This is a genomic window from Pseudomonas sp. ANT_H4 (genome assembly GCF_008369295.1).
GTDB lineage: Bacteria > Pseudomonadota > Gammaproteobacteria > Pseudomonadales > Pseudomonadaceae > Aquipseudomonas.
Map to the genome: position 1 here is coordinate 1 of NZ_VOBG01000035.1, position 49,894 is coordinate 49,894.

Genomic DNA, 49,894 nt, shown 5'->3' on the forward strand with positions numbered 1-49,894 from the left:
GCCTGTCGCAGATTGGCTTGAAGGAAGAGTATCCAGGGACCACGAATCCATTCCCATGGATGAGCGAGATCATGGACTTGAAGAAAGAGAAGAATTTCTTTGAGACTCGGGTTATTGAGTATCAGACGGGTGGCGCGCTTAGCTGGGATTGATCGAGACCTAGTGTGGGAGCTTGCTGATACACCGAGTCGCCTGCATCGCAGGCACTCCAGCTCCCACATTGATCCTGTTTTCGAACCCGATTCCGATGCCCTCAAAAATCCCGCAAAACAGCTATTTATGCCCAATCAAACCATCAAGACACCCTGCGTCGGCCTGTGCTCCACCGTTTACGGGGACCTGGTCTGCCGGGGCTGTAAGCGTTATCACCATGAAGTCATTCAATGGAATGGCTACAGCGGTGAAGAGAAGCAAGCCGTGTGGCTGCGCCTCGAACAATTGCTGGTGCAGGTCATGACCAGCAAGCTTGAGGTATTCGATGCACCCCGCCTGCGTCAGCAACTGGAAGACCGCAAGATTCGTTTTATGCCGCAGCAGTCACCGTATTGCTGGGCGTATCAGTTGATTGCCCGGGGCGCACGGGTGATTTCGAAGTTGGATGCTTATGGGCTGGCGTTGCTGCCGGAGTTTCGTGAGCGCAACCTGACTGATCTGCGGGATGCCATTGATCGAGAGTTTTTCCTGCTTTCCGAAGCACACTATCAGCGCTACATCGCGCCTGGGTTTCTCAGGGAGGCGTTTGGTGCGCCGTTGATAGCCAGTATCTAAGACGCCGCAAAACAAGTGTGGCTTGCCTGCGATAGCGCAGTGTCAGTCAGCCGTTTTTCGACGGGTACACCGTCATCACAGGCAAGCCAGCTCCCACCTTTAATCTTCATTGTCTAGAAGATTTCAGCAGGTCCAGGACGCGCCTCGCTCCGCCTGCAACCCATAACGCTCAATCGCCTGCTGGCATACCTCGCGATCCAGGCTCCCCTGCTCCGCCAATGCCGTGAGCGCTGCCAACACGATGTGATAGCGGTCCACCTCAAAGAAATCCCGCAACGCCGCACGGGTATCGCTGCGACCAAAGCCATCGGTGCCAAGCACCGTGAAAGCCGAATCCAGGTACGAAGCAATCATGTGCGGCACCGCCCGCACGTAGTCAGACACTGCAATCACCGGTGCGCCTTTGGGCAAACAGTCGGCCAAATGGCTGTGGCGTGGTGCTTGCCCAGGATGCAGACGGTTCCAGCGTTCCACCTCCCGTGCTTCCCGCGCCAGTTCGCTGAAACTGGTGACGCTGTACACCTCGCTTTGCACCTGCCAATCGTCCGCCAGCAATTGCGCAGCGGCCTGGGCTTCGCGCACCAGCGTACCGGAGCCGAGCAGGCGTACCTTGCCGCTGGCCTGTTCGCTGAGACGGTACATGCCCTTGATGATTGCCGCCTCGACACCTTCCGGCAGCGTGGGCTGCGGGTAGTTTTCGTTCATCAGGGTCACGTAGTAAAACTCATCGATGTCGTGCTCCAGCATCTGGCGCATGCCATGGTCGAGGATCACCGCAAATTCGCCGGCAAACGCCGGGTCATAGGCCCGGCAGTTGGGCACGGTAGCGGCGGTCAGGTGGCTGCTGCCGTCCTGGTGCTGCAAGCCCTCGCCGCCCAGGGTGGTACGGCCCGCCGTGGCGCCCAGCAGGAAGCCACGGGCGCGCTGGTCGGCAGCGGCCCAGATCAAATCGCCGACCCGCTGGAAGCCGAACATCGAGTAATAAATATAAAACGGCAGCATGCGCAAACCGTGCACCGAATAGCTGGTGGCCGCCGCGACCCAAGAGCTGATGGCGCTGGCTTCACTGATGCCTTCTTCGAGGATTTGCCCGTCGGTGGCTTCGCGGTAGCTGAGGATCGAGCCGATGTCTTCCGGCTCGTAACGCTGGCCGACGCTGGAGTAAATGCCGATCTGCTTGAACAGGTTGGCCATGCCGAAGGTCCGCGCTTCGTCCGCCACAATCGGCACGATGCGTGGCCCGAGGGCCTTGTCCTTGAGCAGGTTGCTGAGCATCCGCACAAAGGCCATGGTGGTGGACATTTCCTTGCCGCCCGCCTGGGTTGCGAAGCCTGCATAGCCTGCCATCGGTGGCACGCCTACAGGCTCCGCTTGCTGGACGCGGCCAGGTACATAACCGCCCAAGGCAGCACGGCGCTGGTGCAGATAGCGCATTTCGGCGCTGTCATCAGCCGGTTTATAGAAGCTCAGGGACTCAGCCTGCTCGTCCGACAGCGGCAACTGGAAGCGATTGCGAAAGGCGATCAAGGCATCACGGTCGAGTTTTTTCTGCTGGTGAGTGGTCATCTTGCCCTGACCCGCCTCGCCCATGCCGAAGCCCTTTTTGGTCTGCGCCAGGATCACCGTCGGGCGGCCTTTTACCAAGCGCGCAGCGTGGTAAGCGGCATGGATTTTCACCCTATCGTGGCCCCCGCGCTTGAGGTGGTCGATCTGCTCGTCACTCAAGCCTTCTACCAATTTGGCCAGGGCTTCGCTTTGGCCGAAGAAATGCTCGCGGTTGTAGGCGCCGTCCTTGGCGGCAAAGGTCTGAAATTGTCCGTCCACGGTCTGGGACAGGGTGCGCACCAGCGAGCCATCCGCATCGCGCGCCAGCAAGCCTTCCCAGTCCGAGCCCCACACCAGCTTGATCACGTTCCAGCCGGCGCCGGCAAACAACGCTTCCAGCTCGTCGATGATTCGGCCATTGCCGCGCACCGGGCCGTCGAGGCGTTGCAAGTTGCAATTGACCACCCAGGTCAGGTTATCCAGGCCTTCCCGGGCGGCCAGGGTCAGCGCTGACATGCTTTCCGGCTCGTCCATTTCGCCGTCGCCGAAGACGCCCCAGACGTGGCGGTCAGTGGTGTCCTGCAAGCCGCGATGCTGCAGATAACGCATAAACCGCGCCTGGAAGATCGAGCTGATGGGCCCAATGCCCATGGAGCCAGTGGGAAATTGCCAGAAGTCCGGCATCAGCCACGGATGGGGGTAGCTGGACAACCCTCGGGCACCGACCTTGAGTGCGCCGATTTCCTGGCGATAGTGCTCAAGATCGGCTTCGTTCAAGCGGCCTTCAAGGAAGGCCCTGGCGTAAATGCCGGGAGCAGAATGGGGCTGGTAGAACACCAGGTCGCCGCCAAAGTTGTCATTACGGGCGCGGAAGAAATGATTGAAACCCACCTCGAACAAATCCGCGGCACTGGCGTAGCTGGCGATATGACCGCCCAACTCGCCATAGGCCTGGTTGGCCCGTACCACCATGGCCAGGGCATTCCAGCGCACCACCGAGGCGAGCCGTTCTTCGGTGGCCAGGTCGCCTGGGAAACGCGCTTGCTGGTCCACGGCGATGCTGTTGATGTAGGGCGTGCCGTGACGCGGCTTCCAGGCGATGGTGGGAGTGCCGCCGGCATGTCGAGGATCTCCCTGGCTCGCGCGGGCCCGGCGTTGGCTACCAGCGACGCCAGGGCGTCACGCCATTCGGCCAGCTCTTGCTGGTCTGTCGCTGTCTGACTCACTGCACTCGCGAAACCGTTCATGGGCTACCTCCAGGCTTTTTTCCAGTTTATGTCGGCGCCAGAGGATTTTTTGACTGTTATAGGCCGATCAAGCACATTTTTTGAGCATGAATAACTGCCAAACCCAGCATTACGAGCACGTTGTGCTGCAACCCCCTTAAACCCCGCAATTGTGTTTAAAATGCCGCCCGCTCAATGACCGACGCTGCCCGATGAACCCAGACGCACTCGCCACCCTCAACGCCCATTTGCTCACCGCCCTGCAAACCGCCCCCACGGAGACTCGGCGCCTGTTCCACGGCCGTGGTCGTTGCTGGCCGGGCTTGGAACAGTTGACCGTGGACTGGCTGCAAGGCGTGGTGCTGGTGTCGCTGTTCAAGGAGCCCGAGGCGACAGAGCTGGCAGCCTTGAAACAGCTGTTGACGCACATCACCGCGTCCAGCCAATGGCAGCAGTCCGGTGCCCATACCCTGGCTCTGCAACACCGCTACCTGCCGCAAAGCACCACCGAGTGGCTGCTGGGGGAGATCGTCGACGAGTTGACCCTCACCGAGGGCGGCCTGCGCTATCTCATCGACCTGGGCAAAAAGCAGAACAGCGGTCTGTTTCTCGACATGCGCTATGGCCGTAACTGGGTCCGCGAGCATGCCCAGGGCCTGCGGGTGTTGAACCTGTTTGCCTACACCTGCGGTTTTTCCGTGGCGGCCATCGAAGGTGGGGCCACCCATGTGGTCAACCTGGACATGGCCCGTGGCGCCCTGAGCCGAGGTCGCGACAATCATCGGCTCAATGGCCATGACTTGGATAAAGTCAGCTTTCTGGGACATGACCTGTTCAAGTCCTGGGCCAAGGTCACCAGCAGCGGCCCTTATGAGCTGGTGATCATCGATCCGCCGTCCTTTCAAAAGGGCAGTTTTTTGCTGACCAAGGACTACCAGCGCGTCTTGCGCCGCCTGCCAGACTTGCTCACGCCAAAGGGCACGGTGCTGGCGTGCATGAATGATCCGGCGTTTGGCGAAGATTTCCTGATCGACGGCGTAACCCGCGAAGCACCCAGCCTGCGTTTTGAGCAACGGCTGGAAAACCCGCCGGAATTCCCTGATATCGATCCACAAAGCGGCCTGAAGGCGCTGGTCTTTCGTCAAGGCTGATGTCATATCGCCCAGCGCTTGCTACGCTAACCCTTACGCCGGGTGGTGAACCTTATTCCCTCCTTCCCGGTCGATACTTGCACCCTTTGGCCAGATTCGACGGCGTCACACTCGTCGGCTGCCCCGTTTCACCTTCTGGAGAACGCCCCTGTGATATCGACCCTACATGTAGCCAGACTCAAAGCCTGGGGCGCCCACGGTTTTACCGCCACCGGTGTGGTGCTGGCGTTTCTGGCGACCCTGGCGTTGCTGGAGAATCAGCCCAAGGCCTGCCTGCTGTGGCTGGGCCTGGCGCTGGTAGTAGATGGCGTCGACGGCTCGTTGGCGCGCCGGGTCAATGTACAGACGGTGCTGCCCAGTTTTGATGGCTCGGTGCTGGACCTGGTGATCGACTACCTGACCTACGTGTTTATCCCGGCACTGTTTATCTACCGCTACATCGACCTGCCGGACTTCACCCACCTGTTCACGGTGTCGGTGATCTTGGTCTCTTCGCTGTTCTGCTTTTGCAACGTCAACATGAAGAGCAAGGACAATTATTTCCAGGGCTTCCCCGCTGCCTGGAACGTGGTTGCGCTGTGTGTCTATATCATCGACCCGTCTGCCTGGGTGACGCTTTTTACCGTGATCGGCCTGGCGCTGTTGACCCTAACCCCGATGAAATTCCTGCACCCGTTCCGGGTCAAGCGTTTTATGCCGCTCAACATTGCGGTGACCACGGTGTGGTTGCTGTGCAGCCTATTGCTGGTGATCGACCAGCCGTACACTAATAGCCTGACCATGGGCTTGTGGCTGTTGATGTCGGCGTACTTCCTGGGGATTTGTATCTGGCGTACGGCGGTGGAGTGGCTGGATAAGTCGCGCTCGTGATCGGCAAAATGCTGAAGAGAGTCTTGTTGTGGCGACTGTTTCAAAACGCCAACTTGTACCCAATCAACCCCAGCATCACCGCCAGGCAAGGGCGCAGGAGCTCGTCCGGCACCCTTCCAGACATATGGCTGCCCACGTAGATCCCCGGCAGCGAGCCCATCAGCAGAAACCCCAGCAGATGCCAATCCATGTTGCCCATGCTCGCGTGCCCAAGGCCTGCGACCAGGGTCAGCGGCACCGCATGGGCGATTTCGGTGCCCACCAGGCGTTTGGTGGCCAGGAACGGGTACAGGATAAACAGCGCCACGGTGCCCAGGGCGCCGGCGCCGATGGAGGTTAGCGCAACCATGGTGCCGAGGATCACGCCAGTGACCACTGTCAGCCCGTTCAGGTTGCGCGAGCTCATGTGGTAGTGATCGCCGGCATGACGTTGCGCGAAGGCCAACAGCTTTTTCTTGAACAGAATCGCCATGGCCGTCAACAGCAGTACCACGCCCAACGCCTGCTTGATCACCTCGTTCATGGCGGTGGGGTCGGTGTGCAGGCTCTTGAGGAACCACAGCGTCAGCAACACTGCCGGCACGCTGCCCAGGGTCAGCCAGCCGGTGATGGTCCAGTCAATGTTCTTGTTTTTGCCGTGAACCAGCACCCCACCAGCCTTGGTGATGGCGGCGTACAGCAGGTCGGTGCCCACGGCGGTGGCTGGGTTGATACCAAACCACAACAGGATCGGCGTCATCAACGAGCCCCCGCCCACACCGGTCATACCGACGATAAATCCAACAAGCAGGCCTGCGACAACGAAACCAAAATTACCCACATCCATTACAACTACCTACGGCCTTATAAAATACTGGCCGCAGCATAGCGATTTTTCTTATAACTACTTATATCAATACGATCTGACTTTATGCCTTTTTGTCAGCTCGATTGATTCAGTCCACACGCAGACATCTATAGGCCTGGGTCTGATACGGGAAGGCCACCGTGTCGCGGCCGCGCAAGGCTGGGTGAGTCTGGATCAAGGTGTGCAGTTGCTCGGTCACCGTCGCTTTCTTGTCGGCCGGCAGCGCGGCGATAAAGCTCACTGACAGGAAGCGGTCCATGATCACCTCTTGCGGGCTGCCAACATGGGTGTAGGGGAAACAGGTCATTTGCGCTGCCGAGAAATACTCTCCGGTGAACGCCGCGCGCCACTGCCCGGTATGAAAGCGCGGAGTATCGCCCTCATAGGGCGTGATGATCGCAGTAATGGCCGCGACCCAATCCACCGACTCATCCCGCATATTCCAGATCAGCCCCAGGCGGCCACCGGGCTTGAGCACTCGGTGGATTTCGCGCAGTGCCGCTTGCGTGGAAAACCAGTGGAAGGACTGGGCGCAGACCAGGGCGTCGGTACTGGCGTCCTCAAGTGGGATCGCTTCGGCGGTACCTGTCAAGAGATGCACATCCGGCATTCCCTTCGTCAACTGCGCGCCCATGGCTGCTACAGGCTCGACGGCAATCACTGTCGGCGCAACAGTGCTCAGCAGGCGGGTGAACTTGCCGGTCCCGGCTCCCAGGTCGACCACCGTGGACTGCGCATTGATCTGCAGTACCTCGGTCAGCCAACCGGTCAGTTGCCGTGGATAGTCCGGTCGGCCCTGGGCGTAAGTGGCAGCCTGGGTAGAGAACCCCTGTTGAGCAGACGTGTGAACACCGGTCATTGCCAATCACTCCTCGGGTATTACGGGGTCACAGTGTGCGGCTGCTGTTCGTCGAAGCCAAGGGCTTCACGTCGGCATGGGACTAATGTCTGCCACCGATTTATTTTTCAATCAGTGCATCCGTTTGATCTCGCGGTGAGTAGTACAGGAAGCAGCCACACCGCTGCCCAGTTGTTCACCCTTACGGAGAGAGACCGATGAACGCACAATCACTGCTCTGCCTGACCTGCCTGCTCGCTGCCGCTCCGGCAGCCTTTGCCCAGACCGGGTTGCCCGACAGCATCAAGGTGCCGGACGGACACAAGGTGGCCATGGAAACCACCGGTGTTGGCGAAATCACCTACGAATGCCGCGACAAGGCCAATGCCGTCGGGCAGACCGAATGGTTCTTCGTCGGCCCCAAGGCTGTGCTCAATGACCGCAGCGGCAAGCAGGTCGGCACCTACTTCGGCCCACCAGCCACCTGGCAAGCCAAGGACGGCTCGAAAGTCACCGGCACCCAATTGGCCGTCGCGCCGTCCAGCGCCGGCAACCTGCCCTACCAATTGGTCAAGGCCAATCCGGCTGAGGGCAAGGGCGCCATGAGTGGTGTCAGCTATATCCAGCGCGTCGCGCTCAAGGGTGGCGTGGCGCCGAGCACCGAATGCACGGCGACCAATAAAGGCAAGCAGGAAGTGGTGAAGTATCAGGCGGACTACATTTTCTGGGCAGCCAATTAATTTGCCTCGAGAGCAAAGTCATCTACGCTGCTCCGATAACACCCCGGCCTTATTTGGCCGGGGCTTGACCTTGTCCTGGTGGCCCAAACCTTGCCCGAGCACTTTTTTGACTATGAAGCCTGCCTGTTGGCATGTGCCCGAGGCGAGCAGCAGGCCTTGCATCAACTGTATGAACAGGAAAGCGCCCGCCTTCTGGGCGTGGCCCAGCGTATCGTGCGGGATAAGGCCCTGGCGGAAGACATCGTGCATGACGCCTTTATCAACATTTGGAACGGCGCCGCCGGTTTCGATCCCGTCAGAGGCTCGGCCCGTGGCTGGATCTTCAGCGTGACCCGGCACATGGCGCTCAACTTCGTACGCAACAATCACCGTGAAGTGCCGCTCAGTGCAGAGCACGAACAGACACTGACCGCCGAAGCGCCCGTCGACACCTTCGAATACCGTGCCCGCACAGGGCAGATTTACCAATGCCTGGAACATTTGGAGCCGGTCCGACGCAGCTGCGTGTTGCATGCCTATGTCGATGGTTATTCCCACAGCGAAATCGCACAGAAACTGGGCACCCCTCTGGGGACCGTCAAAGCCTGGATCAAACGTAGCCTCGCGGCACTGCGTGAGTGCATGGCATGACGATAAAGAGCACACCTCGCGAGCTGGATGAGCTGGCGAACGAATATGTACTGGGCACCTTGTCGGCCGAGCAACGCTTGCACGTGCAACAGCGCCTGGAACAGGACGCCGACCTGCGAACGGCAGTCGATGCCTGGGAGCAACGGTTGTTGCCGCTGACGGAGTTGGCCGAACCGGTCACGCCCTCGGTGTACCTGTGGCGACGAATCGAACGCAGCCTGGGTCATTCGGTACGGCCCGCCGACGGGGGCTCGTCGGTGTCGTGGTGGAACCTGCTGGCCCTGTGGCGTGGTTTGGCGGGTACCGCCATGGTAGCGAGCCTGGTGCTGGCAACATTACTGCTGACCCGCACGGCAGCGGTCAACCCGACGGCCTACGTGGTGGTGCTGATGGGGCCGCAAAGCCAGGCACCGGGTTGGGTCATCCAGGCGAGCAACGATCAGCAGATTCAGCTGATACCGCTGGGCGTCATGGAAATACCGGCGGACAAGGCGCTGGAGTTCTGGACCAAAGGCGATGGCTGGCAAGGGCCGGTATCCCTGGGGCTGGTCAAGCCGGGGCAGACGCTGTCGGTGCCGCTGGATAAACTGCCGCCTCTGGCGCCGAACCAATTGTTCGAGATGACCCTGGAGAACCCAGGCGGTTCGCCGACGGGTAAGCCGACGGGGCCGATTCAGGCGATTGGACGGGCGGTGAAAGTGATTTGAGTGGTCGCGCAACATTAAGGCGCTGGATTAAAACGCCCACAAGCGCCATCCTCCGCGCTTTAAGCCGCCCCATCAGCGGCGTTCGACGAACAAAGGATATTTCCATGCACGACCAACCCCTCGCCCCTGCCGATTTCGAGTTCATCGAAGACATTCTGTTGAAGTACGGCGACGACCACTCGGTGCTGAACCTGGCCGAACTCGACGGTTACTTCACCGCCCTGGTATCCAGCCCGGCGCAAGTGGACGTCGCGGAGTGGTTCCCGGCCATCTGGGGTGGCCAAAACCCGGACTGGGAAAGCGCTGACGAAGCCAAGCAATTTATCGACCTGTGCGTGCGCCATATGAACGCCATTGCCACCCAGTTGGCAGTGAACGCCCAAGGCTTCAAGGCCCGCTTTGAAGAAACTGAGCACCAGGATCAGCCGCTGACCCTGGCCGAGGAATGGTGCTTCGGTTATATCCGTGGCGCAGCCGTGAGCAACTGGCCGCAACTGCCCGGCGAACAAGCCGAGCAGTTGGAAACGATTTCCTGGTGCGCGGAGCAGGACAACTTCGAATTGCCAGCCGATCTTGACGTAGGTTTGCATCAGCAGCGGGTCAGCGCCATCGAGCCGGCCGCGCGGGCGTTGCACGATTACTGGTTGGCCAAGCGCTAACCCCTCAGTTATTGAGGATCATCTCAAAGCCGCCATAGATCATCCGTTGCCCGTCAAAGGGCATCGGATTGACGTCGGCCTTCATGCGCGGGTCTTCCATCACCTTGCTCATCCCCGCGTCGCGCACCTGCCGCGACGGCCAGACGATCCAGGAAAACACCACCGTTTCATCGTTCTTGAGCTTGACCGCCATGGGCAGCGAGGTCACCTGGCCCTGGGGCACGTCGTCCCCCCAGCACTCGACGATATTCAGCGCGCCGTGCTCCTTGAACACCACCGCCGCGGCCTTGGCATGCTGGATAAACCGCTCACGATTGGCAGTGGGCACTGCGATAACACAACCATCGATGTAAGACATGATCACTCTCCTGATTGGAAGGGATGAACGACCAGGATTGAAACGAGCCGTTCTTTCTTGTAATCGATCCATCAGGCGCTCAATCGACAGGCTTCTCGACAACGCCGACCAGTGGCATCCCTGCTTGCGGGCACTCACAACGATCCCTGCTCGACAAGGGCATCGTCTTTGGCCGATTATTCGTCTCCGCCAGCCGGCCACTCCGCGCCACCACCGCCTTGAATCAGGAGCCTTGTACCTTGAGTTCGCAGAAAACCGTGACCGTTACACCGCCCAACTTTCCACTGAACGGCAAGGTAGCGCCCCCCGGCTCGAAATCCATTACCAACCGCGCTCTGTTGCTGGCGGCCCTGGCCAAGGGCACCAGCCGCCTGAGCGGCGCGTTGAAAAGCGACGACACCCGCCATATGTCGGTGGCCTTGCGGCAGATGGGCGTGGTCATTGATGAGCCGGATGACGTGACCTTCGTCGTCACAGGCCAGGGCAAGCTGCAATTGCCCCCACAGCCGCTGTTTCTCGGCAATGCCGGGACTGCGATGCGCTTCCTGACGGCAGCGGTGGCCACCGTGCAAGGCACGGTGATACTGGACGGCGACGAGTACATGCAAAAACGCCCCATCGGCCCCTTGCTGGCGACCCTGAACCAGAACGGTATCAAGGCCGACAGCCCAACAGGTTGCCCTCCGGTGACCGTCCACGGTAGTGGTCAGATCAAGGCCAAGCGCTTCGAGATCGACGGCGGCCTGTCGAGCCAGTACGTCTCGGCGCTGTTGATGCTGGCGGCCTGCGGCGAGGCACCCATTGAAGTGGCCCTGACCGGCAAGGACATTGGCGCTCGTGGCTACGTTGACCTGACGCTCGATTGCATGCGCGCCTTCGGTGCCCAGATCGAAGTCGTCGACGAAAGTACCTGGCGCGTGGCGCCCACCGGCTATACCGCCAATAACTACCTGATCGAACCCGACGCTTCCGCCGCCACCTACTTGTGGGCCGCCGAAGTCCTCACCGGCGGCGCCATCGACCTGGGCGTTGCCCCACAAGACTTCACTCAGCCCGACGCCATGGCCCAGGCCGTGATCGCGCAGTTCCCGCACATGCCGGCTACGGTCATCGGTTCGCAAATGCAGGACGCCATCCCGACCCTCGCCGTGCTGGCCGCGTTCAACAACACGCCGGTGCGCTTCACCGAGTTGGCCAACCTGCGGGTCAAGGAATGCGACCGGGTCCAGGCGCTGCACGACGGTCTCAACGAAATTCGTCCCGGCTTGGCGACCATCGAAGGTGATGACTTGCTGGTGGCCAGCGATCCGGCGTTAGCCGGCACCTCGTGCAACGCGTTGATCGACACCCACGCCGACCACCGCATCGCCATGTGCTTTGCCTTGGCGGGACTGAAAGTCGCGGGGATCAAAATTCAGGACCCCGACTGCGTGGGCAAGACCTATCCTGAGTACTGGAAGGCCCTGGGCAGCCTTGGCGTCCAGTTGAGCTACTAAGCTATCAACACGGGTGTGGGGAGGGAGTTTTCATGACAGTTCGCCAACCCTGCCCACCCGGCGCCTGCGATTGCGAACGTGAGCAATTGCTCGACGCCCCCGACGCAGACCAGCGCATCCTGCACCTAACCCGCCAGGAAGAAAAACGCCTGCTCGAACGCCTTGAGAATCTGCAAAGCCTGCCGGACCTGGAACGCATGCAACAGCTGATGTACCAGCAACTGGGCATCCGCTTGCACGTTGCTCCCGGCCACACTGAAGTGAAAACCATGCGCGGGATTGAGATTGTCATCGACGAGTTGCCGGGCCTGTGTCGCAAGACCCGTAAGTTGATCCCGACGGCGATTCGCAAGGGGCTGGAGAAACAGCCGGAGATTGCGTATCGGTTGCTGGATGCCCATGACTTGTTTCGGGAGGATTAAAACAGCCCACCCAAAAGCCGCCAGCGCAGCCTCGCTAACGCTCGACAGCGCCCACATTATTTGATCCAGACCGACGAACACCCGCCCCTCCGGCCGGCTATAAGACCGCAAAAAAAGGGGCAATCACTGATCGCCCCAAACTGGTTACAACGAGAGGTCCATCAAAACCCTACAAACTAATCTGCCCCCGCTCCTCATCCGTCAACCGCGCCCGCGCCTGTTCACTCAAAGGCCCCGCGCCCAACACCTGCACCGGACTGTCCGGGTTATACACCGGCGCCCTGCGCGCATCCTCCTGCCCTCGCGGTACTGGCTCTGTACCAAACCCGAGCACCTCAACCGTCACAATCGAAGCCCTGTCCCCGCGCGCCGCCGCCTGCTGATTACGCGCCGCATCTTCCGCCGCCTGGGACGCCGCCGCACCCGCCGCGCTGGCCGAGCTCATCGCCCCGGTATTCACCGCCGCCGACACCGGCACCCCGGATGACTTGCCCTGGGTCTGGATATTCGCCGCGTTCACCACCCGCAACGCCGCAATGTTGATATTGCCCGACACCCGAATCCCCGCCTCCCCCGCATCAACCGTGCCCAACGGCGCAATCAAGTCGATGTCCCCCGCGGGCACTTCCGGGATCGGGTTAAGCGTGGCAATCCCTGCCCCCGTGCTCGGTACCGACGGCGACAAGGTCACATTGCCCCAACCGTCATAGACCCGCTTGGGCGGCGTATACACCACGGTGGTCTTGGACCCCCGGCCGGCGTTGATATCCCCCGCTGCCGACCAGCCCATGATCGAGCCGCCAAAGGTGGTCATGATCCGGCTCTGGCCCAGCAGAATGCTGCCCATGGAATACAGCTGGATATCCCCCGCGCCCTGGGTAATAACCCCCGCCGAAGCCGGTGGTGCAGCGCCTTCGATGCCGAAGGTCTGGCCGCCGCCAGGGGTGAGCATCTGGATCGAGCCACCAAAATTGGTGTGCACGCCGGAGCCGCCAAACAAGGTGATATCGCCCTTGTAGGTGATCGTATTGCCGGCCACGTCCTTGTCCGGGAACAGTGCAGCAATCGCCGCCCGCCCCCGTACATAACTGCCCTGGCGCGCACCGCCGTCCTGGTTGTATTCACGGCCGGCAGCCTTGAGCTCGGTGAAATACACCTCACGGGCAAACACCCGCTGTTGCTCCGCCGACAGCGCCGTGTAATAGGCTCGGGCCTGCTCGCTGTCACCTTCAAAACCGAAGCGCTCGGCCAGCCAGGTGACTAGTTCGTTTTCGTAGGTCTTGGCGACCTTGCGGCCCTGGATTGACAGCGCCTCACCCGGCTGCGCCAGGTTGGCCGGGTTGAGGTAGGCCTCCACAAAGCGCCGATAATCCGGGCCGTTGGGGCCGGCGCCGGCTTGCATGACAATGCTCGCGCCGGGGCGGTTATCGCCTGGGGCGACAGGGCCGAGGCTGGTGACACTTACCTCGCCGCCCTTCAGGACGTCGCCGCCAGACATGAGGATGTTGCGGCCAGCAGTCAGCTCCAGGGTGCCGGGGCCGGCGACCTGGAAGTTGCTGTAGAGGATGTCGCGCCCGGCAGAGACGATGGATATATCGTTGGGGCTGTTATGGATGAACAGGTTGCCCGTCGACAGGGCGTTTTCGGGGCTGGGAATGGTATTAAACCGACTGCCACTGCTGACAATATCCCGTCCGGCCATCATCCACACCGGCGCACCGCCCTCGTACCAGGTCTGCCCCGTATGAAGATACGTTGGGCCAGAGTCAAAGGAGATGATCCGTCCACTGGTGACCCCCACCAGATCCCCGGTAACCGCATAGAAACGTGCAGGGTCGGTTGAGCGGTTCGAGGTTGTCGACGCGCTGGCGGAACCAAAGACGAACAATGGCAATGGATTGCCATTCGCAGGACTACCGTTCGCCGACAGGTTGCTGCCGTCAACGGCGACCTCACTGTTAACCCTGCCGACAAACGCCGGACGCGAAGGGGTCGCCATGACGCTCGGATCGGCCGACGATGGCGTCACGAACATACCGCCGGCATAAATCGAGTCGTTAGCCAGGAACTGCAACTGGCCGTGGGCGCCTGGGGCGAGTAACAGAGCAGAACTGTAATCCAGGTCGAACTGCGGTGAGGCAGCGGCTTTGCCGTAGTAAAAACTGCCGCTGGCCGCCGTTGCCCGAACAATCGAGGGATAGACAATCGCCAGGTCTGACGCTATGCCTCCAGTGTTTGGGGTCAAATTGCCTCCCGCTGAAAACAGGTCAATGGCAGTACGTTCAGTCCACAGCGAGAACCAACTGGTGCCAATACCGTGCTCCAAGTTCCCTTGTTCCTTGGAGCCACGTGTGAATGGCGAACTGTTGAGCAGTTCCACTCGCCCTGGATCCACCACATCCTGCAAAACAACATCGCCCAGTGTCGCCAGGCTAAATGTGGCATCGCCCGGCACCAGTGTCATGCCGCCCACTGCCCGGCCACGGGTGGCCTGCAATGCATCGAATGCCCGGGTTTCGCCAGCACCGTGATCTTCCTTGACGCTACCATAGTGCAGGTCAATCTGGCCCAGGGCACCGCCAAGCAACTGCGCATTACCACGTAAATTCACCAGCATGCCGTTCTGCCCGCCGACCAAAAGGTCACTGGCCGGGTTCACGGCACCACCGATACGCACGCGCAAATCGCCACCGCCCGTCAACTGCAGACTGCCATCGCTCGCCACTCGGCCAGTACTGCCAACGGCCAGCACCAGGCCTTGACTGCGCGGGTTGGCGGAGGAACGCATGGCATTACCGGCCATGCGCTGAAGTAACCCTGCGTCACCCGCGACCTGTATGTCCAGATCACCACCGCCCAACGTGCCGAAACCGGTAAAGCCGACCAACTGATCCGCACTGGCAGCCTTACTCGCCAGGTCATTGTCGGCCGTGTAGCTACCGAAGTTGATCCACCAGGCCGTCGGTTGGGGTTGGCCGCCGACATTCACATCCGCACTGCCCTGGCGCCACAGCCAATTACCCACACTCGCCGAATCTGTGCCGGCATCCAAAGGGTTAGGCCGAAAAAAGCCGCTATTGAGTGGAGCAACGATGTTCCCCGTCAGGTTGCCACCTACGTTCATCGTCAGGTTGCCGCCTGCCTCCGGGTACCAGGCACGGTACAGGCTGCCAGTGTCACCGTTGACGAACTGTTCGAAGTAGCTGCCAGGGTCATTGAGTACGGTCTTGCCACGCCCCAGAGCCTTGGGCTGGTTATAAGGGTCGCCCTTGTAAGTGGACGTGGAGGACGTGCCCGCCGTATAGACCCCGTACAGCGAATCCATGCTCAGGTTACTGGCACTGAGCAGCTCAAGGTCACCGGTGCCGGTGCGGATCACACTGAAACGCGTGCTTGATGGCACTGCTGCATACTTCGTGACGCTCAGGGAAAGACAGTAACTGGGCAACTGGGCGCACAAATCCTCGACCGAATGCATCGTTGGATTGTTGAACTCCTTGACAATCGCGTCAGTGATCACCGTCCCCTCTTCGACGCCCAAGTCGTCCACCGCGACTTGGGTCCATACATATTGAGCCTTGATAGCGCAGTACTCCGCAGAACTGAGACAGAAGTCGGCAACCGTGCCTAGGCTTAAGTCGTCAAACAGCTTCTGGTCAATCGGCTCACCCTCTTTGATATCGAGCCCCTCCCCATCCGGCCCGAGGTCCAGGATCGCCTGCGCAGTCCACGTTTGAACACCTTCTGGAGGCAGTTGCTTGGCAAACATGCCGTAGTGACTGTCCGCCAGATGCAAGTCACCGCTGCGCGGATGCGCTTGCAGGATGCGGCTGTCCGCCGCCTCGGTGTCAGCCCCTGCCACAAGGCGCAGCGACCATGATTGCGAACCTTCAGCCAGCATCGGCGAAATGGCCCAGAGCCGATTCGGCTTCCCAGCCACTTGCGCACGCAACTGCACCGAGTCCGCACCGGCCAGCAACTTGATATTGGTCCCCGAAGGAATGAGTGCGCCCCGTGGCAGCGGTATATTGCCGTTGAGGGTGACGATATTGTCAGTGGCCCTCGTGGCGGCATCTACGGAGGGCAGCGGCACACCTTTGGGCCAGGTCATGGCCCCAAATTTAGTACCTTGAGCCAGCAGGCTGCCAGCTTCCAACTGCGAACCGGCCACCAGTGTGTGCGCCTGGCTCAACAACGTACCTGCCGCCAACAGCACATTGCCGGAAGCATCCAGCACCGACGCAGCCAATACAGTGCCAGACGGCAGCACCAGGTCTTGGGTCAGGGTCGCGCGCACCGGCAAGCGGGTACCGGCAGCCATGGTCATGCCCTTGATCGGCAGGTCGTAATTGAGCACCGTGCCCGCCGGGAACGCAGTGCCGTCCGCCAGGGTTACGCCATGACCCGGCACCACAATATCGCCTCCGGTAAAGTCGATACCCGGCAACAGCACCCAGCCTTTGTCATCAACGGTCTCGGGCGGTGGCGCGAAGCCATCGTTGATACTGCCGTAGATATTCAGGTCGCCACTGGCGCGCAAGGTCAAGCTGCCCGACTCACCGGAACCGTAAACATCGTCTGTCTTCTTGATGTGTGGGTTGAGGCTGGCATACCGGAAGCCAGAGAGATCGAGATCGCCCTGCACCACCAGATCACCGTCCGGCGTTTTGCTAACGATTTCCACCCCTGGCCGCAAGTGGAAGGCATCGGCGTAGGTCGCGTTATTCAGACCGGCGAGTTTGTTTTGCCGCAGATTATTGTTGAGCAGTGCAGCGTCGATAAACTTGACGCTCAAATCATGCTTTTTCTCCAGGTAGTTCTGATCGATCACCTGATATGGCCGACCGCTGGCGGTAGAGTCGGTTTTCACCTCGGCATCGTCATAGCTGATCATGCCGTTGAGGGTGATCGAGCGGGCGCCCTGGATATTTAGTTGGCCATGTGCGTCGATGGCGATGTCATTGCTGGTGCCATCGAGGTTGATCAGCCGTGGCGCATTCAGCTCCAGGGTGCCGCGATTGCGACCGTCGTTACCCTTCACAACGTCGGTGCCGTGGCGCAGGTCGATGCGTACACCGTCGGCCAAGGTCAACAGGCCGGTGCCGGAGCCGAGGATTACCATCGCCCGGTTGGGTGAGTCGATGATTTTGCCGTAGCTGTCCACCCGCAACTTGCTGCCATGGGCGTCCAGTACCGCACTGCCATCCAGGGTAAGGCCATGTTTGCCCGCCAGGTTGATGCTGCCAACGCGCTCACCACTCGCGTCCACCCTGCCTGTAACCAACAGGCTGCCGTTGTCCACGGACACGTTGATGGTGCCGGCCTTGAGGCCGTTGCCAATGGTCAAGTCGCCCTGTTTGAGCTGGAAGCTGCGCGAGCCAAACACCTGGCCCCCGTTCAGGCGCTGGTTAAGGTCGGCGAACTGTTGGTCCAGGTTGGCGCTGCTGCCCAGGCGTTGGGCCTGGATTTCCACGGTACCGGCCTGATAAGGCATCAAGGTGCCGCCGGCATCGTAATAGCCGCTGCTGCCGCCAAGGATCTTGCCTTGCAGGTCGACAATCCCCCCCGCCGCATCTACCGCCATAGCCCGCAGCTTGCCGGCCCGATTGTGTGTGGCCGACAGGTCGATGGTTGACCCCACCGCCTGGAGGATATTGTTGGTGCGACTGTCCAGCAGCACATCGCCGCCCCAGCTGTATTGGGTGACGTCGTTGAACGCGATGGCGCGACCGGCGACGTCGATCAAGGCGTCGCCAGTAAGGATCACGTCGCCACGGGCGCCCAGGCTGACCTTGCCGCTAGGCAGCACCACCGCAGTGGCCAGGCGAATGCTGTCACCTTGCAAGGACAGTTCGGCGCCCAGGCCGTTAACCGTGCCACGCACACCAGCCGAGGCTGCCACGTCAATCGCACCGCCCGCCGTGATGCGGTTCGCCGAGCCGGCTTCACCGGTCATCAGCGGGGTGAGGATATTGAGGTTGCCACCGATGTACTGGAAGCCCTTGACCGGGTCATACCCAGACTGGCGCTGGTACACCGATAGGCTGCCCTTGTGGTTCGCAGTGATGCGTTCACTGGCGTTGAGGTTGATGTTGGCAAAGCCCAGGGCCAGGCGGTCGAAGGTCTTGGTGGTGCTCTTCTGAGAGAAGGCACCATAGCCAAACTCAATACGCTCGGCGTTGATATCCAGACGCCCTCTACCGATACCGGCACCGCCGGCGATGACCGCTCCGGGTGCTCCCTCGGAGCCCTGCCAGATCAAATGGGCGGTGTGGATAGTGGCCACATCGTTGGCATCACCGGAACCGTAAATCGCCGGGGTGGACAACAGGAAATTGTCCAGGCGCGACTTGCCAGTCTGAGGGTCGTAAGTGTCGAGAGTCGTGGTGCCGTAGAAGTTGAAGGCCTTGCTGGCCGACAGTTGCAGGGTTTCCAGGGTCGGCGCACCGAACTGGGTATCGCCACGCAACAAGCGATCGAGCACCTGCTGGTTGAGGGTCAGGCCGGCCGGCAACACGTTGCGTGCTGCGGCATCGGCCAGGCCCGCGGTGCTGCCGACGTTGATATTGCTCAAGGCCAGCGCCAGGTGACGAGTGCCGTAGCGCACCTGGTCGCCCAGCTCCAAGGCTGTGTCGGTTGCCGCGACGATGCTGCCCTGCGAATAGAGCGAGGTTTGCCCCGAGCAACTGCCAGTGGCACAGACACCAATCTGAATACCGCCGGTCTTGATATCCCCCGCATTAACGTAGGGCAGCACATTGAGCAGGCCGTTGGACACCGCCAGCATGTTGGGCACGCCTTTGTAGACAAAACCATCACGGGCATCATAGGACGCCGCCCCCTGCCCGATGGTATTGATTGACGCGCCCTGCTCGATCACGATATCGCCGCTACCGGCTACCAAAATCACCTCCGGCGCCGCCAGGGTCACACCGGCTCGCAACAGGATCGAACCACCCGGGGCGTTTTCCCCCCGTGCAAATTCGATGGTGTTGCCACCCTGGCCATAAAGCACCATCGATAGGCCACCCACCAGCAGGCGCTTGGCCCCCAGGGCGTTGAGGCTTTGGGCATCCACGGTCAAGCCGGTGAACCCTGGATCAAACGGTTTGCTGGCATCGACGATCTGCATATCGCCAAGTGACCGGTTGATCAGCGCCACCGTACCGCCGAAGCCTCCTGGCGCTGCATCAAAGCGGCCAATGCCCTTGAACGAAAACGTATCGCTGCCGCCCCCGACATTCATCGCCAGCTTGAGGGTCTTGGCATCCATCGGCAGCAAAGGTCGTGGCACACCGAGCTTGGCGGCATCGGCGATGGCGAATTGGGTGTAACCGGTTTCGTTGTACTGGGAATAACGTCGCAAGGTGTCGGCCGACGTCAGGATCACTTGGCTGACCAGGTCGTTCTGGATACCGGTGTTAATAATCGACAAACGCCCTACCGTGGACCATGAGCCGTTGCGCATTGGCGTGGCACCAGCGTCACTGCCCAGCCCGGCCAAGCCATTGATCTCAACCCGGAACGCCCCCGGCATCAGCGCATAAGTGGATGGCATCAAGGTGTAAGTACCGGCCGGCAGCCCCGAAACCCCGGCACCGATGGTGATCTGCTGACCGACCAGTGGCGCCACCGCACCGCCCTCGGCGGCCACCGGCGCATACCCCGGCTGAGCGCCAGGCACGATGGCGTACACCGGGTTGGTGTTCAGCCCCGGCAGCGCAAACCCGCCATTGGCCCCGAACTGCACCAGCGGGTTGTAGCGCGCATCGGTGGAACCGCCGCGCCCGGAAATAAACCCGGCCCCTAACAGTTCACCACCGCCGGAAAGGTCCAGGACAGCCTCGGGCAATACCACCACGGACTTGCCGCCCAGGATCACCCCGACCGTCAGGTCGCCGCTGCCAATCACCACCCCACCCTGCCCCACGAAATTCACAGTCTTGCCGTTGTAGCGATAGGTCTGGCCATCCACCGTACCGCCATACGGCAATACCAGGCCCCGGCCACTGACCGAGGTCAGACTGCCGGGTAACAGCTCGACCCTGGTACTGCCCAGGTTGCCGAGTTCGATCACCCCCAAGGGCGCACGCAGCACGCCGCCTTGTTTGATAGTAGCGGCGCCCAGTTGCAGGCGCCCGAACACCGAGTACGGCGCGACACCTGTATCGCTGCCAACTTTCTCGATGGTCAGGGTGCGCGTTGGGTCGAACTCCTTTTTCTGGTTATTGCCGCCCAGAGAGCCTACCAATACCTGAGCGCTGATCCCGCTGCCAGGGTAGATTCGGGCCGCGCGCAAGGTCAGGTCGCCCGCCGATTCCAGTATCGTGCTGAAGCCTTCTGTCACCGCGCCATCACGACCAGCGAGGAACCGCAGATCACCACGGCTGTTGAGGTGTACCTGATCAAAACCCGAATTGAGTGCGAAAAACACCTCACCACGAATATCCAGCAAGTCGCTGTCGAGCGTGAACAGGCCTTGGCCTGGTATCGCGGGCTTCTGCGCTGATGACGGCGAAATCAGGAAGTTTTCGTTTCTGAGCGGCGAGAGTATTCCGCTGAGCACTACATGGGGCGCATTAAGGCTAACCTGCGAGGTGTTCGAAGCTCCTAGGGCCAAGCCCATACCACCGGAATACAGTTCCAGGCTTTGTCCCATGTTCAGTGATACATCACCGGCAAATGACAGTGTTCGGCTCAACAAGGCGAGACTGTCGAAACCACCGGCTATCACTTGATCTGCCCCGAGCCGCCCATGACCATAAATCAGCGAGTCGGCAGCTGACTCGGCAGTATCGGGTAAGATATTGGCCCGGTGGACCTGGCTGAGAATCATCTCGCGGGGGGCCAGAACCCGATCGTTGGCATAGGCTCTTTGGTAATACACAGACTCCAGCGCCAGCGCCAGGCGCCCACCCGCGGCTCCCTTGCCACCGGCCTTGGCCACAATGCTGCCGTCCAGGTACAGGCCATTGTTGGAAGCAAAGGCAATACTGCCGCCATTGCTCGCCACCAGCGTGCGTCCCTGCCCCGGAATATCCAACAGCGCCTGAGTGCCAGAAGCATCCAGCCGCGCGCCTTCGCGTACCACTACAAACAAGTCGCTGGCCTTGGCGATGCCGGTGGCCGGGTTGATATCACCGCCGATGGTGATCTGGCCGCCGTTGCGCACTTGGCCGTAAAGCCCGCCGCGATTGTTCACCGCGGTTACGGAGCGGGCTGCCACATCAATCAATGCCTGCTCGCCAATCCAAATCGAGCGACCGTGGCCGATGGCATCGACCTTTTCGGAGTCAGTCGTACTTATGCCCGCGACGCTGACGCTACCACCCCAGGCGTTAAGCGTGCCATTGACGGTCAGTTGGCCGATACTGCGCAGGTTGATGGCCTGGCCAGGATCGACACTAATCACTGCGCCCTGACCCACTGTCAGGGCGGTGGTCGCCATCTGCGCGGCCGTGGAGTCCTGATACCCGGCGGCCAGGTTCAGGCTGGCACCACGGCGTTGGGTCAGCACACCCTTGGTCGCATCTTCCTGATACAGCTGCGGGGTCCAGCGTTCCAGGGTCGTGGCAGGGTCGCTACCGCTCGGCGTAGTCGCCGCCTGTTCCCCTAAACGGTAGACCGGCATGCTGACGTCGACCTTGGTCCCATCGGCGACGATCAGACCTTCATTGCCGGTGATGTCATAGGCCGAGAAACCCTTGTTGAAGAAGTCACCGGCCAGTTGCAAGGTACCGGCCTGCGGCACGCTGGCGTTATTACCAACCAGCATCTTTTGGGCTTGCAGGGCCAGAGTGCCACCGCCACTGACGCCATAGCCGCGAATATCACCGCCCAACTCCAGTGCACCAAAGGCGCCCAGGGTCACGCTGCCGCCCTTGCCGCCGCTGACCGTGCCGTCCAGGCCGATGGTTGCGCCGGAGGACACACTCACCAGGCTACCGGCCGCCAGTTTCACGTCACCGGTACTGCGCAGCGACACGTTGCCGCCGTTTATATAGGCCACACCGTCGGTGATCGAAGGGTCCAGCGCCAGGTTGTTCCAGCGCCCAGAGGCATCCAGCTTGACCCCATCGGCGACACTGACTCCCGCCAAGCCCGGCAGGATCACATCGGTGACAACGTTGTTGCCATTGAGATAAATCTGACTGAGCACGTTCCCGGCATTGATACTGCCACCGTGGGCAGTCAGGTTGGCGTTGACCTTGACCCCGGGTGCATACAGGGTGATATCGCCACCGTCCGCCACCTTGAGCGCACCGTTGACCTCAATCTGCTGCTTGGCCCCCACCTTGATGGCGCCCAACTGGTAGCCGTTGAGCTGGTCACTGTCGAGCACCAGCTTGCCCTGACGCTCGGCCGGTAGCGCAGTGCTCAGATCCAGGCCATCGGCAATTTTTTGCGAGTTGCCCTCGATCAGCACCTGGTTCGTGGTCGGGGTCAAGGCGTAACGCAAGGTGCCGGTGCTTTTATTGAAGATCGGCATGTACTGGCCAATGATCAGCTGCGCACGCTGGGCCATTGCCTTCTGCGACTGCTGATAACCATCGAGGTTGATATTGGGCGCCAGGGTCTGGCGATCACCCTGGAACACGTCGCTGATCAACTGCCCTTCCAGCACCGCATTGGTCGTGCCCACCACCAGCTTGCCAGCATCGCGGCCCACGGTATAACCGGCCTCATAGCGGCGTTGCGAGGCGATCAGCGGATTGTAATAAAGATCGGTGCGGCCCCAACGTGTACTGCTGTCTTCAAAGCCCTTGTAGAACCCGGTGTACAGAATGTCCCCCGGTGCTTTCGACAGTTCATAGAGCCGACCATCAGGGCCCTTGAGCCAGGTTTGCTGGATATAACCGGCCTGCACATCGACGGTACCTCCCGACAGATTGATCTGGGCGCCCTGCTGGGTCACCACGTCCTTGCCGGTAAAGGTCACGGTGCCGCCCTGGGCCATCCACTCGCCCACCGAGTGGCCTTGAGTGCCGAGGTAGCCGCCCACTTCCAACAGACCGCCTGCAGTGTACCAACGATCCGTGGCATAGCCGTTGGTGCCCGCGGGGACGAACACCAGCTCCCGCAAGTCGACCCACACATCATTGTTGATCAACTTGCCACTTTCCCGGTTGACCGGCGCGTCGCGCTGCTCGTTGCCCTGGACGTTGATCTTGATGTTGTTGGATTGCATCGACACCTTGACGCCGATAGCACCAGACACATCGATCATCGAGCCATCGCGCACCAGGCTGCGCTGGCTGGCGCTGACTACCACCTGACCGCCGGTGGCCAGGGTAATCGAGCCTTTCTGGAAGTCCACGGTGCTGGCGCTGACGATCTCGATCCGCGACTGGTCGGTGCGATCGGCGACGCTGCTCAGATTATTGAACTGCCCGGTGATCAGGTTGGCCGCATGGCCGTCGAGCTTGATCAGGCCGTTGTCCTTCTGGCTGTTGAGGGCGGTGCTGCCACTGCTGTCCAGCAGAATCGCGCTGGTGCTGCCCTGGCCCAGGGTCACGCTACCGGTGCTGTCGCTGGCCGAGTTGAGCAGATGGATGGTGCCGCGAGTGTCCACCGAGGTACTGGCCAGGACCACGCCGTTCTGCTCTACCTGGTGCCCGGTGAGGGTGATATCGCCGGTGGAGGCCATGATCAAGCCGCTGTTGCTGACCTTGCCCGAAGTACTGCCGGCCTTGAGGCTGGTGGCCACTTCATTGCCACGGGTGGTGGAACGGTCATTGCCCGCCGTGCCGACACCGCGCCGGATATAAAAACTGTCGCCCGCCGCCAGGGTGGTCTGGCCCTTGGCCGTGATGATGGTGCCGGCGTTTTCCACTTCCGAGCCCAGCAGCAAGGCGTAGCCGCCGGAGTCAGTGGACGTGGCCGGGGCATGAGTTTGGATCAACGCCCCGCGCTGCACCTCGACCTTGCCCGCCGCATCGGTAAAGGTTGGCTGGGTGCCATTGGCATCGACATAAATTCCGCGCAAGGTGAACTGGTCATCGGTGATGGTGGCCGCAGCCGCCACCAGGTTGCGTACGTTGACCTGGCTGCTGCCGCTGAAGACCACACCGTTACGGTTCATGATCATCACCGTGCCGGCACCCTTGATCTGGCCCTGGATCTCACTGGGGCGAGCGTTAGGGTCATTGACCCGGTTGAGCAGCGCCCAGTTGGACTGCTGCTGGAAATCGACGGTGGTGTTGCGCCCGACGTTGAAGGTCTCCCAGTTGAGGATCGCCTTGTCAGCGGTCTGCTCGATGGTCACCGTGGTCTTGCCACCGGCCTGGCTCTGGGTCGGGCCCTTGGCATTGGTCCAGCCCTGGGTCAGGCTGTTATCAACCTGGAGCCCGCCCTTGCCGAGGCCATCGGGGATGGTCGAGATGTGCCCCAACGCTGCCTGCCGCCCCGCTGCCTGGGCTGCCTGTTGCGCGGCAATCGCCGCGACGCTGGTGTTGAGGGTGCTCAGGGAGCGCTGCAACTGCTGGTTGACGCGGGCCTGCTGGGACAACGGCGGCGGCATCCCCGGCACCTGCGCCCCGGGACGCGCCGCCGTCGCCGCCTGGGACGCGCCCTTGTCGGCGAACCAGCCGGAACTGAAGGCCGTGGCACCGTGGGCACTGCCCGCCACCAGCAGCAAGGCAATGGCATGGGCCAGGGGCTTGAGGCGCAGGATCGTCTGACCGTTGCCAGGGCCTTGGGCATTCACGTTAACCGGTGGTTTGCAGCGGACCATCTGGAATCATCCTTCTTTGTTATTGCTCATGGGCGACTGGCGACGCGCGTCACGTATGGGAGTTAGGCGGTTGGCGAGGGGCGGGACTGAACATCTGTCATCGAAAATTCATATAAGGCTGATACTTGACGCAGGGTTTGACGGATGTCCGTCAACCGACTGTGGGTGCCCAAGATCTTTGAAGGCAAAACCTGGCTACGAAAAATAAAGAGGCACCTGCAAAAAAATCAGCAACGGCACAGGCCGTTGCTGATTGGGTGTCGCGGGTCGGTGAAAGCGTGGGTTACAGCGGACGACCGATGGCGTTGCAGGTGTTGGATTTGCCAATACTCAGGTCGCTGGCAGCAGTGATGAAAGTTTCACGAACTGCATCTTTCCAAGCCTTCGGCAGTGGCACGAAGCGGTTGTTGTTGATGGCGGTGTCGTTGTTGACCGCGTTGCCGTAGTGACGGGTGAAGAACGCGCGCACTTGCGAGGTCTGAGTGGCGTCGGCGTAGCACTGGCTGAACACCAGGTTGGTGAAGCCAAGGATCGGATAGCCGCTGTCTGGATAGGCCACTACGCTTGGATCAGTAGTGCTGGTGGTAGCAGCGAACACCGGTACCCAGGCGTTCGGGTTGGCGCGGTTGATTACGGCAGGTACTGCTACTACAGAGATAGCGGTAGAAACGTTACCTGGAGCAGGCGAAACACCGGCAACGGTAGCGACTTTGGTAGCGTCATCAAGGCCAGCCAAGGTAGGCGCAGCGTAATCCGGGCTCATGTAAGTGATTCGGCCTTCGGCGAAGTTCAGCGTGCTCATCACACCTTCGCTGGTGTCTTTATAGGTTTCTGGCGGGGTGGTAGTGCTGCCCGGAATCGGCTGTTGCAGGGGGTTGAGGGCAGTCGTCGGCAGACCGCCGGAGAAGCTACTGCCGAACGCCTGAGTCACGGCGAAGGTGCCGCCTTCCAGGGATGGTTTGCACTTGGCGTTAAGGAAGCGAGTGAACAGTTCAGTGGTACCGCTGTTCTCTTTGCGATAAACCAGGGTGATTGGGCCGGTACGACCGGCGCCGCTGATCTGGCTCCAGTCGGTCCGACGCCCCGAGAACACACCGCACAGATCGTCAACGCTGAGGTTGACCGCATTGGCACCAGCCTTGTTGAAGGCAATGGCAACCGAAGTAGCCACCGAGGGCACCTGAATCAGCGGGCCCCAGGTAGGTTGCTTGTTAGTGCCATAGGTGGTCAGTTCAGCAGTTGTCAGCTTGGAATCGCTACCCGCCCAGTGCACGTTTTTGTTGGTAACACCGGCTACGAACTTGCGGTAGTCGTTGGTCAGGAACGCTGCCTTGCCGTTGCCGCTGCCCACACCGATGTAGGGGGCGAAACCGGCAGTCAGTACACCAGAAGTCTGGTACAGCGGTTGTGGCAAGGTAGCGCCGCCGCCGTTGATGTCAGCCAGTGCAGCCTGGGCCGAGCAGAGGGCCGCGAGGGTCATGGATACCGCGAGAACGTTGCGCTTAAACATGAAGAAGCTCCTTTCATCGTGTTTGTACGTTGGGTAGTGGGTTCTTGCATGACGCCATGGCGCTCGGGTTTCAAGCCTTGATTCAGAGGGCTCTAGGGGTGAGGCCATAGCGAAGAAGTTCGCAGTTTCCGATGACAGATGTAGGAAAAAACCTCGGGAGGAAAGGCTTGATTTTTAAAAAGATTCTCGGGTGTTTTGGCAACAAAACCGGGCTGTTTCAACCCAGGTGACAGCGAGGTTTCAAGAGGTTTTTTCGGCCCTGGGCTGGAGGCAGCGCGGGCCGTGTCGAGGGGTAGGCAGATGACAGAATGAGGAACCCGAGGTTGGGGACTCGGTATCGATGGATTGAGGGTGGTAGTGCGGCCGACGCAGCCTCGCTGGGGCTCGACAACGGCTATGTGACCAATTGGTTGATCTCGATGATGGGCAATAGCACCGCCATGACGATCACCAGCACCACCGCCCCCATCACCACGATCATCAGCGGTTCAAGCAAGGCCGTCATGCCCATGGCCCGCCGTTCAATATCCCGTGACAGGGTTTGCGCGGCACGCTCCAGCATCGGCGGCAAGGACCCGGTTTTCTCACCGCTGGCAATCAAGTGGATCAGTACCGGCGGGAACACCTTCTCCACCGCCAGCGCAGTGGCCAGGTTGACGCCTTCGCGAACCTTGGCGGTGGCGTCTGTGACGCACAGGCTCAAACGGTCGTTGGACAGGGTCTGGCGCGCCGCTTCCAACGCCCGCAACAGCGGCACACCGGCGCCACCGAGGATCGCCAGTGTCGAGGCAAACCGTGCGGTGTTGAGCCCCAGCACAAAGCGCCCGATCAGCGGCAGGCGCAGGACGCGACTGTGCCAGTTCAAGCGCGCCACTGGGTTACGCAAGTACAGGCGCCAGCTCCAGAAACCGCCCACCAGACCGACAAAACACAGCCAGCCCCAGGCGCGAATAAAGTCACTGGCATTGAGCATCGCCAGGGTCAGCCCCGGCAGGTCCTGGCGCGCCTGGGAAAACGCGCTGACCACCTGCGGCACCACATAACTGAGCAGGAAAATCACGATGCCGATGGACACCAGCCCCACCACGCCGGGATAGATAAATGCAGTGAGAATCTTGCCCCGCAGGTTGTTGCGCTCTTCGATGTAGTCGGCCAGGCGCTCCATGACCTGGGCCAGGTCGCCAGACTCCTCCCCTGCCGCGATCAGCGCACGGTAGATCGACGGAAAGTCCCGGGGCCGCGCCGCCAGCGCATCGGCCAGACGCATACCACTGCGCACATCGGCGCGCACTGCGCTGAGGGTCTGGGCGATGTGCTTGCGCTCGGCCTGCTCCACCGTCGCACTGAGGGCCGCTTCCAACGGCAGGCTCGCACCGAGCAAGCTGGCCAACTGCCGAGTGGCCCAGGCCAGGTCGTTATCCGAGAGCTTGGCGGTGAACAGACTGCTGCCGGCGGCGGCACTCTGGTTGCCCTCGATCTGCACCAGCAAGGCGGTCAGGCCACGGCTGCGCAGGTTGGCAAAGGCCGCGCTCTGGCTGTCGGCTTCCAGGTGCCCAGACTCCAGCTTGCCGGTGGCGTCGGCGGCTTCGTATCGGTATCGGTTCATCAGGCGTCCCGGGTTACACGCAGGATTTCTTCGGCCGCAGTGGCGCCGCTGCGCACCCAGCGCTCGCCGTCTTCGCGCATGCTCAACATCCCGGCGCGGCGTGCGGCGGCGCGCAGTTCCTGCTCGCCAGCGCCTTGGTGGATCAGGCCGCGCAGGTCGTCGTCGATGCAGAATAATTCATGGATACCGGTACGGCCGCTATAGCCCATCTGGTTGCAGTGAGCACAACCCACCGGGCGCCATGTGCCGGGTGCCGACGGGTCTTCTTGCTTGCAGTGCGGGCACAGGCGCCGCACCAACCGCTGGGCCAATACGCCGAGCAAGGATGAAGCCAGCAGGAACGGTTCAACACCCATGTCGATCAAGCGATTCACCGCTGACACCGCATCGTTGGTGTGCAGGGTCGCGAGCACCAGGTGCCCGGTCAGCGAAGCCTGCACAGCGATTTGTGCAGTCTCCAGATCGCGGATCTCGCCAATCATGATGATGTCCGGGTCCTGGCGCAGAATCGCCCGCAGGGCCAGGGCGAAGGTCATGTCGATCTTGGCATTGACCTGGATCTGGCTGATGCCCGGCAGGTCGTATTCCACCGGGTCTTCGACGGTGAGGATATTGCTGGTGCTGGCGTCCAGCCGCGCCAGGGCCGCATAGAGGCTGGTGGTTTTGCCGCTGCCGGTGGGCCCGGTGACCAGCACGATACCGTGGGGCTGGCGGATCAGCGTGTCGAGGCGGGCCAGCAATTGCGGGGCCATGCCGAGGGTTTCCAGCTGCAGGCGCCCGGCCTGTTTGTCCAGCAAGCGCATCACCACCCGCTCACCGTGGCCGGTGGGTACGGTGGACACGCGAATATCAATGGGCCGCCCGGCAACGCGCAGGGCGATGCGGCCGTCCTGGGGCAAGCGTTTTTCAGCAATGTCGAGTTGGGCCATGATCTTGATACGCGACACCAGCGCGCCGTGCAGCGCCTTACGTGGCGACACCACATCACGCAGGGAGCCGTCGACGCGGTAACGCACCACGGAATGGCTTTCGTAGGGTTCGATGTGGATATCGCTGGCTTCGTCGCGAGCGGCCTGGGTCAGCAAGGCGTTGATCATACGAATCACCGGGGCGCCGTCCTGGGTGTCGAGCAGGTCGGTGATTTCAGGGATGTCTTGCATGAGGCGGTCGAGGTCGACTTCGTTTTCGGCGGCGCCGACCACGGCCGCGGCGCTGCCGGTGTCGGCGTAGGCGCTGGCCAGGAGGCCGTCGAGTTGGTCGTCGCGGACCTGCTCCAGGCGGGTTTGGCCAAACTGGCGGTGGACTTCGCTAATGGACCAGCCGGGGGTTGAGGGGCAGATGGTCAGGGTGGGGCCTTCTTCACCTGGGTGGAGGAGGATGCGTTGGGATTTGGCCCAGACGTAGGGGAGCAGGCTCATGGCCGCGCGCCCCCCTGAACCGGCACCGCCCGAATCACCGCCCGAGGCCCCTGCCCCACCTCAGGAATCGCCTTGTGCACCGAAGGCAACTGCGGCGCCTGCACATCCGGCATCGCCCAACTACGCTCCGGCTGCAACCCACCCTGAGCCCTGCGCATAAACTCATAGCGATTGAGCGTAATACTGCGCCCCGCCCCACTGTCGCGAATAATGTAAGGCCGCAAAAACACCATCAAATTGGTCTTCGTCACACTGCGTTTCTCATTACGAAACAACGCCCCCAACCCCGGAATATCCGACAACCAAGGCACCGCATCATTACTCTGGCTATAGCCATCCTGCAGCAACCCACCCAGCACCATGATCTGCCCATCATCGAGCAAAATACTGGTATCAATCGCCCGCTTGTTGGTCACCGTCCCCGCCGCCACCGAAGCCCGCGCATCCACGCTGCTGACCTCCTGGTAAATATCCAGTTTCACCGTGCCACCCTCGGAAATCTGCGGCCGCACATTGAGCTTGAGCCCCACCTCTTCGCGCTGCACCGTCTGGAACGGATTGTTGCTGGTGCCACCGCCCCCCGTCACATAACTGCCCGTGACAAATGGAATCGTCTGCCCGACAAAAATGCTCGCCGCCTCGTTATCCAGGGTCAACAGATTGGGCGTCGACAACACGTTGGTGCCGCCCTTGCTCTTCAGCGCCCTGGCCAACACCTTGAGATCCAGCACCTTGCCGATCCCCGGAATATCCACCGTGCCGTCCACCAGGCCGATGTTCAAACCCTTGGGCAATACGTCGATGCTGGTCTTGCTGGCGGGCGTACCGTTAAGCCCGCTACCGCCGAGGTTGACCCCGCCAAAACCACCCTTGCCTCCCAGATTCCCGGCCTGCCACTGCACGCCGAACTCACTGGCATCGTCCTCGCTGACTTCGACGATCAGGCTTTCAATCACCACCTGGGCGCGGCGCTGATCAAGCATGTCGATGACTTCCCGCAGGTTGCGGTACAGCGGCTCGGGCGCCGAGATCAGCAAGGTGTTGGTGGTGGCGTCCGCCTGGATCGTCACGCCACCAGCGCTGAAGGCAGTGTTCTGATCGCTGGGCGAATAGCTGGCGCCGCTGGTGGAACCGGCATCCTGGCCGTAACCGGCATTGGCGGATTGAACGCCACTGCCGGTGGGCGTGCCGCTGCTGTTCTGGGTACTGCCCTGGCCGTTCTGGCCCGAGCCGCCCATGGTGCTCAACTTGGAACGGGCGTTATCGCTGGTGCCGCTATCACTCTCACCGGTGAGCAAACCTCGCAGGGACTGCGCCAACTTTCCCGCCTGGGCGTTGCGCAGGTACACCACGTGCATGTTGCTGGGGTTGCTCTGGGCGTTGTCCAGTTTGTAGATCAGGTTGCGCGCCAGTTCGGTACGCTCGGGGCTACCGGCGCGGATGATGATCGAGTTGGAGCGCGGGTCGCCGATTACGTTGATCTTCTGGGTCTGGTCGCTGCCCTGGGTTTCCAAAAGCTGCGAGACCATCGCCGCAATGTCCACAGCAATGCCGTTTTGCACCGCCACCACATCAGTGTCGATGGCGCTCGGGGTGTCGATGCCATCGATGATCTGCGCCACCCGCGCCAGGTTTTCTGCGTAGTCGGTGATGACGATGCTGTTGTTGCCGGGGTAGGCGTTGATCGGGTTGTTGGGTGAAACGATCGGCCGCAGCACCGGAATCAGGTTCACCGCGTTTTCGTATTGCAGGCGAAAGGTGCGCGTCTGCATGCCGTTGCCGCCGGGGTTGCTGGCGTTGTAGATCGGCCCGCCCAACAGCTTGGCATCGGCTTCGGGTACCACCTGGGCGACGCCGCCGACGTCCACCACGCTGAAGCCCTGCATGCGCAATGCCGCCAGGAGCATGTCGTAGGCCTGGTGCGCCGGCACCTGGCCTTCGCTGACCAGGGTCAGGTTGCCCTTGACCCGAGGGTCCACCAGAAACTGCTGGCCAGTGGCACGGGACAAGGCACGCACCACGGCCTGGATATCGGCGTCGACAAAGTTCAGTTGCACCGGCTGATCGCCCAAGGGGTTGCGGCCTTTGGCAGGCGCGGCGGCATGGCCACGAGCACTGTTGGTCACCGGGTGTTGCACGCGGGGCCGCTGTGCCGGCTCGCGCTGGCGTTCCAACAGTACATCACCGCTGCGCCGGGTATCAGCCAGCGGCTGGCCGAGTTCGCTGTCCACCAGTAACGGCGGCGGTGTAGGCGACTGGGTGTTGCTGCACGCACTCAGCGCCAGCAACAACAAGGGCGCGACCTTGCGATAAGGCGCCGAATAGGGGACTGACCACTTCATGAAGCTTCCTTAGCGCCAAGCGCCTGATCCATGCGAACGGTCCCGGACAACGTGCCGGACGGGTTTTCGGTGGTGTCGCCTGCACGTTGCAAGCGCGCCTCGGACACTTCCAGGGAAAATGACCGGATACTGCCCAGCAACCAACCCACCACGGCATCCGCCGGGGCGTCTTGAAAGGTCAGGCGCCAACTGCCGGGGGCAGTGCTTTCCAATTGATAACGGCCCTGGAGCCCAGCGCTGTCGAGGACCTGGCGCAAGGCCAAATCCAGATCCTGCCCGGCGCCGGGCGCTGGGGCGAGGCCCTGCAACAGCACTTGCAAGGTTTCGGCCTGAGCTCGCAGCCTGGGGGTTTCGGCTTGCCAGTAATCAATCTTCTTCAGCGGCGGCTGAATCAATATCAGCCAGATCAACAGCCCCGAGAGCACCAGAACGGCCCCGCCGAGCAGGCGCTTTTCCCGCAGGGCCAGGCCGCTCCAGAACACTTCGCTATGGCTGCGCAGGTGCTGCCAGCGGGCGATCAGGGGATTACTCATCGTCGTCTCCCGTGCCGGTTTCGGTAGTGGTCGGCTCGGCGAGCGGACCCAAGGTCCAGCCATGGTCATCACGACTGGCAGTGAAACCAGCCTTGGCCAGCACCGCTTGCCAGTCACCTTCGGCGCCAGGGTTACGGCTATCGGCGAGCAGGTTCAGGTGCAGGCGGCCTTGCTCGAAGACCAGGGAATCGACGCTGGCAACCATAAACGGCATGCTGCTGCCGGCCAGTTGCAACAGGCTGTTAAAACGCTGGCCTGGGTCGCTGCCGCTCTGGCGGGCAGCCAATTGCTGGCGGGCCTGTTGCAACGGGTTGAGGATCACCGGCAGTTCGGGAAAAGCCTGGCGCACCTGCTGACTCATCCGCGCCTTGAGCTGTTGACCCCCATCCACTTGACGCGCCGCGTACAGGTTCAAGCCCAGGGTCCAGATCGCCACAGCCACCGCCGTAAAACCCAGCGCCCGGCCCCAGCCGGCCGTTCCGTTGGCCCGTTTGAGCCGACCGTGAAAGCCCCAGCTCGGGGTTGCGCCGCTCCAGCGTTGCGGGGCGTCTTCACTGATACGGCTCAGGTCGACGCCGCTGCCCAGCAGATCATCCAGCGCCTGCTGCCCGAGGGGATGCACCGCGCCCTGCTGCAGGCTGTGGCGCAACAGCAACTGGCCGTCGGCAAACGCCGCTGTCAGTTGCCCCGCAGCCGGTACCGGCAAGGCATAGGGCGCCGGGTACAAACCGCGTACTTTCAGTTGTACTTGGTTCATTACCTGGCTCAACTGCTCCAGGTGGGCCTTGGGCAACCAGCCCACCTGCACCAGGCCATTGCTCTCCCGTGGGCCGTGGGCGACGTATATCTGTTCCACCGGGCCGAGTATCAGCGCCTGGGCTGCGCAGGCCACCGCCGCCGCCACCTTGGTGGCTGGCAATTGCGGCAGCTCCAGGCTGGTCAGCAGGCTGTCCCGAGGATGCAGAAAACACTGGGCCGCCGCCGTTTTATGAGCCTGTCCCAGCTGAGCCAGGCTACTCTGGCCCTGGCGACTGACCTGCCCGGCGCGGTCGAGCCAGGCGAACTGCACCGGGCTCTCGGCGCTCAGTTGATCCAGTGGCGGCAAGGCAATACGCAGGCGGTTCATGCGCCCACCCGCGACCAGATTACCTGGGGCTGGCGGTCTTCAGGCCGGAACAGCAGCGCCTCCATCGTCACCCGACGCTGTCCGCGGCGGGCCTGGCCGTGCAGGCGAAACCACTCACTGGTAATCCCCACCTGCATCGTGTCCACCGCCACCTGTGGCATGCGCAAGCGGTTGACGAAATCACCGCGATTGATAAACCAGCGGCCGCCGTCACGCTCGGCCACCAGCGCCTGTGCCCGTGGCAAGCCAAGCCCCGGCACAACCGCACTGAGTACTTCGGCACTGGCGGTATTGCCGTTGACCCAAGTGTTGCCGGGCAGCACGCTGACATACACCGCCATACGCCCAAGCAGGCGCGGCTCAAGGCCCTCGATGCCCGCCAGATCGTCCAGGCTGCGCAACATCGCACGCTTGGCCGGCAGCAGGTCGTTCACTGCGCCAGGCGAGGTGTCACGGCCGCTGTTAAAACCCGTGCTCGGTGACGATGCCGCCAACCGTTGATCATAGGAAGCGATCACCCGCTGGCTGATGCGCCGGCTCACCGCGGGGTTGACGCCGATCAACTGGCACAGCCGCTCGAAGCTCTGCAGTTGCGCGGCATCCGGCTGCTGATGGGCCACCAGGTTGCGCAGGTTGAACTTGCCCTGTTCGTCTTCCAGTTGCCCCTCAAAGGCTCCCCCCAACGGCCGCGCCCAGGGCTGGTCGAGTCGAGTCAGCACATCTTTCTGACGCGCCTCCCATAGCAACTGGCGACTGACTTCCAGCCCGCCCTGTAACGCCCACTGACCCTGGATGCGCAGTTGCTCGGCTTCCAGGCTGCGGGTGAAGACAGTTTGTCGGGTCAGCATGGCGCCGGCGATCACCGCCACCACAGCGGCGATCAGCAAGGCGCTGATAATCGCCATGCCGCACTGCTTCGCCGCTGTGGGCGAATGCCTGTTCATGACGGGACTTATAGCTGCCAGGAGCCGATATCGGCATTGACGCCGTCGCCGTCCGGTTGCCCATCGGCGCCCAGGGAGAAAATATCGACCTCACCGTTGGCACCCGGATTGAGGTAGTTGTAAGGGTGACCCCACGGGTCGTTGGGCAAGCGCTCAAGATAGGCGCGCCAGTTGCTGTTTTTCGCGTCTGCCGGGCGCTCCACCAACACCTTCAGGCCCTGGGTCATGTTCGGATAGGTGCCGTGGTCCAGGCGATAGAGTTTGAGTGCCTGCATCAGCCCACCGATGTCCTGTTTAGCGGCCGTGGCTCGCGCCTGATCCGGGCGATCGAGCACCTTGGGCACTACCATCGCTGCCAGAATCCCGAGGATCACCACCACCACCATGATCTCGATCAGGGTGAAGCCACGCTGGCCGCGAGGGCCTGGCGATGCGGATTTGAAGTGCGCGATATCCATCTCGACATTCCTTGGCTTGAGTGCATTTCGGCCCGCAGTGTTGCAAGAACACATGTCAGTCGTATTGAAAATCCTCGGGAGCTTTGGTCGCTAATCGGTCAACTCCACGGGCTAGTCTGCGGGCCTGTTTCCAGGCATTGAGTACGCCATGCGCGGCCCTCGCAATGAGCAAGGTTTTACCCTGATTGAAGTGCTGGTGGCGCTGGCGATTATCGCCGTGGCCATGGCGGCTGCCGTGCGCGTGGCCGGGCTGATGACCCAGAGCAATGGCCTGCTGCGGGACAAATCCATGGCCTTACTGGCCGCCCAGAGTCGCCTGACCGAGTTGCGTCTGGAGGGTCGCTTGAGTCTGGGGCGCAAAACCTTTGAGTGCGACCAGGGCCGACTGAAACTGCGTTGCGAGCAAGTCATCAGCACAGGCCCCGATGGGCCGTTGTTCAAAGTCAGCGTGCAGGTGTTGGACGCCGCCCGTGAAGCGCCGCCCCTGGCCCGACTGGAGACTTTATTGGGGCGACCGCAACGACTCAAGAAGCCGGTTACTGTCGAGTGAGAATCGGCAAGGCCGGCGCGACGGGCAATTTGTCGAGGGCCACGCGAACCTTTTCACCGCCGCGTTCGATCACCACGCCATCGCCTTCGATGGCCGCAAGACGCACACCGGGGCTGAGGCGCTCGCCGAGCAGAAAGCTACGGGGCGGGCCGTCGTTGAGGCTGAGGATCGCCACCGCGCCACGGGCCACGGCCAGTACCCCAGAGACTTTGACCTGCAACTCTGCCGGGGTGTTGGAAAACCATTGCAGGGCCGGGTTGTCACTGTGGGCGGCGAGCAACTGGGGCGGGGCTTGCGGGGCGTGCGACTCGGCGGACGTCAGCAGCAACGGCGTCCAGGTGGCGATCCCGGCCAGCGCCGCCAGCAAGGCCAGTGCCTGGATACCGTGGGCGGGTGAAATGCGATCGGCAAATGCCATGGGCGGGACCTCCTGTTTGTCCGTCTCGACAGACTACAGGGCAATTCTCACGGTTTTATTTCACAGGATCGATTCGACACCAGGGAGCACACCCATGAAACAGCAGGGCTTCACCTTGATAGAACTGATGGTGGTACTGGTGATCATCGGCATCGCCAGCGCGGCCATCAGCCTGAGCATCACACCAGACCCGCTGTACCTGTTGCGCAAGGACGCCGAACGCTTGAGCCAGGTGTTGCAAGTGGCCCAGGCCGAAGCCCGCGCCGACGGCCGGGCGATCACCTTGCGGGCCGATGCCAAGGGCTTTCGCTTCAGCCGCCGCAGCGACGACGGCCTGAGCCTGGAATTATTCGAGCGCGACCCGCAACTGCGCCCGCGCCCCTGGGACAGTTCGCCGATGCAGGTGCGCATCGAACCGAGGCAAACCCTGGTGCTCGACGCCGAATGGATCAACCCGCCGTTGCAGGTTGTACTGTCCGATGGGCAACACAGCCTCAGCCTGCAACGTGATGCGGCCGGTTTGCTGCGCGTGGTGAACCAGCCATGAGCGATGACCAGAAAGGTTTTACCCTGATCGAGGTGATGGTGGCGATCATGCTGATGGCAGTGGTCAGCCTGATTGCCTGGCGCGGCCTGGACAGCGTCACCCGTGCCGACGCCCACTTGCAGGCCAGTACCGAACAGACCGAAGTCCTGCTTCGTGCATTGAACCAGTTGCAGCTGGACGTCAGCCTGCGCGCCGGTGTGGAGCTGGCGCCACCGGCGACCGAAGATCAGCCTACGCCACCGGGCACGCTGGCCGCACTGAGCGTGCGCAGCTCCGACAGCAAGGGCTTTCGCCTGGAGGTGATTCGCCGCTCAGCGGTCCCCGGCGACGGGTTGCAACGGGTGCACTGGTGGCTCAAGGGCGATACCTTGTACCGCGCCGCAGCGCCCGCGCGCGATCGGTATCCGTTACCCGCGCCAAAGGATCCGGTGGCGGTGCTTACCCAGGTCAGCGACCTGCAATTAAGGGTGTGGGATGCGGACAAGGGGTGGCGGCAATTGAGCGGTAATCGCCAGGAGAATCCGCTAGGGGTCGAGATCAGCCTGGAGCGCCAGACGCCCCAAGGCATTGAGCGCTATCGCCAGGTCTTGGGGCCTTTGAACTGAACGTCAAGCGCCCCCGCTAACTCAACAACACCACCCCACCCGGCAACTCCGTGCAGGTGGCCCCATAGGCATCGCGAATCAGCAACGCCACGCCCGCCAGCTGGTGCAAGCTGAACCGTGCCTGCACCCGGCGCTTGCCCAGCTCGCTGTTGAGTAGCACCAGCATTCCCGGACGATAACGGTTGATCTCGTCGATCACGGTATTGAGCGTGGCGTTGTTGAATACCAAGACCTGTTCGCGCCAGGCGATTACCGCCTGGGTGTCCACCGCCAGCGGCTCGCCCAGTCCTGCGGTGTCGTAGGTCAGTTGGCGGCCGCTGTCCAGGCGGACACTGCGCCCGCCCACGGCTACCGTTAGCGCCCCCTCGATGCAGGTCACGCAGACGCTATGGTCGGTATTGCGCACATTGAAACGCGCCTGGGCCGCGCTCAGCCAGCCTTTACCTGCCTGGATCTTGAGCGGTTGCGCCGCGTTCGCCAGGACTTCGACCTCCCCCTCCAGCAACTCGATGCCCCCTTCCCGGCGGCTGATGCGGGTCTGGGTATTGAGTTCCAAGCGGATGCCGTCCCGCAGTTCGACCCGGCGCTGTTCGCCGACCTCGGTGCGGTAGTCCGCCGTCAGTCCGGAAAAACCTCCAGGTATCGTGGCCCGCACCATAAACAATGCGGCCGACGCGGCAATCGCTCCGCCCAGGAACGCCCTGCGCCCGAAGTGCCGGGGTTGCTGCAGTTGCTCGACGGCAGGCACCAGTTGGTGCCACAGCGTCTTGGCCTGTTCGAAAGCCTGGGCATGCTCCGGGCTCTGGGCGCACCACAGGCGCAAGGCATTGGCATCGGCGACGGTGGCCTGGCCCGAGGTCAGCAGCACCAGCCAGTCGCAGGCTTCGCTGCGCAGTCGGCTGTCTGGCGTATCCCGGGCAGTGGAGAGGCTAAAAATGTTCAAGCGCGCAAGTACTCACGGATTTATCAGGGACTCAATCATTAAGACGGTTTTCCGGCGCCGGGACCGAACCGCTGGATCACTTTTCTTTCAAGGCGCAAGGCGCAGTGGCCGAGGGCGGCCTTGATTTCCTTTTCGACCATGCGTGTGGAAATACCGAAACGCTGGGAGATTTCCAGGTGCGGCGCCTCCTCCAGGCGCGCGGCGATAAGGATCTTGCGCCGCCGCGCCGGCAGTTCGTAGAGGGCCTTGAGCAAGGACTGGATTTCTTTCTGGCCGCCGACGACACGGGACGGGTCCTGGGCTTCGTCGACGGTTTGCAACAGCTCTTCAACTTCGCTGCCGGTCAACAGCCGGGCATCGGCCTCGAGCCGGTCGGCGGCGATGTTCAGCGCGATGCGGTACAGGTAGGCATTGGGTTGCAGCAGGTTCGCCGGCACTTCCATGCGGTCGACCCGCAGGTAGGTTTCATGCAGGACATCGTTGGCCAGGTCCTCCGAGCCCAGCCGTTTGCGCAAGCGCACCTTGAAGTCCTCGTAGGACGCCAGGAACAAACTGACCATCGGACTGTGTCCGGTATTTTTCATGCCCCCCGAGCTCCTTCCCGTGCTGTGCATTCCATGCGTTTTCCTGTGGTGTCGGGCATTAACAGTAAGGTCACCGGCAAGCGCAACGAACTGGGCGCCGGACGTTCCACCCGGGTGCTGGCCAGGCTTTGTACCAGCGCTTCATCGCGCTGTTCATCGCCGGTGGAACTGACCAGGCGGCTGTGTTCGATCAGCCCCTCCCGATTGACCCATAGCTGCACCAGCGCGCGAAAACTGCCGGGGTGGGTCAGCGGTGAACGGCACAGGCTGGCTTCAATCGCCTGCTGCAAGGCTGTCGCGTAACTGCTGTTGATCCGCGCCGCGCCCCGCGCCTTGGCCCCGCGAACCGTGGGCGGTTGGCTGACTTCGGGCACTTGCAGGGTGAATGCATCGCTGCGTGCGTAACGCGCCATCAGGCCACTCCCTGTCAGCAGCAGGCTCAGGGCCTGCTGCGCGCTGTAACGACCACGTACTCCAATCGAGCGCCGCCCGCGGGTCAGTTCACGGTCCACCAGCACCGCCATTCCAGTTGAGCGACTGAAAGCTTCCAGTGCCTGGGCCAGGTTCTGTGCCGGCAGATCCAAAAGCAGCAACGGCGACGCCGACGAATCAGCCCGCACCGGGTTCGACAACATCAAGCCCAACAGCAAAGCCAGGCAACAGTACGCGTGCCTCCAGGCCCACCGTTCGCCATCTGCTCTGCATCGCTGCACGGCTGACGTATCCTGCGAAAACCGTCATCCTGAGGCCAGTTTATGAACCTGATGTTACGGTGATGGCAAAAAAAACATCACGGCTTCGCCGCAAGCGCTGGGCTAGACTTTGCAACCACAGTGGCCCGCTTTTTCGGGCCAAGCAGGAGGCACTGATGAAACTGTTCCTGATGCTGCTGTTGTTCGCGGGTTTGCCATCGACGGTGCTGGGTGGGGAAGCTGCAAGTGGTTGCGTCGACGTGAATGTTGACGGCTATAAAGCGCCTGACTATGAGTGCCTGAGCCAGCAGATGGGCAACAACCCGGACGCGGCCAAGGCGGCGCAGAAGAACCTTGAGGCGCAGAAAAAGTCCGTAGACAAGCAGGCTCCGAACCAGATCGGGTTGTCTACGCCGGCGGCTACCCATGTGCGGATGGGTAATACGCTTGGGAGTTCGGTGAAGCCGCAGCGGCCTTGATGGGGGAGCGTGAGTGGTGAAAAGCAAGAGCGGATCTACTGCCCACTGACTGTAGGAGCGAGCTTGCTCGCGATGGTCGTTAACGATGACGCTGGCTTCCTGAATCACCGCAATGCCCTCAGGTTTTTCGCGAGCAAGCACTAGGCGTCCCCCTCGCTCCCACAGAAAAGCGGATTGGCGCTGGCTTTTGATCTGGTTTTTGATTTGCCTGCCCCATCAACCGGAGCAAGGGCCGATCCGTGGAGTAAGCGTTTGTTGGTTACTTTCTTAGGCGTTCCACCCGAAAAATATCGTGCCCTGGGCCCGATTGAATGTGGCGCACCTGGATGACCCGGTATTCTGCAAAATCATCCGAGAGATGAGGTGATAAGACGCAGCAGGTAGGAATGTTCCCTGGCTTTTGTCAGAATGCACAATATAGAACCATTCGCATTCGCAGGAAGTTCCCATGCAGCTCCCCCACTCGCCTCCCGCTCACGGCCGAATCCTGGCCGTTGAGGATGACCCGGTGCTCGCCGCTCACCTTGGCAATCACCTTGGCCAGCGGGGTTTCGAGGTCACGTTGCGCCATGACGGTGGCGAGATCGTCGACCTGGTGCGCAGCCAGAATTTCGACCTAATTCTGATGGACATCATGCTGCCCGGCAGCAGCGGCCTTGAGGTGTTGGCCCAACTGCGTCGCCATCAACGGGTGCCGGTGATCCTGATGTCGGCCCTGGGCGCCGAACAGGATCGCATCACCGGCTTCAGCCAGGGTGCGGATGACTACCTGCCCAAGCCATTCAGCATGCTGGAGATGGATGTGCGCATCGACGCCATCCTGCGCCGGGTGGCCTATGAGCATGAGGTGCCAGGCGGGGTGCGCCACGACCCGCAGCTGCTGTTTGACGAACAGCGCGCCGATGTCAGCCAGGGCGGCCAGTGGGCCGACTTGACCACCACCGAATACCGGGTGCTGGAAACCCTGGTGGCTCACGTCGACGAAGTACTGAGCAAGGCCTTCCTCTATCAGCAGGTGATGCACCGCGCTTACTCCCAACATGATCGCAGCCTGGACATGCATGTCAGCCGCATTCGGCGCAAGTTGCAGGCCATCGGCTATACCGCCGGGCGTGTGGAAACGGTCAGGAGTATGGGCTATATGCTGACGCGGCGGGCGGCATGAAGCTGCCCAACCGGCACTCATTACTGTGGAAGTTGACCTTGGTGCTGGCGGTGCTGTGCCTGTTGGTGGTCACCTTGCAGGTCGATCTGAGCAAGCGTCTCTACGAGGCCTCCGCACACTTGCCGGCGCCCACCCGGCAAATCCTCAATGACTATGCACGCCAGGCCGAAACTGCCTGGCGTGAGCGCGGCGCGGCGGGCGTCGATGAATTTTTGCAAGATGTGCGCGAGCGCGAGCATGTCTGGGCGGTGGTGGTTGATGAGAGTCATAACTCGCTGTCTTCGCGACCACTGAGGAGCCGCGAGCGGCGCAAGCTGGATTTCGTGCGCGACGTCAGCTGGTCGGTGGGACGCCCCGGTGGCCGGCCGACGTTCGTCATGCCGTTCAGCGACGACCAATCCCGGCTGGTGATGGAGTTGCCACTGCGCCTTGACCCGCGCAAGGACCATGACCTGTGGAATATCTTGCTGCAGCACGGGCTGCCAGCCTCTCTGGCGCTGTTGTTCGGCGCGCTGCTGTACCGGGTGCTGATTGCGCCCATGGTGATTCTACGGCGTCAGGCCAACGCCTTGAGCGCTGGCGATCTGGCCGCGCGGGTCGGCCCTCCAGTGACGCGTCGGCGCGATGAGCTGGGTGAACTGGGCCGGGCCTTCGACCATATGGCCGAGCGCCTGGAAAGTACGGTGGTGCTACAACGACGCTTGCTGCAGGACTTGTCCCACGAGCTGCGCACACCCTTGAGCCGGCTACGGGTGGCCGGTGAGCGCGAGCCGGATTCGGTCGCCATGCGCCAGCGCCTGGACCGCGAAGTGCAAGGTATGGAGCGGCTGATCGGCAACACCCTGGAGCTGGTCTGGCTGGACACCGAGCGCCCGCTGATGCCCCTGGAAGCAGTGGAGATGGAGCGGCTCTGGGAAGTGCTGCGCGAGGACGCCTGCTTCGAAAGCGGCTGGCCCAGCGAGCGCCTGCTCTGCCAACTGCCGCAAGACTGCTGTGTGCTGGGCAACCTCAACGGCCTGGCCCAGGCTCTGGAAAATATCTTGCGCAACGCGATCCGCCATTCACCCGAAGACGGTGTGGTGCGTTTGCGCGGTTCCCTGGATGGCGATTATTGGCACCTGTGGATTGAAGACCAAGGTCCCGGCGTCGATCCAGATAAACTCGAACAGATCTTCCAGCCCTTCACCCGTCTTAACGCCGCGCGACCGGGAGGCGATGGTTTTGGCCTGGGCCTGTCGATTGCCCGCAGCATCGTGCAGTTGCAAGGCGGTGAACTGTGGGCGGAAAACGCCGCGCCCGGCCTGCGCCTGCATCTGCGGCTGAAAGTGTATAAGTTGTAAATTACATTTACTCTTATTTGAGAATCAATAGCATTCGCGCTCATCCATGGAGGTCATGGGTGAGCCGATACGCACCGCAGGTCCGACGACGCTCACGCTCTCCTCTGTTTCACACTGCAACAGGAGTGTTGTCGATGTACCCGCGATTCAAGCTCAGTCACCTTGTCCTGGCCCTGATGGCCTGTTCGCCTGCCACGCTTTTGGCCGAAACGGTCGAGGGTAATCGGGAGACTGGAAAAGATGCGCTGCAACTGGGTGAAACCCATGTCGTGGCCACGGCTGAAGAAGAGTTGAAACAGGCCTCCGGCGTGTCGCTGATCACCGCCGAAGACATCAAGAAGCGCCCGCCGGTCAATGACCTCTCCGATATCGTGCGCAAGATGCCCGGCGTCAACCTGACCGGCAACAGTGCCAGCGGTACCCGTGGCAACAATCGCCAGATCGACCTGCGCGGCATGGGCCCGGAGAACACCCTGATCCTGATTGACGGCAAGCCCGTGACCTCTCGCAACGCCGTGCGCTACACCCGCTCCGGTGAGCGTGACACCCGTGGCGACAGCAACTGGGTGCCGGCCAATGAAGTCGAGCGCATCGAAGTGCTGCGCGGCCCGGCGGCGGCCCGCTACGGTTCCGGCTCCATGGGCGGCGTGGTCAACATCATCACCAAGCGCCCTACCGACAAGTTGAGCGGTTCGCTGTCGGCCTTCACCAACCTGCCCGAAGACGACGCCGAAGGCATGACCAAGCGCACCACTTTCAGCCTCTCCGGCCCGCTGACCGATGCCCTGACCTTTCGCGTCTACGGCAACCTGAACAAGACCGATGCCGACGACGCCGACATCAACGCCGGCAACACCGACACCGCCAACGGCGCCTCCCTGGCCGCTGGCCGCGAAGGTGTGCGCAACAAGGACCTCAATGGCCTGTTGAGCTGGGCACTGGACGACCGGCAGACCGTCGACCTGGAAGCCGGCTTCAGCCGCCAGGGCAATATCTACACCGGCGACGTCGGCACCGGCGGCACCGACTCCCTGACGCCCGGCAGCACTATCAACGGCTGGCTGGGTCGCGAAACCAACACCATGTACCGCCAGACCTTCTCCGCCACCCATCGCGGCGACTGGTCGTTCGGCAGCTCAAGGCTCTTGGCCCAGTACGAGAAAACCCGCAACAACCGTTTGCTGGAAGGCAATACCGGCTCGGTAGACGGCGATATCAGCGCCAATGCCAGCAAGACCACCAGCACCTATGACAGCTACCTGGTCCAGGGCCAGCTGGACATCCCGCTGCAAGTGCTGTTGCCGCAGATGCTGACGGTGGGCGCCGAATGGAACCGCCAGACCCTCGACGACCCGAGTACCATGAACCGCGCCATTGGCACCACCCTGCCCAACTCGGCAGCCGGCGCCCGCGCCACCGACATGGACACAACCATCATGGCGCTGTTTGCCGAGGACAACATCGAGTTGACCCCGGACTGGTTCCTCACACCCGGCCTGCGCCTGGACCATCAGGATCAGTTTGGCGCCAACTGGAGCCCAAGCCTTAATACCTCCTACAAGCTGACCGAAGACATCACCCTCAAGGGCGGTATCGCCAGGGCGTTCAAGGCGCCGAACCTGTACCAGTCCAACCCAAATTACCTGTACTACAGCAGGGGCAACGGCTGCGCGCCGAGCCTCAATGCCAATGGCTGCTACGTGCTGGGTAACGAGAACCTCGACCCCGAGATCAGCATCAACAAGGAACTGGGCATCGCCTTTGCCCGTGGTGGCTGGGCTGCAGGCGTGACGTATTTTCGCAACGATTATGAAAGCAAGATCGTCTCCTCCAATGACTTGATCAGCAAAACCGTGAACAACGAAGCTGTATTGCAGTGGGATAACGCCAAGGACGCGGTGGTCAAGGGCTGGGAAGGCAACCTCGGTATCCCGCTGCTGGGTGCCCATGGCGAGACGCTGAGCTGGAACACCAACTTCACTTACATGCAGGAAAACAAAGACGGCGACGGCAACCCGCTGTCGGTGGTGCCCAAGTACACGGTCAACAGCATGCTCGACTGGCAGGTCAACGAGGCCCTGGCCGTGAGCCTGACCGGCACCTGGTACGGCAAGCAGGAACCTCGGGTACTGAACCCGTCTCGCGACTCGCCTGTCACTGCAGCCAATGAGCAAAAGACCCTCGACCCGTACCATATCTGGGGCGTGGGCGGCACTTATGAGGTGAACAAGAACCTGTCGCTGGGAGCCGGCATCAACAACCTGTTCGACAAGCGCGTGTACCGCGAAGGCGCCGGCACCAGCGCCGGGGCAAGCACTTACAACGAGCCGGGACGGTCGTTCTACGCGTCGATCACTACCTCGTTCTGATTGAGCCAAGGCCCTGAGGCCTGTTGTGGCAAGCGGGCTTGCCACAACAGTCTCAGCCGGCTGGCATTGCCCTCAGGCCACTGATGAGTCCCCCCATGAAAACAAGATCCCTTGCCTGGCCGATAATCTCCCGTATCGCTGCTGCACTGCTTGGCGGCTACCTGTTCACCTACGCATTCACCGCTGCCCTGGCGCGTTTGCTGCCAATGGACAAGGTCGATGCAATGGTGACCGCCAGCCTGCTCTCCTTTCTGGTCTATACCCTGGCGATTACCTGGGTCTTCGCGTGCCGCAACGCTCGCCGTGCGTGGGCGGGCATGACATTGGCGCTGCCCCTGGCGGCCATCGGCTTTTGGCCACAATGGCTGGAGGCCCTGGGATGAAACACAAGACCCTGACCCAGGCGATGGCCTGGCTGCACACCTGGAGCGGCCTGGTCTTTGGCTGGCTGCTATTTGCGATTTTCCTCACCGGCACCCTGGCGATGTTCGACAAGGAAATCGATGGCTGGATGCGCCCGGAGATACCGACCGCCACCCTCGATCAGAGCGCCACCGCACAACGTGCCCTCGACTACTTACAGGCCCATCACCCGCAAGCCCGCACCTGGAACATCGGCTTGCCCGGCGAACGCTCAGACAACCTTACGGTGTCCGCCGGGGAGCAACGCCGTGGCGGTGGTACTCCACTCGACCCGAACACGGGCGAGGCGCTGCAGGTACGCGAAACCGCAGGCGGCGGCTTCTTCTTCCGCTTCCACTTCACCCTCAACCTGCCGCGCAACCTCGGCATCTGGGTCGTCGGCCTGGCGGCCATGGTGATGCTGGTGGGGCTGCTCAGCGGCATCGTCATTCACAAGAAATTCTTCAAGGAGTTCTTCACCTTTCGCCCCGCCAAGGGCCAACGCTCCTGGCTCGACGCCCACAACGCGACGGCCGTGCTGGTGCTGCCGTTTCACCTGATGATCACCTACACCGGGCTGGTGATTTTCTACCTGATCTATATGCCAGCGGCGGTGGACGCATTGTTCGACGGTGACCGCGAAAGCGTCGGCCGCGCAATCCGTGGCACGCCTGCCGAGCAACCGGTTCGGGGCGAGCGGCCAAATCGCGGCGAGCCGAGCCAGCCGGCTGCACTGATGGCATTGGGGCCGCTGCTGGCCGAGGCTGAACGGGTGATGGGGCCCGTCGCCGGGCTGTCGATCCAAAACCCTGGCCGCAGTAACGCGCGCATCGAAGCCCGCCCGGTGCTGGGCAATCGCATCGAACTGACCAAGGGCCAGAGCATGCTGTTCGATGGCGTCAGCGGCAAAGTCCTGCGTCACCCCCCTGTGAGTCGACCGAGCCTGCTGACGCAGAAGGTCATGGCCGGCCTGCACTTCGCCCAGTTCGGCGGCTACCCAATGCGCTGGTTGTATTTCGTTTGCGGCCTGGCCAGTTGCGCGATGCTTGCCACTGGCGTGGTGCTGTTCACCGTCAAGCGCCGCCGTCGCCACGACAACGAAGGTGCCATCGGTGCCCTGCTGTACCACAGCGCCGAACGCCTCAACATCGCCGTGGTAGCCGGGCTGATGGTGGCCTGCGCAGCCCTTCTCTGGGCCAACCGCTTGCTGCCAGCGGAACTGGCCCAGCGTGGCGGCTGGGAGGTGCGGGTGTTCTTCCTGGTCTGGTTACTGAGCCTGGGCCACGCCATCCTGCGCCCGTGGCGAGCTGCCTGGCGTGAACAACTGGGGCTGGCCGCGCTGCTGTGTATCGGCCTGCCGGCGCTGAACCTGCTGGGTGTCAGCCGCGGTGATTATTTCTACCTGCACCTCACAACGGTAGGCCTCGGCGTACTGCTGGCATGGCCCTGCTGGAAACTCTCGCGGCCGCCCAAGCAAGCTGCACACCGCCGCACCGCCAAACTTGCTGCTTTGGAGGTCAACTGAAATGGCGCTGATTGCTGCGTTACTGCTGGCCTACAGTGGGATGCTCGGCCTGTGCCTGGGACTCGAACGGCATTACAAGCAGGTCTGGCACTGTCCACCCTCACGCGCTGGTCGGCACACGCTGCGAGTCGTGGGCTGGCTGATGCTGGTGGCCAGCTTCGCCGTCAGCGTGCAGGTCTGGGGCTGGGCCATGGGACCGGTGGGCTGGTTCGGGCTGATCTCCATGGCGGCACTGACGCTGGCCCTGCTGTTGCCCTATGTTCAACGTTCGCAGAAAAAGCCATTGTAATGCCATGAACGCCGATGTTATGTTTCTAACACAATGGACAAGCATGAAACATAAATAACATCGGCGCCCGCCTTGAGAACGTCATGGATAAAAATAGCTTCCAACTGACGCTGGAACAACAGTTCCCCACGCTGACGCCCACCGGCAAGCGTATCGCCACCTATTTGCTGGGCAACCTGCAACAGCTGCCGTTCGAGACCGCCGACAGCATCGCCCAACAAGCCGGCACCACCGGCATTTCAGTGGGCCGCTTCTTGCGCACCCTCGGCTATCGCAACCTCGATGACGTCAAGCAAGGGCTGCGAGGCGACGAGCAACCCTCCTGGCTGATCACCGACCGGCTCAGCGCCTTTCGCAACGAGAATGACCAGGAAGACGCCCTCGACCGCTCTCTGAACCGTGAGATCGAAGCCATTCAGCACGTCTATGGCCTGGCCCGCAGCGAGGCCTTCGCCGATATCGTGCGGCACATCGTCGAAGCCGATGCCGTGTTCATCCTCGGCATCCAGTCCACTCGCGGCATCCTCAACGCCTTCCACAGCCACCTGGAATACATCCGGCCCAAGGTCTATTACGTCGACGGCCTATCGGGGATCTACGCCGAGACCCTGAACTCGGGCTTCGAAAAGCCCTACGCGATTATTTCCGACTTTCGCGCCTACTCCAGCGTCACCCCGACCTTCTGCGAAGCCGCGAACGCCCACGATCTGCCGCTGGCGCTGATCACCGACCTGCAATGCCCCTGGGCCCGGGACTACGACCTGGACCTGCTGCAACTGAAAACCGATGTCGGCCAGTTCTGGGATTCCCTGGCACCGCTGGCCTGCCTGTTCAACCTGATAGTGTCCGCCGTCGCCGAGCAGTACGGCGATCGCCTGGACGCCCGCCTGGCGAAAAACCGCGCCCTGCAACAGGCGTTCGGCCAGTTCGAATCTTGAGAGGATGTGCTTGAGTGAACAACCACCCATTGATAGAAATCGACCCTCAGGCGTACGGGGTGCAAATCGACATGATCTACGCCAGTGCCGACAACCTGACAGGCACCGTGATCTATCGCAATAACCGCTGCCTGCTGCACAACGAAGCCGCCGCCTGCCTGCACAAGGCCAGCCGCGCCGCACGCCAGGCAGGGCTGACCTTGCGCCTCTACGACGCCTATCGCCCCGCGTATGCCCAGCAATTGCTCTGGCAAGCACTGCCCAACCCGGACTATGTGCGCGACCCGCACCTGGGCTCCCACCACACCCGTGGCGTGGCCGTCGACCTGACGCTGATCGATGAGCACGGTGAGCCGCTGGACATGGGCACGGCCTTCGATGCCATGGAAGCCAAGTCCCACCCGTTCTACGCCGACCTGCCGCCGCAGGTGCAACGCAATCGCCTGCTGTTGTTGGGCATCATGCTCAGCGCCGGCTTCCAGAGCATCGACACCGAATGGTGGCACTACGAACTGCCCGGTGCCGAGCAGTACCCATTGATCGAGGAGCCCCGCTGACCCTTCACCACCACACCCATAACAATAAGCTGCACGTTTTAGATCCAACTGCCCGGTTATAGATTTAATAAAAAACTGACGACCTTCCCTTCATATAATGATCAAGGAAACCGGCATGACCCTTAAAACCGTGAACACCCTCGCGCTATCCCTACTCTGCGCCGCCCTTAGCCTCGGCGCCTGGCAATCGGCAAGTGCCGCCGCCCCCAAGGACACCCTGATGATCGGCAAGGCTGCCGACCCGCAGACCCTTGACCCCGCCGTAACCATCGACAATAACGATTGGGCGGTGACCTACCCGGCCTATCAGAAACTGGTGGCCTACAAGGTCGAGAACGGCAAGGGCAGCACCGATGTCCAGGGCGACCTGGCCGACAGCTGGAGCATTTCGGCCGACAGCCTGGTCTGGGATTTCAAGCTCAAGCCCGGCAACAAGTTCGACGACGGCGCCACCGTGGACGCCAATGCGGTGAAGTTTTCCTTCGACCGCATGATGAAGCTCAAGCAAGGCCCCTCCGGCGCCTTCCCGGATGACATGACAGTGACCGTGGTCGACCCGCTGACCGTGCGTTTCACCCTGACCAAACCCTACGCACCGTTCCTGTTCACCCTCGCCCACAACGGCGCCGGCATCATCAACCCGGACGTGGTGAACAAGGGCGAAGACGTCAACGCCTACCTCTCCACCCACACGGCAGGCTCCGGCGAGTTTCGCCTGAGCAACTGGCAGAAAGGCCAGTCCCTGACCCTGGAGCCCAACACCTACTACGCAGGCCCCAAGCCGAGCCTGAACAAGGTGGTGATCAAGATCATCAGCGAAGCTTCCGTGCGCCGCCTGCAACTGGAACGCGGCGACTTGGACATCATCGAAGACATGCCCGAAGACCAGCTCACCACCCTGGCCAGCAAGTCCGGAATCGTGGTCGAGAAGTTCCCGTCGCTGCGGGTGACGTACCTGTACCTGAACAACAAAAAGGCCCCGCTGGATAACCAGAACGCCCGCCAGGCCATCATCGACGCCATCGACTATCAAGGCATTGTCGAGGGCATCCTCAAGGGCCAGGCCAAGTTGATGAACGGGCCTATTCCCGATGGTATGTGGGCCCATGACGCCAGCCTGCCAATGATGAAACAGGACCTGGACGCCGCTGGCGCCAACCTCAAGAAAGTCCCGCAAAAAATCAGCAACCTGAACTTTGTCTACTCGGACAAGGACGCCAACTGGGAATCCATCGGCCTGACCCTGCAAGCCGGCCTGGCGCCGCTGGGTATCAACCTGAAGATGGAAAAACTGGCCAACGCCACCATGCGCGAACGCCTGGGCAAGGGTGATTTCGACGTGGCCATCGGTTCCTGGAGCCCGGACTTCGCCGACCCCTACATGTTCATGAACTTCTGGTTCGACTCCAACCTGCAAGGCCTGGCAGGCAACCGCTCGTTCTACAGCAACTACCGAGTAAGCAGAGACCTGATTGAACTGAGGAACCTTGCCCAGGTAGCGGAACTGATGATCAGGTCTGCCATGGAACGTAAGGAATCTCGGGGCCTGCACTACACGCTGGAC

At 61.8% G+C, this 49,894-nt stretch carries 38 protein-coding genes and 2 pseudogenes; 23 read left to right on the plus strand and 17 right to left on the minus strand.

Annotated features, from left to right (window positions below; all coding sequences use genetic code 11):
* Positions 1-152: pseudogene (locus FQ182_RS26920) on the plus strand (ribonucleotide-diphosphate reductase subunit beta); the annotation flags it as partial.
* Positions 153-279: 127 nt separating this feature from the next.
* A complete protein-coding gene (locus FQ182_RS26925) occupies positions 280-768 on the plus strand; it encodes a DUF1289 domain-containing protein (RefSeq protein ID WP_149414558.1) in 489 nt (162 codons plus the stop codon).
* Positions 769-891: 123 nt separating this feature from the next.
* On the opposite strand, the pseudogene mdeB reads toward FQ182_RS26925, so the two are convergent.
* Positions 892-3,560: pseudogene (gene mdeB / locus FQ182_RS26930) on the minus strand (alpha-ketoglutarate dehydrogenase).
* Between the two features lie 191 nt (positions 3,561-3,751).
* Here mdeB and FQ182_RS26935 point away from each other — a divergent pair.
* Complete coding sequence (locus FQ182_RS26935; RefSeq protein WP_149414559.1) at positions 3,752-4,690, plus strand: class I SAM-dependent methyltransferase; 939 nt, start codon at positions 3,752-3,754, stop codon at positions 4,688-4,690.
* Between the two features lie 150 nt (positions 4,691-4,840).
* Positions 4,841-5,560 (plus strand): phosphatidylcholine synthase, encoded by a 720-nt coding sequence (gene pcsA / locus FQ182_RS26940; protein ID WP_149414560.1) that lies wholly within the window; start codon positions 4,841-4,843, stop codon positions 5,558-5,560.
* A 40-nt stretch (positions 5,561-5,600) separates the two neighbouring features.
* On the opposite strand, the gene FQ182_RS26945 is transcribed toward pcsA, so the two are convergent.
* Positions 5,601-6,386, minus strand: coding sequence for a sulfite exporter TauE/SafE family protein (locus FQ182_RS26945; RefSeq protein WP_149414561.1), 786 nt, complete (start codon positions 6,384-6,386; stop codon positions 5,601-5,603).
* A 109-nt stretch (positions 6,387-6,495) separates the two neighbouring features.
* On the minus strand, positions 6,496-7,266 hold the full coding sequence (locus tag FQ182_RS26950) for a class I SAM-dependent methyltransferase (RefSeq protein WP_149414562.1): 771 nt from the start codon (positions 7,264-7,266) through the stop codon (positions 6,496-6,498).
* 197 nt (positions 7,267-7,463) lie between these two features.
* Here FQ182_RS26950 and FQ182_RS26955 point away from each other — a divergent pair, with 197 nt between their 5' ends.
* The 4 genes from FQ182_RS26955 to FQ182_RS26970 all read left to right on the plus strand — a co-directional run bounded on the left by FQ182_RS26955 (position 7,464) and on the right by FQ182_RS26970 (position 9,981).
* On the plus strand, positions 7,464-7,985 hold the full coding sequence (locus tag FQ182_RS26955; RefSeq protein ID WP_149414563.1) for a DUF3455 domain-containing protein: 522 nt from the start codon (positions 7,464-7,466) through the stop codon (positions 7,983-7,985).
* A gap of 90 nt (positions 7,986-8,075) precedes the next feature.
* Complete coding sequence (locus tag FQ182_RS26960) at positions 8,076-8,615, plus strand: sigma-70 family RNA polymerase sigma factor (protein ID WP_149414564.1); 540 nt, start codon at positions 8,076-8,078, stop codon at positions 8,613-8,615.
* On the plus strand, positions 8,612-9,322 hold the full coding sequence (locus FQ182_RS26965; RefSeq protein ID WP_149414565.1) for an anti-sigma factor domain-containing protein: 711 nt from the start codon (positions 8,612-8,614) through the stop codon (positions 9,320-9,322). Before FQ182_RS26960 ends, FQ182_RS26965 begins: the two co-directional genes overlap by 4 nt.
* A gap of 104 nt (positions 9,323-9,426) precedes the next feature.
* A complete protein-coding gene (locus FQ182_RS26970; protein ID WP_149414566.1) occupies positions 9,427-9,981 on the plus strand; it encodes a UPF0149 family protein in 555 nt (184 codons plus the stop codon).
* 4 nt (positions 9,982-9,985) lie between these two features.
* On the opposite strand, the gene FQ182_RS26975 is transcribed toward FQ182_RS26970, so the two are convergent.
* Positions 9,986-10,339 (minus strand): DUF1428 domain-containing protein, encoded by a 354-nt coding sequence (locus FQ182_RS26975; protein ID WP_149414567.1) that lies wholly within the window; start codon positions 10,337-10,339, stop codon positions 9,986-9,988.
* 239 nt (positions 10,340-10,578) lie between these two features.
* On the opposite strand from FQ182_RS26975, the gene aroA reads away from it, so the two are divergent.
* Together aroA and FQ182_RS26985 are read left to right on the plus strand one after the other, a co-directional pair.
* Positions 10,579-11,835: a 3-phosphoshikimate 1-carboxyvinyltransferase gene (gene aroA, locus FQ182_RS26980; RefSeq protein WP_149414568.1), complete on the plus strand. Its 1,257-nt coding sequence runs from the start codon at positions 10,579-10,581 to the stop codon at positions 11,833-11,835.
* Between the two features lie 32 nt (positions 11,836-11,867).
* Complete coding sequence (locus tag FQ182_RS26985; protein ID WP_149414569.1) at positions 11,868-12,257, plus strand: hypothetical protein; 390 nt, start codon at positions 11,868-11,870, stop codon at positions 12,255-12,257.
* Between the two features lie 169 nt (positions 12,258-12,426).
* Here FQ182_RS26985 and FQ182_RS26990 read toward each other — a convergent pair whose 3' ends face one another.
* The 9 genes from FQ182_RS26990 to gspG all read right to left on the minus strand — a co-directional run bounded on the left by FQ182_RS26990 (position 12,427) and on the right by gspG (position 34,927).
* Positions 12,427-24,990 carry a filamentous hemagglutinin family protein gene (locus FQ182_RS26990; RefSeq protein ID WP_149414570.1) on the minus strand — a complete coding sequence of 4,188 codons (12,564 nt, stop codon included), beginning with the start codon at positions 24,988-24,990 and terminating at the stop codon, positions 12,427-12,429.
* A 283-nt stretch (positions 24,991-25,273) separates the two neighbouring features.
* Positions 25,274-26,500, minus strand: a complete 1,227-nt coding sequence (locus tag FQ182_RS26995) for a substrate-binding domain-containing protein (RefSeq protein WP_149414571.1) — start codon at positions 26,498-26,500, stop codon at positions 25,274-25,276.
* Between the two features lie 394 nt (positions 26,501-26,894).
* Positions 26,895-28,106 carry a type II secretion system inner membrane protein GspF gene (gene gspF, locus FQ182_RS27000; RefSeq protein WP_149414572.1) on the minus strand — a complete coding sequence of 404 codons (1,212 nt, stop codon included), beginning with the start codon at positions 28,104-28,106 and terminating at the stop codon, positions 26,895-26,897.
* Positions 28,106-29,524, minus strand: coding sequence for a type II secretion system ATPase GspE (gene gspE / locus FQ182_RS27005; RefSeq protein WP_149414573.1), 1,419 nt, complete (start codon positions 29,522-29,524; stop codon positions 28,106-28,108). Before gspE ends, gspF begins: the two co-directional genes overlap by 1 nt.
* Positions 29,521-31,866, minus strand: a complete 2,346-nt coding sequence (gspD, locus tag FQ182_RS27010) for a type II secretion system secretin GspD (protein WP_149414574.1) — start codon at positions 31,864-31,866, stop codon at positions 29,521-29,523. Before gspD ends, gspE begins: the two co-directional genes overlap by 4 nt.
* A complete protein-coding gene (gene gspM, locus FQ182_RS27015; protein WP_149414575.1) occupies positions 31,863-32,399 on the minus strand; it encodes a type II secretion system protein GspM in 537 nt (178 codons plus the stop codon). Before gspM ends, gspD begins: the two co-directional genes overlap by 4 nt.
* Complete coding sequence (gene gspL, locus FQ182_RS27020) at positions 32,392-33,525, minus strand: type II secretion system protein GspL (RefSeq protein ID WP_149414576.1); 1,134 nt, start codon at positions 33,523-33,525, stop codon at positions 32,392-32,394. The genes gspM and gspL overlap by 8 nt, the downstream gene beginning before the upstream one ends.
* Complete coding sequence (gene gspK, locus FQ182_RS27025; RefSeq protein WP_149414577.1) at positions 33,522-34,469, minus strand: type II secretion system minor pseudopilin GspK; 948 nt, start codon at positions 34,467-34,469, stop codon at positions 33,522-33,524. The genes gspL and gspK overlap by 4 nt, the downstream gene beginning before the upstream one ends.
* 8 nt (positions 34,470-34,477) lie before the next feature.
* Positions 34,478-34,927 (minus strand): type II secretion system major pseudopilin GspG, encoded by a 450-nt coding sequence (gene gspG, locus FQ182_RS27030; protein WP_149414578.1) that lies wholly within the window; start codon positions 34,925-34,927, stop codon positions 34,478-34,480.
* Positions 34,928-35,075: 148 nt separating this feature from the next.
* Between gspG and gspI the strand changes: the two genes are divergently transcribed.
* Positions 35,076-35,477, plus strand: a complete 402-nt coding sequence (gene gspI / locus FQ182_RS27035; protein WP_149414579.1) for a type II secretion system minor pseudopilin GspI — start codon at positions 35,076-35,078, stop codon at positions 35,475-35,477.
* Here gspI and FQ182_RS27040 read toward each other — a convergent pair.
* Positions 35,464-35,895, minus strand: coding sequence for a type II secretion system protein N (locus FQ182_RS27040; protein ID WP_149414580.1), 432 nt, complete (start codon positions 35,893-35,895; stop codon positions 35,464-35,466). The two genes, gspI and FQ182_RS27040, sit on opposite strands and share 14 nt — an antisense overlap.
* Before the next feature lie 94 nt (positions 35,896-35,989).
* Between FQ182_RS27040 and gspH the strand changes: the two genes are divergently transcribed.
* Together gspH and FQ182_RS27050 are read left to right on the plus strand one after the other, a co-directional pair.
* On the plus strand, positions 35,990-36,442 hold the full coding sequence (gene gspH, locus FQ182_RS27045; RefSeq protein ID WP_149494058.1) for a type II secretion system minor pseudopilin GspH: 453 nt from the start codon (positions 35,990-35,992) through the stop codon (positions 36,440-36,442).
* A complete protein-coding gene (locus FQ182_RS27050) occupies positions 36,439-37,047 on the plus strand; it encodes a type II secretion system protein GspJ (RefSeq protein ID WP_149414582.1) in 609 nt (202 codons plus the stop codon). Before gspH ends, FQ182_RS27050 begins: the two co-directional genes overlap by 4 nt.
* A gap of 16 nt (positions 37,048-37,063) precedes the next feature.
* Here the strand turns inward: FQ182_RS27050 and FQ182_RS27055 are convergent, their stop codons facing one another.
* The 3 genes from FQ182_RS27055 to FQ182_RS27065 are packed head-to-tail and all read right to left on the minus strand — an operon-like array spanning position 37,064 to position 39,209.
* Complete coding sequence (locus FQ182_RS27055) at positions 37,064-37,990, minus strand: FecR domain-containing protein (protein ID WP_149414583.1); 927 nt, start codon at positions 37,988-37,990, stop codon at positions 37,064-37,066.
* A 38-nt stretch (positions 37,991-38,028) separates the two neighbouring features.
* Positions 38,029-38,574, minus strand: coding sequence for an RNA polymerase sigma factor (locus FQ182_RS27060; protein ID WP_149414584.1), 546 nt, complete (start codon positions 38,572-38,574; stop codon positions 38,029-38,031).
* The gene (locus FQ182_RS27065) at positions 38,571-39,209 is read right to left on the minus strand and encodes a secretin and TonB N-terminal domain-containing protein (protein ID WP_149414585.1); all 639 of its coding nucleotides are present in this window, start codon (positions 39,207-39,209) and stop codon (positions 38,571-38,573) included. The genes FQ182_RS27060 and FQ182_RS27065 overlap by 4 nt, the downstream gene beginning before the upstream one ends.
* 248 nt (positions 39,210-39,457) lie before the next feature.
* On the opposite strand from FQ182_RS27065, the gene FQ182_RS27070 reads away from it, so the two are divergent.
* From FQ182_RS27070 to FQ182_RS27115, 10 genes are all read left to right on the plus strand, one after another.
* A complete protein-coding gene (locus FQ182_RS27070; protein ID WP_256666350.1) occupies positions 39,458-39,745 on the plus strand; it encodes a hypothetical protein in 288 nt (95 codons plus the stop codon).
* A 448-nt stretch (positions 39,746-40,193) separates the two neighbouring features.
* A complete protein-coding gene (locus FQ182_RS27075; protein ID WP_149414587.1) occupies positions 40,194-40,910 on the plus strand; it encodes a response regulator transcription factor in 717 nt (238 codons plus the stop codon).
* Positions 40,907-42,250, plus strand: coding sequence for a sensor histidine kinase (locus tag FQ182_RS27080; protein ID WP_149414588.1), 1,344 nt, complete (start codon positions 40,907-40,909; stop codon positions 42,248-42,250). Before FQ182_RS27075 ends, FQ182_RS27080 begins: the two co-directional genes overlap by 4 nt.
* 134 nt (positions 42,251-42,384) lie before the next feature.
* The gene (locus FQ182_RS27085; protein WP_149414589.1) at positions 42,385-44,619 is read left to right on the plus strand and encodes a FepA family TonB-dependent siderophore receptor; all 2,235 of its coding nucleotides are present in this window, start codon (positions 42,385-42,387) and stop codon (positions 44,617-44,619) included.
* A 95-nt stretch (positions 44,620-44,714) separates the two neighbouring features.
* Positions 44,715-45,002 (plus strand): DUF3649 domain-containing protein, encoded by a 288-nt coding sequence (locus tag FQ182_RS27090; RefSeq protein WP_149414590.1) that lies wholly within the window; start codon positions 44,715-44,717, stop codon positions 45,000-45,002.
* Positions 44,999-46,546 carry a PepSY domain-containing protein gene (locus FQ182_RS27095; protein WP_149414591.1) on the plus strand — a complete coding sequence of 516 codons (1,548 nt, stop codon included), beginning with the start codon at positions 44,999-45,001 and terminating at the stop codon, positions 46,544-46,546. Before FQ182_RS27090 ends, FQ182_RS27095 begins: the two co-directional genes overlap by 4 nt.
* A gap of 1 nt (position 46,547) precedes the next feature.
* Positions 46,548-46,835 (plus strand): DUF3325 domain-containing protein, encoded by a 288-nt coding sequence (locus tag FQ182_RS27100; RefSeq protein WP_149414592.1) that lies wholly within the window; start codon positions 46,548-46,550, stop codon positions 46,833-46,835.
* 83 nt (positions 46,836-46,918) lie between these two features.
* Positions 46,919-47,773, plus strand: coding sequence for a MurR/RpiR family transcriptional regulator (locus tag FQ182_RS27105; RefSeq protein WP_149414593.1), 855 nt, complete (start codon positions 46,919-46,921; stop codon positions 47,771-47,773).
* A gap of 14 nt (positions 47,774-47,787) precedes the next feature.
* On the plus strand, positions 47,788-48,330 hold the full coding sequence (ddpX, locus tag FQ182_RS27110; protein ID WP_149414594.1) for a D-alanyl-D-alanine dipeptidase: 543 nt from the start codon (positions 47,788-47,790) through the stop codon (positions 48,328-48,330).
* Positions 48,331-48,427: 97 nt separating this feature from the next.
* A partial coding sequence (locus tag FQ182_RS27115; protein ID WP_149414595.1) for an ABC transporter substrate-binding protein occupies positions 48,428-49,894 on the plus strand: 1,467 nt, incomplete at its 3' end.

Bases quoted from the DNA above. Each gene is read 5' to 3' on its own strand.
- FQ182_RS27060 (WP_149414584.1), bottom strand. From the start codon at position 38,574: ATGAAAAATACCGGACACAGTCCGATGGTCAGTTTGTTCCTGGCGTCC.
- FQ182_RS26995 (WP_149414571.1), bottom strand. From the start codon at position 26,500: ATGTTTAAGCGCAACGTTCTCGCGGTATCCATGACCCTCGCGGCCCTC.
- FQ182_RS27105 (WP_149414593.1), top strand. From the start codon at position 46,919: ATGGATAAAAATAGCTTCCAACTGACGCTGGAACAACAGTTCCCCACG.
- gspH (WP_149494058.1), top strand. From the start codon at position 35,990: ATGAAACAGCAGGGCTTCACCTTGATAGAACTGATGGTGGTACTGGTG.
- FQ182_RS27090 (WP_149414590.1), top strand. From the start codon at position 44,715: ATGAAAACAAGATCCCTTGCCTGGCCGATAATCTCCCGTATCGCTGCT.
- gspD (WP_149414574.1), bottom strand. From the start codon at position 31,866: ATGAAGTGGTCAGTCCCCTATTCGGCGCCTTATCGCAAGGTCGCGCCC.
- FQ182_RS26985 (WP_149414569.1), top strand. From the start codon at position 11,868: ATGACAGTTCGCCAACCCTGCCCACCCGGCGCCTGCGATTGCGAACGT.
- FQ182_RS27070 (WP_256666350.1), top strand. From the start codon at position 39,458: ATGCTGCTGTTGTTCGCGGGTTTGCCATCGACGGTGCTGGGTGGGGAA.
- FQ182_RS27040 (WP_149414580.1), bottom strand. From the start codon at position 35,895: ATGGCATTTGCCGATCGCATTTCACCCGCCCACGGTATCCAGGCACTG.
- gspE (WP_149414573.1), bottom strand. From the start codon at position 29,524: ATGAGCCTGCTCCCCTACGTCTGGGCCAAATCCCAACGCATCCTCCTC.
- FQ182_RS26970 (WP_149414566.1), top strand. From the start codon at position 9,427: ATGCACGACCAACCCCTCGCCCCTGCCGATTTCGAGTTCATCGAAGAC.
- gspL (WP_149414576.1), bottom strand. From the start codon at position 33,525: ATGAACCGCCTGCGTATTGCCTTGCCGCCACTGGATCAACTGAGCGCC.
- FQ182_RS27065 (WP_149414585.1), bottom strand. From the start codon at position 39,209: ATGTTGTCGAACCCGGTGCGGGCTGATTCGTCGGCGTCGCCGTTGCTG.
- FQ182_RS26990 (WP_149414570.1), bottom strand. From the start codon at position 24,990: ATGGTCCGCTGCAAACCACCGGTTAACGTGAATGCCCAAGGCCCTGGC.
- gspF (WP_149414572.1), bottom strand. From the start codon at position 28,106: ATGAACCGATACCGATACGAAGCCGCCGACGCCACCGGCAAGCTGGAG.
- FQ182_RS26945 (WP_149414561.1), bottom strand. From the start codon at position 6,386: ATGGATGTGGGTAATTTTGGTTTCGTTGTCGCAGGCCTGCTTGTTGGA.
- FQ182_RS26955 (WP_149414563.1), top strand. From the start codon at position 7,464: ATGAACGCACAATCACTGCTCTGCCTGACCTGCCTGCTCGCTGCCGCT.
- FQ182_RS27100 (WP_149414592.1), top strand. From the start codon at position 46,548: ATGGCGCTGATTGCTGCGTTACTGCTGGCCTACAGTGGGATGCTCGGC.
- gspK (WP_149414577.1), bottom strand. From the start codon at position 34,469: ATGAACAGGCATTCGCCCACAGCGGCGAAGCAGTGCGGCATGGCGATT.
- gspI (WP_149414579.1), top strand. From the start codon at position 35,076: ATGCGCGGCCCTCGCAATGAGCAAGGTTTTACCCTGATTGAAGTGCTG.
- FQ182_RS27080 (WP_149414588.1), top strand. From the start codon at position 40,907: ATGAAGCTGCCCAACCGGCACTCATTACTGTGGAAGTTGACCTTGGTG.
- FQ182_RS27050 (WP_149414582.1), top strand. From the start codon at position 36,439: ATGAGCGATGACCAGAAAGGTTTTACCCTGATCGAGGTGATGGTGGCG.
- gspG (WP_149414578.1), bottom strand. From the start codon at position 34,927: ATGGATATCGCGCACTTCAAATCCGCATCGCCAGGCCCTCGCGGCCAG.
- FQ182_RS26935 (WP_149414559.1), top strand. From the start codon at position 3,752: ATGAACCCAGACGCACTCGCCACCCTCAACGCCCATTTGCTCACCGCC.
- FQ182_RS27095 (WP_149414591.1), top strand. From the start codon at position 44,999: ATGAAACACAAGACCCTGACCCAGGCGATGGCCTGGCTGCACACCTGG.
- FQ182_RS26965 (WP_149414565.1), top strand. From the start codon at position 8,612: ATGACGATAAAGAGCACACCTCGCGAGCTGGATGAGCTGGCGAACGAA.
- FQ182_RS27075 (WP_149414587.1), top strand. From the start codon at position 40,194: ATGCAGCTCCCCCACTCGCCTCCCGCTCACGGCCGAATCCTGGCCGTT.
- gspM (WP_149414575.1), bottom strand. From the start codon at position 32,399: ATGAGTAATCCCCTGATCGCCCGCTGGCAGCACCTGCGCAGCCATAGC.
- FQ182_RS27085 (WP_149414589.1), top strand. From the start codon at position 42,385: ATGTACCCGCGATTCAAGCTCAGTCACCTTGTCCTGGCCCTGATGGCC.
- FQ182_RS26925 (WP_149414558.1), top strand. From the start codon at position 280: ATGCCCAATCAAACCATCAAGACACCCTGCGTCGGCCTGTGCTCCACC.
- FQ182_RS26950 (WP_149414562.1), bottom strand. From the start codon at position 7,266: ATGACCGGTGTTCACACGTCTGCTCAACAGGGGTTCTCTACCCAGGCT.
- FQ182_RS26975 (WP_149414567.1), bottom strand. From the start codon at position 10,339: ATGTCTTACATCGATGGTTGTGTTATCGCAGTGCCCACTGCCAATCGT.